Below are 57,537 nucleotides of genomic sequence, written 5' to 3'. Positions count from 1 at the left end.
GGGTCAGCCCGGGCGCGTCGGTCGGCACCACGAACAGCGCCGGCTTGAGCTTCCCGGAGACCGCGTCCTCGGTCCTCGCCACCACCAGCACGTACGACGCCTCGTCGACGCCCGAGATGTAGCACTTGCGGCCGGAGACCAGCCAGTCGTCGCCGTCGCGGCGGGCCACCGTGCCGAGCCGGTGGAAGTTGGAGCCGGCCTCCGGCTCCGTGATCGCGAAGACCACCTTCAGCGAGCCGTCGGCGAAGCCCGGCAGGAAGCGCTTGCGCTGCTCCTCGGTGCCGTGCCGGGCGATCACCGTGGCCGCGATGGCCGGCGAGACCACCAGCAGCAGCAGCGGGCAGCCGGCCGCCGCCAGTTCCTCGCAGACGATGGCCAGCTCGGTGATCCCGCCCCCGCCGCCGCCGTGCTCGGCCGGGATGTTGACCCCGAGGTAGCCCAGCCGGCCGGCCTCGTCCCACAGCTCGGTGGTGTGCTCACCGGATCTCGCCTTGGCGACGAAGTAGTCGTGGCCGTACCGGCGGCCGAGGGCGCGCACGGCGTCGCGGAGCTGGTCCTGCTCGGGGGTGAGGTCGAAGTTCATCGGGGGGCCTCCAGGATCACTCGGGGTTGACCACGGCCAGCACGGCGCCCGTGTCGACCTGCCCGCCGGCCGCGACCGGAAGCTCGGCGACCACGCCGTCGGCCGGGGCGAGCACGGGATGTTCCAGCTTCATCGCTTCCAGGGTCAGCAGCAGGTCGCCGGCGGCCACCCGCTGCCCGACCTCGACGTGCACCCGGGTCACCGCGCCGGGCAGCGGCGCGACCAGCGACCCGGCCGCCAGCTCCGCGGTGGGCTCGGGGAAGCGCGGCAGTTCCGTCAGGCTCGCCGCCCCGTCCGGGCCGTCCACGAAGACGTCCGAGGACACCCGGTGTACGCGGTACGCCCGCCGCACCCCGTCCACGTCGAGCAGCACCCGGTCGGGGTACGCCCCGACGAGGGTCACGGCCGGCGGCGGTGCGTCTGCCGGAGCCGCCTCGTCCGGGCTCGGCCCGGCCGCCGGGGCCGCTGTGTCCGGGCGCGACCCGTCGGCGGGGGCTGCGGAGCCGGCGCCCGGAGAGACCGACCACTCGACGAGGCCGCCCGAGCGGTCCAACCGGTAGCGGACCTCGATCTCGCCGCCCGGCCCGGCGAAGCGGGTGACCTGCGGGAACGCCGGCACGTTGCGCCAGCCCGAGGGGAGCCCGGCGAGCACCGGCGCGTCGGCCCGACGGGCGGCGGCGGTGGCCAGCGCGGCGGCCAGGGCCACCAGGGGGAGCTGATCGTCCGGCAGCAGCGGGGCGAAGACCTCCGGGTGGCGGTCCAGGAAGCCGGTGTCGATCTCCACAGCGCCGAACTCGCGGCTGCGCAGGACGCGGACCAGCAGGTCCCGGTTGGTGGCCACCCCGTGCAGCTCGGTGCGGGCCAGCGCGCCGGCCAGGGCGCGGGCCGCCTCGGTGCGGGTGGGCGCCCAGGCGATCACCTTGGCGAGCATCGAGTCGTAGTGGACGCCCACCACCGAGCCGTCGGCCACGCCGGAGTCGAGTCGCAGGCCCGGCCCGGCCAGCGGCCCGAACTCGGCGGTCACGCCGGGCAGGGCGAACCGGTGCAGGATGCCCGTCGCCGGCCGGTACCCCTGCGCGGGGTCCTCGGCGCAGAGGCGTACCTCGATCGCGTGGCCCTGTGCCGGCGGGGTCGCCGCCACCGGCAGCGCCCCGCCCTCGGCGACGATCAGTTGCAGCCGGACCAGGTCCAGGCCCGTGGTCAGCTCGGTGACCGGGTGCTCGACCTGGAGGCGGGTGTTCATCTCCAGGAAGTAGATCTCCCCGTCGGGCGCGAGCAGGAACTCGACCGTGCCGGCGCCGACGTAGTCGACCGCCCGGCCGGCGGCCACCGCCGCGGCGTGCAGCCGCTCCCGCACCTCGACGGGGAGGACTCCGGGCGCCTCCTCGACGACCTTCTGGTGGCGGCGCTGGATGGAGCAGTCCCGCACGCCGAGGGCGACCACCGTCCCGTGGGTGTCGCCGAAGACCTGCACCTCGACGTGCCGGCCCCGCTCGACGTACCGCTCGACGAAGACCGTGCCGTCGCCGAACGCGCCGGCCGCCTCGCGGCGCGCGGAGGCGACGGCCTCGGTCAGCGCGGCGGCGTCCCGGACGACGCGCATGCCCCGCCCGCCGCCCCCGGCGGACGCCTTCACCAGCACCGGGAAGTCGGTGATCTCGTCGGCGTCGGTCCAGGTGGGCAGCATCGGCACGCCCGCCTCGGCGAGCAGGGCCTTCGCCGCCATCTTGTCGCCCATCGCGGCGATCGCCTTGGCCGGCGGGCCCACCCAGGTCAGTCCGGCGTCGGTCACCGCGGCGGCGAACTCGGCGTTCTCGGCGAGGAAGCCGTAGCCGGGGTGCACGGCGTCCGCGCCGGTCCTGCGGGCCGCGTCGAGGATCAGGTCGATCCGCAGGTACGTCTCGGCGGGCGTGTTCCCGGGCAGGCGTACGGCGTGGTCGGCCTCGGCGACGAACGGCGCGTCGGCGTCGGCGTCGGAGTGCACGGCCACGGTCTCGACGCCCAGCGCCCGGCAGGTGGCGAAGACCCGGCGGGCGATCTCGCCCCGGTTCGCCACGAGCAGTTTCCGGATCACTGGTGCCGCCTCTCGATCGCATTCATCGGGCTCATTGCCGCCTCACATACTGAGCCTGCTCTTCGTTCGCGACTGCGGGACTCCGCTTCGCTGCGTTCCTCGCGCTCACATACTGAGCCTGCTTTTCGTTCGCGACTGCGGGACTCCGCTTCGCTGCGTTCCTCGCGCTCACATACTGAGCCTGCTCTTCGTTCGCGACTGCGGGACTCCGCTTCGCTGCGTTCCTCGCGCTCACATACTGAGCCTGCTTTTCGTTCGCGACTGCGGGACTCCGCTTCGCTGCGTTCCTCGCGCTCACATTCGGAAGACGCCGAAGCCGTCGGCGCCCCTGACCGGTGCGTTGTGGATCGCCGACAGGCAGAGCCCGAGGACGGTACGGGTGTCGCGAGGGTCGATCACCCCGTCGTCGTAGAGCCGTCCGGAGAGGAAGAGCGCGCCGGACTGCGACTCGATCTGCTGCTCGACCATCATCCGCATCGCGGCGTCGGAGTCCTCGTCGTAGTCCCGTCCCCGGGCGGCGGCGGCCTGCCGGGCCACGATGGACAGCACGCCCGCGAGCTGCGCCGGCCCCATCACCGCCGACTTGGCGTTCGGCCAGGTGAACAGGAACCTCGGCTCGTACGCCCGCCCGCACATGCCGTAGTTGCCGGCGCCGTAGGAGGCGCCGAGGTTGACCGTCAGGTGCGGCACGGTCGAGTTCGACACCGCGTTGATCATGAGGGCGCCGTGCTTGATGATGCCGCGCTGCTCGTACTCGGTGCCGACCATGTAGCCGGTGGTGTTCTGGAGGAAGACCAGCGGGGTGTCGGCGGCGTTGGCGAGCTGGATGAACTGGGTCGCCTTCTGCGCCTCCTCGCTGAACAGCACGCCCCGCGCGTTGGCCAGCACCCCGACGGGATAGCCGTGCAGCTCGCCCCAGCCGGTGACCAGGGCGGTGCCGTAGGCCGGCTTGAACTCGTCGAACTCGCTGCCGTCGAGCACCCGGGCCAGCACCTCGCGCGGGTCGAACGGCACCTTCAGGTCGGCGCTGGCGATACCGAGCAGCTCGTCGGGGTCGTACTTCGGCGGGGCCGGGGGCGGGTTGCGCGGCGGCGGGCCCTGCTTGCGCCAGTTCAGCCGCCGTACGCACTGCCGCGCCAGCCGGATGCCGTCGCGCTCGTCGGCGGCGAGGAAGTCCGCGAGCCCGGACGTCGTGGCGTGCATGGCCGCCCCGCCGAGGGACTCGTCGTCGGTGACCTCGCCGGTGGCCATCTTCACCAGCGGCGGCCCGGCCAGGTAGACCTGCGACCGGTCCCGGATCATGATCACCTGGTCGGACATGCCCGGCACGTACGCGCCCCCGGCGGTCGCGTTGCCGAAGACCACGCTGACCGTGGGGATCTTCGCGGCCGAGAGCCGGGTCAGGTCGCGGAACACCCGCCCGCCCGGGATGAAGATCTCCGCCTGGGTGGGCAGGTCCGCGCCGGCCGACTCGACCAGGTTCACCATCGGCAGCCGGTTGGTCAGGGCGATCTCGCCCGCCCGGCGGGTCTTGGCGAGCGACCACGGGTTCACCGCGCCGCCGCGTACCGTCGGGTCGTTCGCGACGACGAGGCACTCGACGCCCTCGACGACGCCGATGCCGGTCACCACGCTGGCACCGACGGGGAAGTCGGTGCCGTACGCCGCCACCGGCGACAGTTCCAGGAACGGGCTGTCCGCATCGAGCAGCAGCTCGATCCGCTCCCGGGGGAGCAGCTTGCCGCGCCGATGGTGGCGGGCCACGTACTTCTCGCCGCCGCCGGCGCGGGCCTGGTCGAGCGCCGTCTCCAGCTCGGCGAGGCGTTCCAGCAGGGCCTCCCGGTTGGCGCGGTGCCCCGGCGAGGACGGGTCGATCGCGCTGCGCAGTGTCGTCACAGGCCCTCCTTCGTTCGTGACTGCGGGGCTCGCAGACCCGGCTCACTCCTCGCACTCACAGGCCCTCCTTCGTTCGTGACTGCGGGGCTCGCAAACCCGGCTCACTCCTCGCACTCACAGGCCCATGCCCTTCGCGATGATCTCGTTCATGATCTCGGTGGTGCCGCCGCCGATGCCGAGGATCCGGGCGTCGCGGTAGTGCCGCTCGACCTCGGCGTCGCGCAGGTAGCCGTAGCCGCCGTGCAGCTGGAGCGCCTGGTCGACCACCTCGGCGCAGGCGGCCACCGCGACGTTCTTGGCCATCGCCACCTCCGTCACCACCGGCTCGCCCGCCGCCACCCGTGTCGCGACCTCGTGCACGTAGGCCCGGGCCGTTTCGGTGCGGGTGTGCATCTCGGCGAGCCGGTGCCGGATCAGCTGCCGGCTCGCCAGTGGACGGCCGAACGTGGAGCGGTCCCGGCACCAGCGCACCGCCAGCTCCACGCAGCGCTGCGCGGTCGCGTACGCCTGGGTGGCCAGCGAGAGCCGTTCCGCGGCGAAGTTCTGCATGATCGCCAGGAAGGCCGTGTCCTCCTCGCCGATCCGGTTCGTCGCCGGCACCCGTACGTCGGCGAACGACAGCTCGGCGGTGTCCGAGCAGTGCCAGCCGAGCTTCTCCAACCGACGCCCGACGGTGAAGCCGGGTGTGTCCCTGTCGATCACCAGCAGGGTCAGGGCGCCGCTGCCCGGCGGCAGGGTGCGCACGGCGGTGGTCACGAAGTCGGCCCGTACGCCGCTGGTGATGTAGGTCTTCGACCCGTTGACCACGTAGTGGTCGCCGTCCCGCTGGGCGTGGGTGCGGATGCTCGCCACGTCGGAGCCGCCGTCGGGCTCGGTGATCGCCAGCGCGCCGATCGTGGTGCCGGCCAGCGTCGGCCGGACGTACCGGTCGATCAGCTCGGCGTCACCGGAGGCGACGATGTGCGGCAGGGCGATGCCGTGGGTGAAGAGCGCGGCGATCAGGCCGGACGAGCCACCGGAGCGGATGATCTCCTCGGTGACGATGATCGAGTCGAGCAGGTTCCCGCCGCTGCCGCCCACGGCCTCCGGGAAGCCGACGCCGAGCAGGCCGAGCTTGGCGGCGGTGGCGTGCAGCTCCCGGGGGATCTCGCCGGCCCGCTCCCAGTCACTCAGGTGCGGCAGCACCTCCCGGGTGACGAAGGCCCGGGCCAGCTCCCGCAGTTGCCGGCGCTCCGGCGTGTCCACGATGGTCACCGGCCCTCCCCGGGCGTCGCGCCGCCGGCCGGGGAACCCGGGCCGGGCGAGAGTTCCGCCGGCAGGTCGACGAGGCGGGAACGGAGCAGCTCGCCGAGCGCCTTGGCCTGCGGATCGAACCGGGTGGAGGCGGCAACCCCCTGCCCGAGCAGGCCCCGCACGACGAAGTTGACCGCCCGCAGGTTCGGCAGCTCGTACCGCTCGACGGTCAGCGGCGCGGTCTCCGGCAGCAGCTCGCGCAGCCGCGCGGTGGTCAGCCAGCCGCGCAGCCACGCCCAGGTCGTGTCGGTGCGGGCCCAGACACCCAGGTTGGCGTCGCCGCCCTTGTCGCCGGAGCGGGCCCCCACCAGCTCGCCGAGCGGCGCGCGCCGCGTGGGCCGGTCGGCCGGCGGTGGGTCCGCCTCCGGCGGGTCGGCGGGCGCCCGCTCGTCCGCCGGGGTGGCGGTGCGGGCCGGTGGCGGGATCGGCACCCGCTCGCCGGAGGGGAGCACCGCGACGTGCGGCACCGCGTCCTGCGGCACGGCGTCGGCGGTGAACACCCCGTAGGGCGTCGCGTCGCCGGGCAGCGTGGTCAGCGTGCAGCCAGGATAGGAGGCCAGGGCCAGCTCCACCGCGGCGGCCGAGAAGGCCCGCCCGGCCCGCGCCTTGTCGCCGTCGCGCAGGTGTACGTGCAGCAGCGCGCTCGCCGCCTCGGTGTCGGCCGCGTCCGCGTGGTCGGTGCGGGCCAGCGTGAACTCCAGCCCCTCCGCGCCGACCGCCGCCTCGACCTGGTTGCGGACCAGGGCCGCCTTCGCCGGGATGTCGAGCCCGCAGAGGACGAAGGTCATCGAGTTGCGGAAGCCGCCGAGGTTGTTGACGCCCACCTTGAGGGTGCCCGGCGGGGGTGTGCCGCGCACGCCGCTCACCCGTACCCGGTCCGGCCCGTCGGCGGCCAGCTCGACCGTGTCCAACCGGGTCACCACGTCCGGTCCGAGGTAGGCCGGGCCGCCGACCTCGTAGAGCAGCTGGGCGGTGACCGTCTCCACGGTGACGGCGCCGCCGGTGCCGGGGTGCTTGGTGACCACGCAGGAGCCGTCGGGGTGCACTTCGGCGACCGGGAAGCCGGGGCGCCGCCCGCCGTCGGGCAGCTCCGTGAAGAAGCTGAAGTTGCCCCCGGTCACCTGTGCCCCGCACTCGAGCAGGTGGCCGGCGACGGTGGCCCCGGCCAGCGCGTCCAGGTCGTCGCGGCCCCAGCCGAAGCGGGCGATCGCCGGCCCGACCACGAGGGACGCGTCGGTCACCCGACCGGTGACCACCACGTCCGCCCCGGCGTCCAGGCAGGCGGCGATGCCGTACGCGCCCAGGTAGGCGTTCGCCGTCAGCGCGTCCGGGCGGGCGAGGGCGTCGCCCTCGACGTGTCCGACCCGGACGGTCAGGCCGAGCCGGTCGGCGAGGGACCCGATGGCGGCGGCCAGGCCGGCCGGGTTCAGCCCGCCGGCGTTGGTCACGATCCGTACGCCCCGGTCCAGCGCGGTGCCGAGGCAGCCCTCGAGTTGGCGCAGGAAGGTCTTCGCGTAGCCGAGGGAGGGGTCGCGCAGCCGGTCCCGGCCGAGGATCAGCATGGTCAGCTCGGCCAGGTAGTCGCCGGTCAGCACGTCCAGTTCGCCGCCGTCGAGCATCTCCCGCCACGCCGTCGACCGGTCGCCGTAGAAGCCGGAGGCGTTGCCCACCCGCAGTACGTCGCTCACGCCGCCACCTCGCCCGCCGCGTCGCTTCCGGTGGCCGTCGGTGGGCGGCCGGGGCCGGGTGGGCCGGCGAAGGCCTGCGCCACGTCCAGCCACGCGTCGGCGACCGGGCCGGTCGCCGCCAGCGCCAGGTCCGCGCGGTGCCTGCGCTGGGTGACGAGCAGGCAGAAGTCGAGGGCCGGGCCGGTGACCCGGTCGGCGGCGTCGGCGGGGCCGTACGTCCAGGCGTCGCCCTGCGGCGCCGTCAGCTCGACGCGCACCGGCGCGGTCGGCACCGGTCGGCCGTGGGCGGCGAAGCTGTGGCCGAGGGTACGGAAGCCGAGGTGCGCGACGTGCCGCAGCCGGGCGGTGCCGGGGCGGGCCGCGTCGAGCGCGTCGGCCACGTCCGTGCCGTGCGCCCAGGTCTCCATGATCCGGGCGGTGGCCATGGAGGCGGCCGACATCCGGGTGCCGAACCAGGGCAGCTTCCCGCCCGCCGGCACGCGGGCCAGCGCGTCGGCGAGCGCCGCCCGGCCGGCGCGCCAGCGGGGGAGCAGTTCGTCCGGTGGGGCGAGGAACTCCTGCGCGCCGGAGTCGACGAGTCGGGAGGGTTCGGGGGCGGCGAGCACGGTGGCGAGGAACGCCTCCGCGTCGGTGGCGGCGAGCAGCGCCACGTGGTCGGTCCAGGCGAGGTGGGCGATCTGGTGCCCGACGCTCCAGCCCGGCGATGGCGTGACGCGCTCCCAGTCGGCCGGTGGCCGGCCGGTCACCAGGCCGTCGAGCTGCGCCGACTCGTCGGCCAGGTCCGCGAGCAGGTCCTTGAGGTCGACCATGGTGCCTCCGTGGGCTGGGCGGGCCGGTCAGGGTGGGCGGTCAGGGGGTGAGCAGGGTGGCGAGCTGGCGCTTCCAGGTGTGCAGCAGGGCGGTGCGGCGGGACGAGTCGTCGTTGAGCAGGTTGGCGACGCCGAGCCCGCGGAGCAGGTCGAGGGTCGCCTGCACCGCCTCGCGTACGCCCGGGCGGCGTTCGTCCACGTCGAGCAGCGCGACGGTGAGCTGGTGCATCTCGCGGCCGACCCGGGCCTCCAGCGGCACCAGGGCCTCACGCAGCTCCCGGTCGGTGCGGGCGGCGACCCAGAGTTCGAGGGCGGCGACGAAGAGCGGGCCGGTGAAGGCCACGCCGAGCAGGTCGATCACCCGGTCGAGCCGCTGCGGGCCGGGCGGCAGCGCCTCGGCCTCGGTGCGCAGCTCCTCAGCCCGCCGCTGCGCGAGATGGGCGACGGCGGCCGTGACCAGCGCGGCCTTGGTGGGGTAGTGGTGCAGTTGGGCGCCGCGCGAGACGCCGGCCCGGGCTGCGACGACGGTGGTGGTGGTGCCGGACCAGCCGTGTTCGACCAGGCACTCGACGGTCGCCTCCAGCAGCCGGGCCCGGGTGGCGCGGCTGCGTTCCTGCTGAGGGACACGGGTCGATGCGGGCACGGGGACAGCCTGCCGCCCTCGAAACAAACAGTCAAGCCTGACTTTTTCCGAGTAGACGAGCCGGTCGGCGTGCTACGCGCTCGCCACCGACGGGTGACTCGCCCCCATGCCCCGCCGGTCTCGGTGCTCGCGAGGCCGCCATCCCCGCCAGCGGACTGAATGCCCTGACCGTCCCTGTGGAACTGATGTCGTAGACGACTCACCCTTGACCGCGCCTCTCGGAGTGACCGCCGACACGCGGGTGCCGGGCGGGCTGATGTCGTAGGCGATTCAGCTCGACAGGGCGGGAGCAGCGTTCTTCCTCCGGTCGCCGTCCGCGCCCCTCGTTCCGCCGCCCTCAGCGGCCGTCGCGCGGGGCGAACACCGCGAGGGCCGTGGCGTCGCTGTGTCGGGAGCGCAGGTACTCGTCCGCCCACCCCGCGGCGTCGGGGAAGCCCGACTCGGCGGCCACCCGGGCGCAGGCGGCGTCCACGTCGAAGGCGGTGCGCCGCAGATGCACCCCGGGCCCGAGCAGCGCCCAGTAGGCGCCGGGACCGCCGTAGGGCATCCCGACGCTGCCCGGGTTGACGATCAGGCGCCGGTCGGCCAGCCGGGTGAACGGCATGTGGGTGTGGCCGCAGACCACCGTCCCCACCTCGGCCGGGACGTCGGCGAGCACCTCCGCCCAGCGTTCCATCCGGGAGTCGACGAGCACGACCTCCTCGTCGTCGCGGGGGGTGGCGTGGCAGAACAGCACCGGACCGAGGCCGTCGACCTCCAGGGTGACCGTCAGCGGCAACGCCGCCAACCGGGCCACCTGGTCGTCGCGGAGCTGCTCCGCCGCCCAGTTGGAGACGTCGAACGGGGAGGGGCGGCCGACCCGCGCCTGCACCAGCTCGCGGTCCGCGTTGCCGCGTACCCAGCAGGCCCGGTCGCCGAGGTCGGCGAGCACGTCCAGCACCTCGACCGGCTGCGGGCCGGCCGCGATGTCGCCGGTGAGCACGATCAGGTCGGCGGCGGCGACGTCCGGCTCGGCCAGCACGGCCTCCAGCGCCGGCAGCGCGCCGTGGATGTCGGAGAGAACGGCGACCCGGTCCAGCATCGCTTCACCGTGCCCGCCGGGCGGGCACGGTGACCAGCGATTCTGCCCCGGGCAGATCCGGGTCGTACGCGTCAGACGCGGGCGCGGCGGGCCAGGCGCTCCGGGTCGAGGATGATGATGCTCTTGCCGTCCAGGCGCAGCCATCCGCGCGAGGCGAAGTCGGCCAGCGCCTTGTTGACGGTCTCCCGGGAGGCGCCGACGAGCTGGGCGATCTCCTCCTGGGTGAGGTCGTGGGTCACCCGCAGCACCCCGCCGTCGCGGGTGCCGAAGCGGCCGGCCATCTGGAGCAGGTTCTTGGCGACGCGGCCGGGCACGTCGGTGAAGATCAGATCGGCCAGGGAGTCGTTCGTGCGCCGGAGCCGGCGGGCGAGCACCCGGAGCAGCTGCTCGGCGATCTCCGGGCGGTTGTTCAGCCACGGGCGCAGGGCCTGCTTGCGCAGCCGTACGAGCCGGGTGTCGGTGACCGCGGTGGCGGTCGCCGTGCGGGGGCCGGGGTCGAAGAGCGACAGCTCACCCACCATGTCCGACGGGCCCATGACCGCGATCAGGTTCTGCCGGCCGTCGGCGGCCCGCCGGCCCACCTTGATCTTGCCGGACAGCAGGATGTAGAGACTGTCGCCGGGCTCACCCTCGTTGAAGACGACCTCGCCCTTGCGGACCTCGAGCGTCTCCATCTCCTTGGCGAGCGCCTCGGCAGCCTCCGGGTCGACGCCCTGGAAGATCCCGCTGCGGGCCAGTACCTCGTCCATCGCGCACCTCCGCCTGCGCGTGCCGTCCGTCGGCCGGGTCCGCCGTCCGCTGATCCCTCGCGCGTCGCCAGTCTAGGCGCACGTGAGCAGCAATCAGAGGTGCACCCCTGGAATCTTGATCGTTGGGCGTAACCTGCCAGCCCTGATCAGGCAGTAGGATCACGCGTCCGCCCGGCCGCCGGCACGGCCCCCGACACCCGGGCCGTAGGGTCACCACGTGCTCAGTGAACCCGTGCTGACCGGCCGCCCGGAGGACGGTCGGGACGTCCCGCTGCTGGTCTGGCGCGCCGACCGACCGCTGCGCGCGGTCAGTTCCGCGCCGCTGGGCGGCGGGATCGGCGTCCGGCACTGGGTCGTGAACGCGACCGTGCCCATGTCGTACGACCGGGACGACCCCGCCGACCACCTGGCCGAACTGGCCGACCGGCTCGGCCTCGACGGGCCCGGGATCGGCCTGCTGACCGGCGTGGACGTCGCCGAGGTGGTCGCCCGGACGGACACCGGCGTGCGGGTCTGGGCGACGGTCGGCCTGGGCACCCCCGTCCGGGCGGCGGAGCCCGCCCCGGCGACGCTCGTCCAGCGGGTCGGCACCGTCAACATCGTGGTGTACGTGCCGGCCCGGCTCGGCGACGCCGCACTGGTCAACGTGGTGGCCACGGCCACGGAGGCCAAGGCGCAGGCGATCGCGGAGCTGGGCGTGCCGGGCACCGGCACCCCGACGGACGCCGTCACCGTGCTCTGCCCGGTCGACGGCCCCGAGTCGGCGTACGGCGGCCCGCGCTCGACCTGGGGCGCCCCGCTGGCCCGGGCCGTGCACGCCGCCGTGACGGCCGGCGGGGCGGGCACCGTGGTCCCGTGGTCGGACCAACCGGTGGGCTGACACTCCGTCCGATCGGCCCTCGTTCCGGCGTTGCACAGCCGATAAGGTCGCGGTCGATGTACGCTGCCGCCTCCTCTCCCCGCCGCCGCGCCGCACTCGCCCTCGGCGCGCTGCTCGCCGTCCTGCTCGCCGCCGGCTGCGGGGGGCCCGGTTCCGGGTCCGACGCGGTCTGGCAGCCCGGCGCGGGTGGCGGCGGCACCGGCGCCCCCGTCCGCTCCGGCAAGCCCACCCCGTCCGCGCAGCCCGCCGAGCAGGCGATCTCGCTCTCGGCGACCGGCGACATCATCATGGGCAACGCGCCCAACCGGCTGCCCCCGGCCGGCGGGAAGGGCTTCTTCGACTCGGTCGAGAAGGCGCTCGCCGCCGACCTGGTGATGGGCAACCTGGAGGAGCCGCTCACCGTCGACACCGGCACCGGCAAGTGCGGGCCCAACTCGACCCGCTGCTTCCAGTTCCGGGCCCCGCCCGAGTACGCCGCACACCTGCGCGACGCGGGCTTCGACCTGCTCAACCAGGCCAACAACCACGGCTACGACTTCGGCCCGAAGGGCTACGAGAACACCCAGAAGGCGCTGGAGAAGTACGACCTCGCGCACACCGGGGCGCCCGACCAGATCACCGTGGTCGACGTCAAGGGGGTCAAGGTCGCCGTCGCCGGCTTCTCGTCGTACGTGTGGTCCAACAGCCTGACCGACATCGCCGCGGCGAAGAAGGTGATCACCAAGGCGGCCGGCATGGCCGACGTGGTCGTCGTGCAGGTGCACATGGGCGGCGAGGGCTCCGAGAAGACGCGGGTCAAGCCGGGCACCGAGATGTTCCTCGGCGAGAACCGGGGCGACCCGGTCAAGTTCTCCAAGGCGATGATCGACGCCGGGGCGGACCTGATCGTGGGGCACGGCCCGCACGTGCTGCGTGGCATGGAGTTCTACAAGGGCCGGCTCATCGCCTACAGCCTGGGCAACTTCGCCGGCGGGGGCAACTCGCTCAGCAACGCGGGCCGGCTCGGCTGGGGCGGGGTGCTCAAGGTGTCGCTGAAGCCGGACGGCAGCTGGGCCGGCGGGTCGTTCGTCTCGACGTACATGAACTCCATCGGCAAGCCGACCATGGACCGCGACGACCGCGGGCTGGGGCTCGTGAAGCAGTTGACCAGGAGCGACTTCCCGGAGACCGGCGCCCGGTTCGACGACTCCGGCGCCATCAGCGCGCCGCAGGGCGGCTGACCGGGACACCGCGGAGCGGCCGACCGGGACGGCACGGCGCGTGGACCCGGCCGGCCGTCTCCCGGGCGACGTAGGCTGGCCGTCGTGACCACGAGTTCCTCCGGCTTCACCGAGACCGACCTCGGGCGCACCCGCCGCGCCCGGCGCATCGGCCGGGCACTGACCGAGACCCACCCCGACGCGCACTGTGAACTGGACCACTCCAATCCGCTGGAGCTGGCCGTCGCGACGATCCTCTCCGCGCAGTGCACGGACAAGAAGGTCAACGAGGTCACCCCGAAGCTCTTCGCCCACTACCCGACCGCCGCCGACTACGCGGGGGCGGACCGGGCGGAGCTGGAGGAGCTGATCCGGCCCACCGGCTTCTACCGCAACAAGACCGACTCGCTGATCAAGCTCGGCCAGGCCCTCGTGGAGCGGTACGACGCCCGGGTCCCCGGCAAGCTCGCCGACCTGGTGACGCTGCCCGGCATCGGCCGCAAGACCGCCAACGTCATCCTCGGCAACGCCTTCGACGTCCCCGGGATCACCGTCGACACCCACTTCCAGCGGCTGGTGCAGCGCTGGCGGCTCACCGCCGAGACCGACCCCGTCAAGATCGAGCACGCCATCGGGGCGCTCTTCCCCCGGCGCGACTGGACCATGCTGTCGCACCGGATCATCTTCCACGGCCGGCGGGTCTGCCACGCCCGCAAGCCCGCCTGCGGTGCTTGCACGCTGGCGAAGCTCTGCCCGTCGTACGGCACCGGCCCGACCGAGCCGGCGGCGGCCGCGAAGCTGCTCAAGGGTCCCCGGGCACGGGACCTGGCGGTGGCGGCCGGGGTCGACCCGGAGCTGGTGCCGGTCCAGGCCGTCGTGGCGGAGGCGCCGTGAGCGCGCGGAGTGCACGGGCGCCGCGGGCCCCGCGACCGACGAACCGCCGGCTCGCCGCACTGCTCGTACCCGTGCTGCTGGCCGTCGCCGGGTGCACCGCCGGCACGCAGGAGAAGGATCCGGGTCCCACCGACCGGCAGAAGGCCGCCGCGAGCCGTCCGTCGCCCTTCCAGGACTGCTCCGCCCTCGGTACGCCGCCCGCGTCCGCCCCGCCGGCGTCGCCGCCCGGGGGCGGGGGACAGGCGCTGCCCGAGCTGTCCCTGAACTGCTTCACCGGCGGCGCCCCGGTCGCCCTGCGCGCCCTGCGCGGCCCGGCCGTGATCAACGTCTGGGCGTCCTGGTGCCCGCCCTGCCGCACCGAGCTGCCCGCCTTCCAGCGGCTCAGCGAGCGGGCCGCCGGCCAGCTCCAGGTGGTCGGGGTCAACAACCAGGACGGCCGGGAGGCGGCCCAGGCCATCGGCGAGGACTTCGGCATCCGCTTCCCGGTGCTGGTCGACCAGGGCGAGAGCCTGAAGCGGGAGCTGAACCGCAAGGCCATCCCCCTGACCGTCCTCGTCGACGCCCACGGCCACGTCCGGCACATCGACTCCAGCGGCGCCCTCGACGACGCCCGGCTGACGGAGCTGGTCCGCCAGCACCTCGGCGTGACGGTGCCGGCGTGAGCCGGCGTCCGCCGGGCTGGTTCGACCCGCTGCTGACCCGGCTCGACAGCGCGCGCAGCGAGGACTTCACCCGGCTGGTCACCCCGGAGAGCGGGGGACGGGAGAGCGCGGTGCTGGTGCTGCTCGGCGAGGAGCCCGGCGCCGGACCGGACGTGCTGATCCTCCAGCGGGCGGCCACCCTGCGCAACCACGCGGGCCAGCCCGCCTTCCCCGGCGGGGCGGCCGACCCGGAGGACGTCGACGTCCGCGCGACCGCGCTGCGCGAGGCGAACGAGGAGGTCGGCCTCGACCCGGCCAGCGTCACCGTCCTGGCCGAGCTGCCGAAGCTCTGGATCCCGGTCAGCGACTTCGTGGTCACCCCCGTGCTCGCCTGGTGGCACGCGCCGCACCCGGTGCACCCCCGGGAGCCGGGCGAGGTGGCGCACGTGGCCCGGCTGCCGGTCGCCGAGCTGGTCGACCCGGCGAACCGGATGCGGGTACGCCACCCGAGCGGCTGGATCGGTCCGGCCTTCTCGGCGCGCGGGATGCTGGTCTGGGGCTTCACCGCCGGGGTGCTGGCCGCCCTGCTCGAGATGGGCGGCTGGGCCCGGCCCTGGCCGCACGACCGGGTCGTGGACCTACCGCCGACCGGTGCCACCCCGGCGCCCTCGGCCGGCACCGACGCGGTCGACGAGACCCCGGTGCGCTGACCGGACGGGGACCTTCCGCAAGCGATGGTCATCTCGCGGGCACGGTGCCCGTACGCTTGACGCGTGTCCGCCGTGGATCTCGTACTGCTGCTGCTCATGCTCGTGTTCGCGATCAGCGGATACCGCCAGGGCTTCGTCATCGGGGTGCTGTCGTTCTCCGGCTTCTTCCTGGGCGCGCTGGTGGGCCTCCAACTGGGGCCGTTGCTGGCCCAGCAGTTCGTCGAGAGCGGCACCCGGGTGCTGATCTCCCTGGTGGCGATCTTCGGGCTGGCGGTGGTCGGCCAGGCGTTCGCCGGTTGGCTCGGTTCCCACCTGCGCAAGACGATCACCAGCGACGTCGGCAAGCGGGTCGACGACGTCGGCGGGGCGTTCGTCTCGATCTTCGCCGTGCTCCTGGTCGCCTGGCTCGTCGCGGTGCCGCTCGGCTCGTCGTCGCTGCCCTGGCTGGCCTCCTCGGTGCGCAACAGCGCGCTGCTCACCGTGGTCGACCGCGTCCTGCCCGACGAGGCGCAGCGGCTCTCCACCGCGTTGCGCGACACCGTGGACACCAACGGCTTCCCCGACGTCTTCGGCGACCTGGCGCCCACCCGGGCCCGGCAGGTGTCGCCGCCCGACCCGGCACTCGCCGGATCCCAGGTGGTCGTCAACAGCCAACGGTCGGTGGTCAAGGTGCTCGGCTCGGCCCCGAGCTGTTCGCGTCGGATCGAGGGCTCCGGCTTCGTCTACGCCGACGACCGGGTGATGACCAACGCCCACGTCGTCGCCGGCACCCGGTCCACCGTCGTCGAGCTGAACGGCGACCGGTACGACAGCAAGGTCGTCGTCTACGACCCGGACCGCGACCTGGCCGTGCTGCACGTGCCCGGGCTGCCCGGCCCGTCGATGCGGTTCGCCGCCGGCAACGCGGGCAGCGGCGCGGACGCGATCGTGCTGGGCTTCCCGCTCGACGGTCCCTACAACGCGCAGTCGGCGCGGATCCGGGACGTCGACCGGATCACCGGGCCGGACATCTACTCCGCCGGCAACGTCACCCGGGAGGTCTACACGATCCGGGCGCTCGTGCAGAGCGGCAACTCCGGCGGCCCACTGGTCTCCTCGAACGGGCTGGTGCTCGGGGTGATCTTCGCTGCGGCGGCCGACGACCCGAACACCGGCTTCGCGGTGACCGCGGCCGAGGCCCGTCCGGTCGCCCTCGCCGGCGCCGAGCGCACCCGCGCCGTCGGCACCGGCGGCTGCACCTGACCGGTCAGTACCGCGTACCCGCCGGCCCGGGCTCCGCGGGCGGCGCCGGCCGGTCGGGCGGGGTGGCCCGCCAGACGGTGAGGGCGGCGGCCGTCGCGGCCACCACGGCCGCGCCGAGCAGCCAGCCGGCCAGCACGTCGCTGGTCCAGTGCACGCCGAGGGCCACCCGGCTGAACCCGGTCACCAGCGCGAGCAGCAGGGCGGCCGTCCACACCAACCAACGCGCGGCAGGCCGGGCGTGCGGGAGGAACACCACCAGCAGCACTCCGGCGGCGAGGGCCGCGTTGAGCGCGTGCCCGGACGGGAAGGCCAGGCCGGGCGCCTCGGCGACCGGGGCGGGCAGGTCCGGCCGGGGCCGACCGACGAGCAGCTTGAGCAGCGGGCCCAGCAGGCCCCCGGCCGCCATGGTGACGGCCACCCAGACCGCCAGCGGCCGGGCCCGCCGGTGCAGCAGCCAGAGCACCAGGACCAGGGCCCCGACGCGCAGCGGCATCGGGGCGAACACGTCGGTCCAGAGGGCCATCGCGTCCACCCACGTCGGGTGGTCGGCGGCGTGGGCGGCCAGCGCGTCGGTGACCGCCGTGTCCAGCCGGCGCAGCGGCGGCCAGTCTCCCAGGACCAGGGCCGCCAGCAGCGTGAACGGCACCGCCACCAGGAACGCGGCGGTCGCCGCGAGGGTCAGCCGCAGGCCCCGGGGGTGCTCCGGGTGCAGCCGGCGGTCGCGCCACGAGGAGCGCGGCGGGGCGGCGAGGGTACGCGGGCCGGACGGGCTCATGACACTCGTCCTACCCGGGACGGGGCCCGCTCAGACCCGTTCCGGCTCAGGGTGACGGTGGCGGGCGACGCCACGTGCCGGTGGCGCGTCGGGGCGAGGCCAGCGGGGTCCACTGACGGAACCGGCGCACCATCAGCGCCGCCCCGGTCAACAGGGCGACGAGGAACGCGGCACCCGTCCACAACTGCTCCGGCGTGGTGTCCTCGTGCCCACCCGCCGGCTGTGCCGCCCACCGGGACTGCTGGCGCGGCACCGTGAAGCCGAGCGGGTCGCCGCCGACCCCCGCGACGTCGGGTCGCGCCGCCCCCGGCGCCGGCCCGAACCCGACCACGCCCGGCGAGGTCTGGTCGTCCAGCGGGTTGTGGCCCACGGGGCTCACCTCGGCGTTCAGCGCGGCGACCGGGTCGACCATGCCGTACCCGAAGCGGTCGTCCCGGCCGGTCGGACCGAGGTCGCGGGCGGTGGTGAGCAGCCGGTTGACCACGTCGCCGGCGGCCATCTGCGGGTAGCGGGCCCGCACCAGCGCGGCGGTGGCGGCGACCAGCGGCGCCGCGAAGCTGGTGCCCTGCACCCGCCAGTAGCCGCCCGGACGGGCCCCGACCAGGCCGGTGGCGGGAGCGGTGAGTACGGTGGCCCGTCCGGTGATCGAGCCGGACCAGAGGTTGTCGCTGTCGCGCTCCGACCCGGCGACCGCGATGACGCCCGGCTCGCGGGCGGGGTACCAGACCTTCGCGTTGGCGGAGTTGCCCAGGTTGCCGGTGCACGCGATGACGACGACGTCCCGGGCGAAGGCGTAGTCGAGCGCCGCCGCCAGGGCGGGGCTGTCGCCGCTGCCGCCGAGGGACAGGTTGATCACGCGAGCGCCGTTGTCGACGGCCCACCGCACGCCCTTGGCGACGATCAGCGCGTCGTCGTAGCGGTTCTCGGCGTCGAGCACGCGCACCGGGAGGATCCGGGCGCCCGGCGCCAGGCCCACGGCCCCTCGCCCGTCGTCGTTGCGGCCGGCGATCAGCCCGGCCACGGTGGTGCCGTGGCCGACCGGATCGGGGTCGCCGGTCGCGCCCCGGGGAGCTACCAGGTCCAGGCCGGGCAGCACCTGGTCGACGAGGTCCGGGTGGGCGGCGTCCACACCCGAGTCGATCACCGCGACGGTGACTCCCGCCCCGGTCGAGCTGCGCCACGCGGTCCTCGCCCGCAGCACGTCGAGCTGCCACTGCTCGTCGCGGACCTGGTCGGGGCGCTTCCTGCCGTCGGGCGCCGCGAGCGCCACCGGGACGACGGCCGCCGGCTGGTGCAGGACCGGCCGGGTGGCGGGCTGTCGGGGCGCGGCACCGGCCGCCGTGACCGGAGCCGCGACCGACACGACGGCGGCCGCCACACCGAGCAACGTGCGTCCGGCGATCCGCCGAGCCGCTGGCGGACAACTGTGCCGCACGGTCGTCACATCCTCAGGCATTGATCGCGACGCAAACATGACGATCGGAGATTACCGGTTCCCCACGACCTTGCGGGGCGTTCCGGGGACACCGGTCACGGCGGCGGCAGATGAGCCAGCTGGACCAGGCGTACGCCCTCGCGCCGGGTCACCAGCCGGCCCCGTCCCGGCGGGAGCGGACCGGGCCGGACCGGGCCCACCAGCGCCCCCTCCTCCGGGCTGCCCGCCATCACCAGCCCCGAGGTGGAGAGCTCACGCAGGCGCTGCACGAGCGGTTCGTACTGGGCCCGTCCGGCACCGCCCGAGCGGCGCACCAGCACCAGGTGCAGCCCGACGTCGCGGGCGTGCGGCAGGTGCTCCTCGAGGGCGCGCAGCGGGTTGGACGGCCCGCTGGCGACCAGGTCGTAGTCGTCGACCAGCACGAACAGCTCCGGCCCGGACCACCACGACCGCTGCCGTAGCTGCGCGGGCGTGACGTCCGGCCCCGGCACCCGCCCCGCCATGTAGCCGGCGGCGGACTCGATCAGGTCGGTGGTGTGCGCCGCGGCGGAGCCGTAGCCGATGAGGTGCGGCGACGACGACTCGGTCATGTCCGCCATGCTGCGGCGGTAGTCGACCAGGATGATGCGGGCCTGCTCGGGGGTGAATCGGGTCATGATCGAGGTGGCCAGCGCGCGCAGGAACGACGACTTGCCGCACTCGGCGTCGCCGAAGACCACGAAGTGCGGCTCGGTGGCGAAGTCCAGCACCACCGGGCGCAGGTCCGCCTCGGCGATCCCCACCGGGATGCGCAGGCCGGTGGTCGCCGTCAGGTCCAGCTCGGCGTACGGGAGCACCGGCGGGAGCAGCCGTACGGGCGGCGCGACCGGGCCGGCCCAGCTTCCGGCGGCCTGCTTGACCAGGTCCGTGGTGTCCCCGCCCGAGGCGTCGAGCTGCGGCAGGGCGGTCAGGAAGTGCAGGCTCTCGGCCGTGACGCCCCGGCCCGGGGTCTTCTCCGGCACGTTCGCCGCCGCCCGGCGGGCCACCAACGAGTCGGCGGGGTCGCCGAGGCGCAGCTCCAGGCGGGAGCCGAAGAGGTCCCGGATCGCCGGCCGGAAGTCCAGCCAGCGCACCGCCGTCGCGACCACGTGCACCCCGTACGACAGCCCGCGGGTGGCCAGGTCGGTGATGAGCGGCTCCAGGTCGTCGTACTCGCCGCGCAGGGTGGCCCAGCCGTCCACCACCAGGAACACGTCGCCGAACGGGTCGGTCCCGGGCTGGCCGGTGTGCGTCAGCGCGGCCCGGCGCTGCCGCCAGGCGGCGACCGACTCGACGCCCAGCTCGGCGAAGCACCGCTCCCGGTCGACCAGCAGGGTCGCGATCTCGCCGACCGTACGCCGCACGGCCGTCGGGTCGGCGCGGCCGGTGACCCCGCCGACGTGCGGCAGGTCGCGCAGCGCGGCCAGCCCGCCGCCGCCGAAGTCGAGGCAGTAGACCTGCACCTCGGTCGGGGTGTGGGTGAGCGCCAGGGCGCAGATCAGCGTGCGCAGCGCCGTCGACTTGCCGCTCTGCGGCCCGCCGACCACCGCGACGTGACCCGCGGCGCCGTCCAGTGCCAGCCAGAGCAGGTCGCGGCGTTGCTCGAAGGGCTTGTCGACCACCGCGACCGGCACCTGGAGCGCGCCGTGCAGCTCCGGGTTGCCGAAGGCGAGGCCGCGCGCCGGGTCGACGGCGACCGGCCCGAGCAGCTCGTCCAGGGCCGGCGCCGGGCCGAGCGGGGGAAGCCACACCTGGTGGGCGGGCGGCCCCTGCCCGGCCAGCCGGTCGACCATCAGTTCCAGCAGGCTCTCCGTGGCGCCCTCGTCGGCGGTGGCGGGCAGGGCGGGCGGCCCGACCGGCTCCGGCTCGGGCACCAGGTGGGTGGAGAAGGCGAGCAGGCGCGGGGCCTGCGCGCCGCCCGCGCCCGGCGCCGCGCCGCGCCGGCGCAGCGCCCCCGAGACGTACGCGGCCTTGAACCGCACCAGCGGTTCGGTGCCGAAGCGCAGGTAGCCGTGGCCGGGGGAGCGGGGCAGCTCGTGCGCGTCCGGCACCCCGAGCACCGTGCGGGACTCCAGCGCCGAGAAGGTCCGCAGCCCGATCCGGTACGACAGGTGGGTGTCCAGGCCGCGCAGGCGGCCCTCCTCCAGCCGCTGCGAGGCCAGCAGCAGGTGCACGCCGAGCGACCGGCCCAGTCGGCCGATCTGCACGAACAGGTCGATGAAGTCGGGCTTGGCCGAGAGCAGCTCGGAGAACTCGTCGCAGATCAGCAGCAGCGACGGCAGCGGGGCGAGCGGGGTGCCGGCGGCGCGGGCCCGTTCGTAGTCGCGCAGGCTGGCGAAGTTGCCGGCCCGGCGCAGCAGCTCCTGGCGGCGGACCAGCTCACCGTTGATGGCGTCGACCATCCGGTCGACCAGCGGCAGCGCGTCGGCCAGGTTGGTGATGACCGCGGCGGTGTGCGGCAGCCGGTCGAAGGAGGCGAAGGTGGCGCCGCCCTTGAAGTCGATCAGTACGAAGTTGAGCTGCTCCGAGCTGTGCGTGGCGGCCAGCCCGAGCACCAGCGTGCGCAGCAGCTCGGACTTGCCGGAGCCGGTCGCCCCGATCAGCAGGCCGTGCGGCCCCATCCCGTCCTGCGCGGACTCCTTCAGGTCCAGCTCGATGGCGCCGCCGTCGGTGCCCACCCCGATCGGCACCCGCAGCCGCTCCCGGGCGGAGCGGGGCGCCCACCCCTGCTCGGCGGTGAAGCTCTCCGGGTCGCCGAGACCGAGCAGCTCGGGCAGGCCCAGCTCGGCGCCGGGCGGGGCGTCCGGGCCGCGTGCCGCGGTGGCCAGCCGCAGCGGGGCCAGCCGCCGGGCGACGGCCTCCGCGTCGACGAGGTCCAGCCGGTCCGCCGTACCCACCTCGGCGTGTCCCTGGGCGGAGTGCGAGTGCAGCCGGCCCCGGCGCAGCTCCAGCAGCAGCGCGAACCGGTCCAGCAGGCGTGGCGGCGGGGTGTCCAGGTCGATGATCGTGACGGCGTCGATGCCGCCGTCGCCGGTGAGGTCGGTGGCCCCGGTGAGGTCGCCCCCGTCGAGCACCACCACCACGTGCGGGCCGTCGGTGGCCGGGCCGGCGGGGCTGAACCGGGACCGGCTGGCCAGCACCTCGTCCAGCAGGCCCTCCAGCTCCGCCCCCGCGCTGGTGACCAGCCGGACCGGGCCGAGCGCGTCGGTGCGGGTGGGGTGGTGGGCGTGCGGCAGCCACTTGACCCACTCCCAGGCGGCCCGCCGCTCCGGCCCGGCGCAGACGGCGACGAGCAGCTCGTCGGGGGCGTGGAAGACGGCGAGCTGGGCGAGCATCGCCCGGGCCAGCGCCTGTGCGGCGGATCCGTCGGCGGCGGGAGCGGCGGTGGCGTCGCGTACGAAGACCCGGGCGAAGCTGCGCAGGGAGAGCGCCACCGGCAGGTCGGGCACCACGGAGTACGCGTCCAGGAACCGACGCAGCGCACCGGCGGTCATGGGTTCCAGCTCCTCCAGCGGCCGGGTGACCGGGGGAACCAGCGGGGTGGCGAGGGTCTGCGGGCCGACGCCGACCCGGACCACCGCGAAGTCCGGGTCGGTGGGGCGGCGTTCCCAGACGCGGTGGCTGTCGACCGTGGACCAGAGCCGGCCGGGATCCGGGTGCCGGTAGTAGAGCCCGGCGCGCTGCTGCCCGGCGGTCTGCCGCACCCGGCGCCGCAGCACCGCGAGGTGCCGCAGGTAGTCCCGGCGGGCGGCCATCATCTCCGACTTCTTCGGGGTGCCGGAGGCGCTGCCCCACGAGGTCACCAGCATGGCCAGCGAGGAGAGCCCGAACATCCCACCGACCACGTAGGAGTAGGCGCCGCCGCCCCGGCCGAACATCATCGCCATCGCCACGGTGCCGCCGAGCATGGGCAGCACCATGAGCAGTTGCTGCCAGCGTCCGCCGGCGACGGCGGGGATCTCCGGCGGCGCGTCCACCGGCAGCTCACCCACCGGAACCTCCGGCGCCGGTCGGCGCGGCGGCCGCTTGATGACGACAGTGGACACTCGACCTCCTGACAGCGCTCGGTAACCCGAGCCTGGCTCATGGTAGGTAAAGTCCTGTCGTCCGCGCAGCCACCGACCCCGCCGAGGATGGAGATCAGTCGATGACGATCGGGCTGGCCCGGGTCACCATCAGCGCCCCCCAGCGGCGGGTGGACGTCGCACTGCCCGAGCAGGTGCCCCTGGCCGAGCTGCTGCCGGAGGTGCTGCGGCACGCCGGTGAGGGGCTCGCCGACGACGGCGAGCGGCACGGCGGCTGGGTGTTGCGGCGCACCGACGGGACGGTGCTGACCACCGCCCAGGCGCTGCTGCCGCAGGGGGTCCGCGACGGCGAGGTGCTGCACCTCGTGCCGGCCCGCGCGCAGTGGCCCGAGCTGGAGTACGACGACGTGGTCGAGGCGATCGCCGACGGCGCCCGGCGGCGCGGCGGCGCGTGGTCGCCCGCCGCCACCCGGACCGCCGCACTGGGTGGGGCCGCCGTGCCGTTGGCCGTCGGGCTGCTCGCCGTGACCGCCGGCGGGCCGGCGCACGAGGCGGCCTGGCCGGCCGCCGCCGTGGTGGCACTCCTGCTCACCCTCGCCGGGGTGGTGGCGTCCCGCGCCCACGGCGACGGGCCGGCCGGCGCGACCCTGGGCGGCTACGCCCTGCCGTACGCGGCGGTGGCGGGCGCCCTCGCGGTCACCTCCGGCGACCCGGTCGGGCCGGTTGCCGGACTGCGCTGGATCGGCGCGCCCGAACTGCTGGCCGGCTCGGTCGCGCTGCTGCTGGTGTCGGTGCTCGGGCTGGTCGGCGTCGCCACCCGGCTGCGGGTCTTCGTGGCGGGGGCCACCGCCGGGTTCGTGGGCGCGCTGGCCGCCCTCGGTGGACTGCTGCTCAGCCCGGCCGGCACGGCGGCGGTCCTGCTCTGCGTGCTGGTCTTCGCCGTGGGGGCGGTGCCGCTGCTGGCCATCCGGCTCGGCAAGGTGCCACTGCCCCCGATCACCGTGCCCGTCGGTGAGCCGGGTGACGCCGACCGGGTCCGTGACCTGCCCGACGCCGACCGGGTCTACGCGGCGGTGGCCCGCACCGAGGAGATGCTCACCGGGATGCTGCTGGGGCACGCCGTGCTGACGGTCGCCGCCGCGGTGGTGCTGGGCCTCTCCGGCGGCACGTCGGGCCGGTTGCTGGTGGCGGTCGTGGCGGCCGTGCTGCTGCTGCGTTCCCGGCTCTTCGTGTCCCTGCGCCACCGGGTGCCACCCGTCGCCGCCGGCCTCGCCGGGTACGCCGTGCTGGGCGCCGTGCTCGTCGAGCGGTCCGGTCCGGCGGTCCGGCTGGCGCTGGTCGTCGGCGGGCTGGCGCTGGCTCTCGTGGCGGTGGCCGCCGGCACCACGTACGCCCGCCGACCGGTCTCCCCGTACGTCGGCCGGATCGCGGACCTGACCGACACCGCGCTGGTGGTGTCGGTGGTGCCCGTCGCCTGCGCGGTGCTCGACCTGTACGAACGGGCCCGGGGGCTGCTCGGCTGAGCGGCCCCCGGGCCCGTCGGTGGTCGGTGCCGGGTCAGTGCGCGGACTCGCCGCGCGCCTCGGCCTCCCGGGCGCGCCGGTACGACGCCACGATCTCCGCCTCGGCCTCGATGCGCCCCACCCACGTGGCGCCCTCGACCGACTTGCCGGGCTCCAGGTCCTTGTAGACCTCGAAGAAGTGCTGGATCTCCAGCCGGTCGAACTCGCCGAGGTGGTGGATGTCGCGCAGGTGCTCCTGGCGCGGGTCCTCGTAGGGCACGCAGAGGACCTTGTCGTCGCCACCCTTCTCGTCCGTCATCCGGAACATGCCGATCGTGCGGCACCGGATCAGGCAGCCCGGGAAGGTGGGCTCGGGGACCAGCACGAGCGCGTCCAGCGGGTCGCCGTCCTCGCCCAGTGTCCCCTCGATGAAGCCGTAGTCGGCCGGGTACTGCGTGGAGGTGAAGAGGGTGCGGTCCAGCCGGATCCGGCCGGTCGCGTGGTCGACCTCGTACTTGTTGCGGTGACCCTTGGGGATCTCAACCGTCACGTCGAAATCCATCTGCACGCTCCCTCGTTTGCCCACGCTGGCCAACGGAAACCAGCGGCACGCCGCTCCACGGATGAATGCCCACCCGCGGGCTCCGGCCGCCGCATAGTGTTCGGACCGAAGTAGTGTCACCCAAGCAGATTTTGGCGGGGCGAGGAGGGGGCCGTGGGGAGGGAAGATTCACACTACCGTCCGGATGCCGATGCTGGACGGGCTACCGGACGATCTGCTTCCGGCGGCGCGACCGGGCGGTTCCCGGTGCCCGACGCCCACCCTTCCCGCCCGGCCGCGTCCCCCGGCTCCGACGACCTGACGTCCGGTCCGTCCCCGGACTACGGCAGCCCGGCCGGCTCCGGCGCCCCGACCGCTCCCGGCGCCCCGACCGCTCCGGCGGGTGGGGACCCCTCGTCAGGCTCGACCGATCTCTGGGCCGCCGCGGCCCGGCCCGCCGGGCCACCGGCTCCGGCCGCGACGGACCCGGCGCCGGCCCCCCGCCGCCGCCGGACCCTGCCCATCGTGCTGGCCGCGGTCCTGGTCCTGGTCCTGGTGCTGGCCGCCGTCGGGATCGCCGTGGTCCGCCCGGGACCGGTGGCGGACTGGCTGGGCGACGAGCCGGCCGGCCGGGGGGTCGCCGCGCCGGCTGCGGAACCGGCGCCCGCGGCGGTGCTGGCCGGCACGGACGCGAACGCGCCGATGCCCACCCCCGAGGGCGTACGCGCCGCGCTCGCCCCGCTCGTGGGCGTGCCCGCCCTCGGCGCCCGGGTGCACGTGTCGGTGGCCGACGTGGCCACGGGCCAGCCGCTCTTCGGTCGGGGCGAGGACGACGGCACGGTGCCCGCCTCGGTCACCAAGCTGGTCACCGGGGTCACGGTGCTCGCCGCGCGCGGTCCGGCCCACCGCATTTCCACCCGGGCGGTGGCCGGCGCGGCCCCGGGGGAGGTGGTGATCGTCGGCGGGGGTGATCCCACGCTGGCGGTCGACAGGAAGGGCTTCTACCCGGGCGCGGCCCGCCTGGACGACCTGGCGGCGCAGGTGCGCGACGCCCTCGGCGGCACGAAACCGACGAAGGTGACGGTCGACTCGTCGCTCTACTCCGGGCCGGTGTTCGAGCCGGGTTGGGACGACGACATCCCCACCGGCGGCTACGGCGGCGCGATCACGGCGCTGATGACCGACGGGGCCCGCAGCGACGTGACCCGCGCGAAGAAGGACGAGGCGGCCGGCAACCACTGGGCCGAGCGGGTATCCCAGCCCGACCTGGCCGCCGGTCGGGCCTTCGCCCGGCTGCTCGGCGTGCCGGCCGGCGCCGTCGCCCGCGGCACCGCTCCCGCGGCCGCCACCGGCGCCGCCACCCCGGGGCCCGGCGCCGAGCTGGGCAGGGTGGAGTCGCTGCCGATGGTCCGGCTGGTCGACATCATGATCAGTGACAGCGACAACATCGTCGCGGAGGCGCTGGCCCGGCAGGTCGCGCTGGCCCGCAACGAGCCCGCCTCGTTCGTCGGCGCCGGCGCGGCGATGGACGCGGTGGCCGGCGAGCTCGGCCTGCCGGCCGACGAGCTGACCCTCGCCGACGGCAGCGGCCTGTCACGCAGCAACCGGATCAGCCCCTCGCTGCTCACCGACCTGATCGCGCTCGCGGGCGACGGCAGCCGCCCCGAGCTGGCCGCGATCTTCGGCGGCCTGCCCGTCGCCGACTGGTCCGGCACCCTCGCCGGCCGGTACGACACGGCGGCGACGAAGGCCGGCGCCGGGGTGGTCCGGGCCAAGACCGGGACCCTGACCGGGGTGCACGCCATCGCCGGCGTGGTCAGCACCGCCGACGGGCGGCTGCTCACCTTCGCGGTGCTCACCGACGCGGTACCCCCCGACGGGCTGACGGCGGCCCGGGGCGCACTGGACCGGATCGGCGCAGCCCTGGCCGGCTGCGGCTGCCGCTGACCGGCGTCGACCCCGGACGCGGGCGTCGTCGACCGTGCCGACGGCCGGATGGATGCCGGGACGCACGCGCGACGGCGTCGGGCCGGACCGACGTCAGGCGTGCCACCGGCGTCGATCGCCAGCGCGAGCCCGGGCCGGGGTGTCGCGGCGCGGGTACGGTGGGGTGCATGGCGCAGTTCGTGGACTGGGATCTGGCCGCCGCGACCGCGGGGGCACTGGGCAAGTCGGGCCCCCGGGTGTCGTACGCGGAGGCCACCGACGTGGTCGGTGACCTGCGGCGGTTGACCGACGAGGCGGCGCGGCACGTCGCGGACTACACGGGGCTCCGCTCGCAGGTGTCCCACCCGCCGGTGCGGGTGGTGGACCGGCGGGACTGGGCGGCGACCAACATCGCCGGGCTGCGCGAGGTGATCACCCCGCTGGTCGGCCGGCTCGCGAAGGACAAGCAGCCGGGTGCGCTGACCGAGGCGATCGGCTCCCGGGTCACCGGCGTGCAGGCCGGCACGGTGCTGGCCTATCTCTCCGGCCGCGTCCTCGGCCAGTACGAGGTCTTCTCCGCCGACCCGGGGCAGCTGCTGCTGGTCGCGCCGAACATCGTCGAGGTGGAGCGCAAGCTCGGCGCCGACCCGCGTGACTTCCGGCTCTGGGTCTGCCTGCACGAGGTGACCCACCGCACCCAGTTCACGGCCGTGCCGTGGATGCGGGCGTACTTCCTCAGCGAGGTGCAGGCGTTCGTGGACGCGTCGTCCAGCGGCGGCGAGCACCTGCTGGAGCGGCTGCGCCGGGGCGTGGCCACGCTCTCCGACGCGGTGAAGGACCCGGAGAGCCGCACCAGCATGCTGGACATCGTCCAGACCCCGGCCCAGCGGGCCGTGCTGGACCGGCTCACCGCGCTGATGACCCTGCTCGAGGGGCACGCCGAGTTCGTGATGGACGGCGTCGGCCCGCAGGTGGTCCCGAGTGTCGAGCGGATCCGGGCGGCGTTCAACCGGCGCCGGGAGGCCGGCAACCCGCTGGAGAAGGCCATCCGCCGGCTGCTCGGCATCGAGGTCAAGATGCGCCAGTACGCCGAGGGCCGCAAGTTCGTGCACGGCGTCGTGGACCGGGTCGGCATGGAGGGCTTCAACAAGATCTTCGGCTCGCCGCTCACCCTGCCCCGGCTGGACGAGCTCGGTGACCCGGACGCCTGGGTGGCGCGGGTGCACGGGCCGGTCGGCCCTGCCCCGACCGTCGGCTGACCGGACGCCGGTGGCCGCGCTCGCCCCACCGGTGGCCGCGATCCGCGTCGCGGTCCGTCGCGCGCTGGCCGACGTGCCGCCGGCGGGCCCGGTGCTGGTGGCCTGCTCGGGCGGCGCGGACTCGCTCGCGCTGGCCGCTGCCACCGCGTTCGTGGCGCCCCGGATGGGCCGCACCGCGGGCCTGGTGACGGTCGACCACGACCTCCAGGAGGGCTCGGCGCAGCGGGCCGCTGCCGTGGTGGCGTGGGCCCGCGAGGTCGGCCTGGCGCCGGTCGAGTCGGTGCGGGTCGAGGTGGCCGGCCGGCCGGGGGGACCCGAGGCGGCCGCCCGCGAGGCCCGCTACCGGGCGCTCGCCGAGGTGGCCGGCCGGCTCGGGGCGGCGGCACTGCTCACCGGGCACACCCGCGACGACCAGGCGGAGACGGTGCTGCTCGCGCTGGCCCGGGGCGCCGGCCCGCGCGGCCTGGCCGGGATGCCCGCCCGACGCGACCTCGACGGGGTGCCGCTGCTGCGCCCGCTGCTGGAGGTGGGCCGGGAGCAGACCCGCACGGCGTGTGCGGTGCTCGGGCTGCACCCGTGGGAGGACCCGCACAACGCCGACCCGTCGTACGCCCGGGCCCGGGTCCGGGCCGACCTGCTGCCCGCCCTCGTCCGCGCGCTCGGGCCGGGAGTGCTGGACAACCTGGCGCGGACGGCCCGGCTCGTGGCGGCGGACAACGCCGTCCTCGACGAGCTGGCCGGCGCGGCGCTGGTCGACGTCCGACACCCCGACGGCGGGCTCGCGGTGCGGGCGCTGGCCGAACTTCGCCCCGCGATACGCGGCCGGGTGCTGCACGCCTGGGCCCGGGAGCTGGGGGCCCCGCCCGCCGCCCTGTCGCACCGGCACGTGACCGCACTGGAGGCGCTGGTCACCGCCTGGCGGGGGCAGGGCCCGGCGCACCTGCCGGGCGGGCTGCGGGTGCTGCGCCGCGACGGCCGGCTCGCCGCCATCGGCCCCCGCTGACCGGCTCGTCTGAAGCCGCGAAGCCCGAGGGCCCTCGGAGTCGCGGAGCCGCGAAGCCCCCGGCTCGGAGCCGCGGAGCCCGAAGCCGCGGGCCCCGGAGCCGTGGCCCGTGGCGCGGCCCCGGAGTCCGGTCTGTGGCGCCGGCCGTTGGCGGGGTCCGTGGCCCGGGGTCCGGTTCCGGGGGCGCGGGATCCGCCGGGAGGCGGTAGACATTGCGCATGGCGTACCCCCGACAGCCGCTCTTCGCGCCGCACGGCGCGGTGGCGACGAGCCAGCCGCTCGCCGCGGCCGCAGGCCTGGCCGTGCTGCGACGCGGCGGCAACGCCGTCGACGCGGCCCTGGCCACCGCGATCACCCTGACCGTGGTGCAGCCACCGTCCAACGACATCGGCGGCGACCTGTTCGCGATCGTCTGGGACGGCGAGCGGCTGCACGGGCTCAACGCCTCCGGCCGGTCCCCGGCCGCCCTGACCCGCGAGCTGGTGCTCGCGGCGACCGGAGGGCGCGGCGCGTCCGCCGTCGACGCGCTGGGCGGCGCACAGCGCTCGGGGGCGGCGATGCCCGCCCGGGGCTGGCTGCCGGTGACCGTGCCCGGCGCGCCGGCCGGCTGGCGTGACCTGCACGACCGGTTCGGCTCGCTGCCCTTCGCCGAGCTCTTCGCCGACGCGATCGGCTACGCCGAGCACGGCCATCCGGTCTCCCCCGGCGTGGCGGGGATCTGGTCCCGCGCCCTCGCCGCGCCCGGTCCGACCGGCGCGGAGTTCGCCGAGTTCGACCGGCTGTTCGCGCCCGGCGGGCGGGCCCCGAGGCCCGGGGAGCGGTGGCGCAACCCGGACGCCGCGCGGACCCTGCGGCTGATCGCCGACACCGGGGCGGAGGACTTCTACCGGGGCGGGATCGCCGAGGCGCTGGCCACGCACGCCGCCCGCACCGGAGGGCTGCTCACCGGCGACGACCTGGCCCGACACGCCTCGACCTGGGTGACCCCCGTGTCCGTGCGCTACCGGGGGCACGAGGTCTGGGAGCTGCCGCCCAACGGGCAGGGCCTGGCGGCGTTGCTGGCGCTGCACATCCTCGACGGGGTCGACCTCGCCGGGCTGCCCCTCGCCGAGCGTCTGCACCGGCAGATCGAGGCGACGAAGCTCGGCTTCGCCGACGCGCACGCCCACGTGGCCGACCCGGAGCGGGTGCCGGTGCCGACGCAGGCGCTGCTGTCGCCGGCGTACGCGGCGGCCCGTCGCGCGCTGATCACCGAGCGGGCCGGTGAGCCGACCGCCGGCGATCCGCAGCGTGGCGGCACGGTCTATCTCTGCACCGCCGACGCCGGCGGCATGATGGTCAGCCTGATCCAGTCGACCTACCTGGCCTTCGGCTCGCGGGTGGTGCTGCCCGGGCACGGCTTCGCCCTGCAGAACCGGGGGCTCGGGTTCCGCCTCGACCCCGCCCACCCCAACGTGGTGGGGCCCGGCAAACGGCCCTACCACACGATCATCCCCGGCTTCCTCACCCGCGACGGGCGGCCCGTGGGCCCGTTCGGCGTGATGGGCGGGCACATGCAGCCGCAGGGGCACGTGCAGCTCGTCTCGGCGACCGTCGACGGCGGGCTCGACCCGCAGGCGGCGCTGGACGCGCCACGCTGGTACTGGCACGCGGGCCGGTCGGTGCTGGTCGAGCCGGAGCTGGTCGCCACCGCCGAGGGGCGTGCCGCGCTCGCCGACCTGCGGGCCCGGGGCCACGAGGTCGCCGTGGCGGAGGAGCCGGGGGTCTTCGGGCACGGGCAGGCGATCTGGCGACTGCCGGACGGCGGCTACGTCGTCGGCTCGGAACCCCGGGTGGGCGGTGGCATGCTCGGCTGGTGACCCCGCCGTCGGCCCGGAGGGCTCAGGCCCCCGCCCGGCCGCGGAAGGTGGCCCGGTAGGAGTGCGGGGTGGAGCCGACCCGACGGGCGAAGTGGTGCCGCAGCGCCGCCGAGTCGCCGAAGCCGGCCCGGTCGGCGACGGCCTCGACGCTGAGCCCGGTCTCCTCCAGCAGCCGGCGGGCCAGCAACACCCGCTGGTTGGTCAGCCAGTCGTGCGGGGTGGTGCCGGTCTCGGCGCGGAACCGCCGGGCGAACGTGCGCGGGGACATCTCCGCCCGGGCGGCCAACTCGTCGACGGTGACGGGGCGGTCCAGGTGCCCCATCAGCCACTCCAGCACCGGCTCCAGGGTCGGCGCGTCGGGGGTCCTGGGGATGGGCGCCTCGACGTACTGCGCCTGCCCGCCGTCGCGGTGCGGGGGGACCACCATCCGGCGGGCCAGCCGGGTGGCGGTCGCCGAGCCGTGCTCCTGGCGGATCAGGTGCAGGCAGGCGTCGATGCCGGCGGCGGTGCCGGCGCTGGTGAGCAGCCGGTCGTCCTGGACGTAGAGCGAGTTGCACCGGACCCGGGCGGTCGGGTGGCGGCGTTGCAGCTCATCGACGTAGCGCCAGTGGGTGGTGCACTCCCGGCCGTCGAGCAGGCCCGCCTCGCCCAGCACGAACGCGCCGGAGCAGACGCTGAACACGTACGCGCCCCGGTCGGCGGCCCGACGTAGCGCGGCGAGCACGGTGGCCGGCACGACAGTGCCGTGCCGGTGGGCCGGTACGGCGACCAGGTCGGCCTCCGCGACGGGGTCGAGGTCGGTGTGCGGGACCAGGTGGAAGCCCGACGAGGTGCGGACCGGTGCCCCGTCGGGGCTGCACACGCGGAAGCGGTAGCCGGGGAAGCCGTCGGCGGTGCGGTCGGTCCCGAACACCTCGGCGAGGACCCCGAGCTCGAACGTGGCGACCTGGTCCAGCACCAGCACGGCGACCGACCTCAGCATGTGACGAGGGTAACGGCAGGAGTGGCAGGAAATCGAGGAGGCATGGCATCTCTGCCACTGTCCGGGCGGTGGGGCCGGGCGGAGACTGGTTCCAGTCCGGTGCGCACCGGCGGCGAAAACAACAGCAACCGTGTGAAAGCGAGCGCCGCCATGGAGATCCTGCTCTTCCTGTTCTTCCTCGTCATCCTCGCGCTGGCCTCGGTCGCCGGCCTCACCGCCGACAGCCGGGACTCGGCCGACTGGAAGCCGTCCGACGACGGCCGCCGCTGGCGGTCGCGGGCCTGCTGAGGTGGTTCACGGCCTTCGCGACTTCGTCCGCATCGGGGCCGCGCCCGAAAGGGGCGGCCCCGCCGACGGACGCCGACGGGCGTACGGCAGGCTAGGAGCCATGGCTGACGGCTCCTGGTACGACGCCGACATCGACCACGTGATCATTTCCGAGGCGCAGATCCGCGAGAAGACCGCGGAACTCGCCAAGCAGGTCTCGGCGGACTATGCCGACGTCGATGACGCGCTCCTGTTGGTCTGCGTCCTCAAGGGCGCGGTGATGTTCATGGCCGACTTCGCTCGGGCGCTGGGGCGCAGCGGGCCGCCGGCCGAGCTGGACTTCATGGCCATCTCCTCCTACGGCCAGGGCACCACCTCCTCAGGCGTGGTCCGCATCCTCAAGGACCTGGACCGCGACATCGCCGGCCGGCACGTGGTCGTGGTCGAGGACATCGTCGACTCCGGCCTGACCCTGTCCTGGCTGCTGCGTTACCTGGAGTCCCGCTCGGCCGCGAGCGTCGAGGTGGTCGCGCTGTTCCGCAAGCCCGACGCCGTCAAGGTGCCGGTGCCGGTGAAGTACGTCGGCTTCGACATCCCGACCGAGTTCGTCGTCGGCTACGGCCTCGACTTCGGCGAGCGCTACCGCGAGCTGCCCTACGTCGGCGTGCTCAAGCCCGAGGTGTACGCGCGATCCTGAGCCCTCCCGCGGCGGCCCGTCGCATCGGCGCCGATCGAGCGGACGTTCAGCGGGCTCTCAGCGAATCGGACTACGGTGGAGGCCGGTGGCGTGGAGGCATCCTCCATGCCCGCCCCTCGAACCGCGTGACCGGGCGGACGGGAGGACGGGCGCGGAGCTCCCGTCACGCCGGCTGGACCCGGTTCGCCCTACGCGTAATTGTTGGGCTCGCAGGCCCGCTTGGCGCACGAAAGATGATCCGATCGTGCGCGTTCGCGGGGCTCGCAAGCTCGCTCGGTGCGCGCACAACTGTTCCCTTTGTGCGCGACTGCGGGGCTCGCAAGCTCACTCCTCGCGTGCACGGTGTACCGTCGAATGACCGCGGCGCGGCAGTTTCGCGCCTCGGGGTCGAGTCGGCCAGCACGGCGGCTCCGGCCGCCGCCGCAGGCGGCGACACCATCAGACGGTCAGGACGTCGATCAGGAGGATGCGGGCGCCTCGGCGCTCGACAACAGCATGGAACGTACGCGTTTCTTCCGCCGACCGGTGGTCTGGATCATCCTGGTCATCCTCGGCGCCGTTGTGCTCAGTCAACTGTTCACCGCTGGTCCCAGCTACCACCGGGTGGACACTTCCATTGCGCTCGACCAGCTCAACAAGGGCGGCATCGACAAGGTCGTCTTCCAGGACAAGGAGCAGACGCTCCGGCTCGACCTGAAGGACAAGACCAAGTTCGGTGACACCGACACCGACCGGATCGAGGCGCAGTTCCCCTACGAGGTCGGCGACGAGGTCTGGAACGAGGTCCTCGAGGCCAAGGCGAACAACCGGGTCACCGGTCCGGCCAACGTCGAGGTGTCGTCCGACAGCATCTGGGTGAGCCTGCTGGTCAACCTGCTCCCGATCGCCCTGCTGGTGCTCCTGCTGCTCTTCTTCATGTCGCAGATGCAGGGCGGCGGCTCCCGGGTGCTCAACTTCGGCAAGTCCAAGGCGAAGATGATCACCAAGGACACGCCGAAGACCACGTTCGCGGACGTGGCCGGCGCCGAGGAGGCCGTCGAGGAGCTGCACGAGATCAAGGACTTCCTGCAGAACCCGGCGAAGTACCAGGCCCTGGGCGCCAAGATCCCGAAGGGCGTCCTGCTCTTCGGTCCGCCCGGCACGGGTAAGACGCTGCTGGCCCGCGCCGTCGCCGGCGAGGCCGGGGTGCCGTTCTACTCGATCTCCGGTTCGGACTTCGTCGAGATGTTCGTCGGCGTCGGCGCCAGCCGGGTCCGCGACCTCTTCGAGCAGGCCAAGGCGAACGCCCCGGCCATCGTCTTCGTCGACGAGATCGACGCCGTCGGCCGCCACCGCGGCGCCGGCATGGGCGGCGGCCACGACGAGCGCGAGCAGACCCTCAACCAGCTGCTCGTCGAGATGGACGGCTTCGACACCAAGGGCGGGGTCATCCTGATCGCCGCCACCAACCGGCCGGACATCCTCGACCCGGCGCTGCTGCGCCCGGGCCGCTTCGACCGGCAGATCCCGGTGGACGCCCCCGACATGGAGGGCCGCAAGGCGATCCTGCGGGTGCACGCCAAGGGCAAGCCGTTCACGCCCGACGTCGACCTCGACGCCGTGGCCCGGCGCACCCCAGGCTTCAGCGGTGCCGACCTGGCCAACGTGATCAACGAGTCCGCGCTGCTCACCGCCCGCAAGGACCAGCGGGCGATCAGCAACGACTCCCTGGAGGAGTCGATCGACCGGGTGATCGCCGGTCCGCAGCGCCGCACGCGGGTGATGAGCGACCAGGAGAAGAAGATCACCGCGTACCACGAGGGTGGGCACGCGCTGGTCGCCTGGGCGCTGCCGCACGCCGCGCCGGTGCACAAGGTGACGATCCTGTCCCGCGGCCGGTCGCTGGGCCACACCCTGGTCCTGCCCACCGAGGACAAGTACACCCAGACCCGCGCCGAGATGGTCGACACCCTGGCGTACGCGCTGGGTGGCCGGGCCGCCGAGGAACTGGTCTTCCACGAGCCGACCACCGGCGCCGGCAACGACATCGAGAAGGCCACCCAGCTGGCCCGAGCCATGATCACGCAGTACGGCATGAGCTCCAAGCTCGGCGCGATCAAGTACGGCACCAGCGGCGACGAGCCGTTCCTCGGCCGCAACATGGGCCACGAGCGGGACTACTCCGACGTCGTCGCCGCCGAGATCGACGGCGAGATGCGGGCGCTCATCGAGCTGGCCCACGACGAGGCCTGGGAGATCCTGGTGGAATACCGGGACGTCCTGGACAACATCGTGCTGGAGTTGATGGAGAAGGAGACCCTCTCCACCGCCGACATGGCCCGGATCTGCGCCCGGGTGGCCAAGCGACCGCCGATGGCTCCGTACAACGGCTTCGGCAAGCGTCAGCCCTCGACCGAGCCGCCGGTGCTCACGCCGGCGGAGAAGGACGCGCTGAAGGTGCAGGCCCAGGCCGACGGCGCCCAGGCGACGGTGGGCGGCGGCAGCTCGAACATCTCCAACAACTCGGACGGTTCGCACTGAGCACCGACCCGACGGCCAGTTCCCGGGAGCACCGGGGACTGGCCGTCTCCGCGACCGAGCCGGACGGCGACGACACCCTCGACTACGTCGCCGCGCGCCTGATCAGTGGCAAGCTCACCGGTCGGCCCGTCGAGGAGTCCATGGACCTCGGGCGGATCGAGAAGGCCGTCCGCGAGATCCTGATCGCCGTCGGGGAGGATCCGGACCGCGACGGGCTCCAGCAGACCCCGGCCCGGGTGGCCCGCGCGTACGCCGAACTCTTCGCCGGCCTCCGGGTCGACCCGGCCCAGGTGCTCAGCACCACCTTCGAGGCCAACCACGAGGAGCTGGTGCTCGTCCGGGACATCGACGTGATGAGCCTCTGCGAGCACCACCTGCTGCCGTTCCGGGGCAGCGCCCACATCGGCTACATCCCGGGGCCGGACGGCCGGATCACCGGCCTGTCCAAGCTGGCCCGGCTGGTCGAGGTCTTCGCCCGCCGACCGCAGGTGCAGGAGCGGCTCACCTCCCAGATCGCCGACCTGCTGATGGAGCGGCTCGCGCCGCGCGGCGTGGTGGTGGTGCTCGAATGCGAGCACATGTGCATGGCGATGCGCGGCATCCAGAAGTCGGGCGCCAAGACCATCACGTCCGCCGTGCGGGGCACCCTCCAGCGCGACGCCAAGTCCCGCGCCGAGGCGATGGCGCTGATCATCCACCGCTGACACCGCGACAGACCGGCCGGCCGCCCCGCGCAACCCGGGGTCGGCCGGCCGTCGCGCGTCAGCCCCGCCGACGCGGGCCCGCCGGGCAGTCCCGACGCCGCGCGGCCGTGAGGCGGTGCGAGCCGGGGAGGCGGCAGGGCCGTGAGGGCGCTGCGGGACCGTGAGGGCGCTGCGGGACCGTGAGGGCGCTGCGGGGCCGCTAGGGCGCTGCGGGGCCGCGAGGGACGAGGCGCTGCGGAGCGAGGTGGGGCGCGGTTCAGCCGGCCAGCATCGCGAGCAGCAGGCCCGCGCTGACCAGCACCGCCGGGACCAGGCACACCAGGGCGCCGAGCCGGGCCGTGCGCTCCACCCGGCCGCCCTCCGGCGGCGGGAAGAGCCGCCCGACACCGATCCAGCCCGCCGCGAACGCCACCGCCGGCATCGGCAGCCCGCAGACCAGCGCGACCACGCTGGCCGCCCCGGTGCCGGTCGCCACGAACAGCAACACCTGGACCGCCGGCACCAGCAGCGCCAGCGGCCCGTACACCAGCAGGTTCCGCAGGCGCGGCGGCCAGGCGGCCATCCGAGGCAGCCCGCGCGCGCGGAGCGTCGCGTCCGCGGCGTCCGCCCGGCCCCGCGCGGCGCGCAGGGCGGCCAGCACCGCCGCCGGCCCACCTGCCATCGACCGGACCGCCTCGGTCACCTCCGGCGGCGTCGGGACCAGCGAGATCGGCGGTACGCCCCGCTCGCGCAGCCGGGCCTCCTGCGCGGCCAGCCGGGTGCGTACGGCCGTCAACTCCTCGCGGGCGGCCTGCACCGACCGGGCCTGCTCACCGGCGGCGGTGGCCGCGTCGCGGCGCACCCCGTCGAGCTGGCGGGCGGCGGCCAGGTACTCGATCCACGCGGCGGACACCGCGTCGGCGCCCTCGACGGTTCCGGCCTGCCCGGCCGTGCCGGTGTGCTCCGGTGCGGGGGCGGCGCCGGAACGCTGCCGCCCCGGCGCGGCGTGCCCCGCCGCCGTCCCTGCCCCGCCCCGGGTCATACCGGCTCCCCCTCCTCGGCGAACGGAACCAGCACGGTGCCCTGCTCGCCGGGGCCGTCCCAGAGCACCGCACGGCCGGGTCGGGGCCGCCACTGCACCTGCCGACCGAAGACCGACGCGAGTTGCGCGCCCGGCAGGTCGACCACTGCCACAGCGGCGAGCTTGTCCACCTCGCCCTCCGGATCGAGCAGCGCCGCGAACGACGGCACCGTCCGCCAGCGGCCCAGCAGGTGCCGGCCGGTGGGCGGCCCCTCCCGCAGCAGCGCCCGCAGCCGCTGCGGGGGAAGTTGCTCCGGCGTCGGCACGTCCAGTCCGAACACCACCAGGTAGGCCGGCGCGGCGTCGTCCACGGCGTCGAGCAGCCCGGCGAGGTCCACCCACTCCACCGGGTGCCGCCCGGACAGCTCGGCCGCCAACGCCTCGGCCACCGGCCGACAGTCCTCGTCCGGCGCGGCGAGCACGAAACGGGCGCTCCCGGGGGCGTGGTGCGCCGCCGCGCTGCGTGCCGCGGTGGCCAGCAGCCGGATCGCCTCCGGCCCCGGGCCCAGCACGGCGAGGTTCCGCCCGGGGGCCGGCCCGAGCGACACCGCGACGGTGGTGCGGGGCACGTCCACCGCCCGGCCCAGCAGGGCCGCGGGACCGGTCGCTCGGCCCGCCAGCGCGGCCCGGTGCCGGGGGTCGTTGCGCAGCAGCGGACGGGCGTAACCGGCGAAGACCACCGGCGGGGTGGCCCCCTCCGGGCGGGCCGACCAGAGCCGGTGCCGCAGCTCCTCGACGGTGTCGGGATGGTCCTGCGGGTCCGGGAACCGCACCATCCGCTCGTGGCCCCGGATCGCGCCCCGGGGCCCGCCGAGCCCGCCCGCGGTGTTCACCACCGCGCTGCCCACCGGCAGCCCCGCGGCCGAGTCGTTCGTCGGCTCCAGCACGGCGCCCCCGCCGGGCAGCGCCACCCGCACCGGGAACTGCCCCAGCACCGAGTCCCGGTCCGTACGCGAACCCAACCCCAGGTCGCCCTCGCCGGCCAGCACCAGGTGCACCCCGTACGCGCGCCCGGTGCGGGCCAGCGCGTCCAGGCGGGCGGCGGCGTCCGCAGCCAGCCGGTCCCGCTCGGCGAAGAGCAGCGGAAGGTTGTCGAGCACGCACACGACCCGGGGCATCATCCGGTGCTGGCGCAGCTCGGCGAAGCGCTGGCCGCCGGCCCGGGCGCCCGCCTCCTCACGCCGGCGCACCTCCGTCACCAGCTCGTCGAGCAGACTCAGCACGTACTCCCGGTCGGCGGCCATTGCGGCGGCGCGCACCTGCGGGATCCACGACCGGTCCCGTTCGGTCTGCAGGAACTCCACGAAGGACTCGGCGTCGGCGAGATCCGCAAGGTAGAGGACCAGCTCGTCAGGACCGTAGCGGGCGGTCAGGCCGAGCAGCGCGGTGGTGAGGAAGGTCGACCGACCCGCGCCCGAACGACCGCTGACCAGCCAGTGCGGCGTCAGATCCGTGAAGCCGAGCGACACCGGACGGCCACCGGCGTCCCCGACGGTCGTGGTCAGCCCGCCCGCGCCGCTCGCCGTCCACAGCTCCTCGTCGGCCGCCGGCAGCAGATCGGTCAGCGCCAGCCGGGAGCCCGCCTCGACCTGTGCGGCCAACCGACGGCAGACCGCGTCGACGAGTTCGGCCGGCGGCTCCGCCTCGACGAAGACCGGCGAGTTGAGTCCCCCCGGAGGATCGGCGCCCGGACCGGCGAACGACCCGCCCGGCGGGTCACCCAGCAGCGCGTACGCGGTGCGGACGGCCAGCGTCGTCGCCCGCGGCAGGGGCTCCCGGGCGTCCGCCGGGGGCCAGCCCGCCACGACGAGGTGCAGGCCGGCGGACCGGCCGGCCTCGGCCAGGGCCTCGATCCGGGCCAGGTCGGTGGACCCGGTCGACTCGGGCAGTGCGGCGATCACCAGCAACAGCGTCCGGTCGTGCCGGCGACGCCCGCTCGTGCCCGGGGCCACCCACTGCTCGGCCTCGGTGAGCACGGCCCGCAGACCCGCCACGTCCACCGCCGGGGGCGGCAGCAGGCCCGCGTCCGCGAGCGGCGCGAACGGCGCGAGGGCCGTGCCGGTCGCGTCCACCGCGCGGACCAGCAGCGCCCCGGCCGGGGTCGCCGCCAACAACCGCAGCAGTACGCTCCGTAGCAGCCCCGCCACCCGGGGGTCCCGGGCGTTGACGTCCGCCGAAAGGTGACCCGCGCCGAGCAGCGGCACCAGCGCGGGGAACCGGGCGTCGTCCAGCGGCGCCGCCGTCCCGACCCGGACGAAGGGAGGTGGTCCCTCACCGGCCGGTGTGGTCGGTGTCATCGTCTCCAGCGGAGCGCCCGCCCAACCGGGGGCCAGCACCGCCGCCGCGGACCGGAGGCGGTCGGCCAGTTCGTACTGGCGGCGCTGGTCGGCGGGGGCCGGCCGGGTGTCGTCGAGGACGCTCGCGGCGGCGGTCGCGGTGGCGGTGGCCCGCCTGTGCAGTGCGGCGGCGCGGTTGGTGCGAGCCTTCGGACCGGCCACCGCGTCCACCCCCTCTGCCCGAGGTTGGCAACCTCCCCGCGCAGAGACCGTAACCCAGGCGGGCCGACTCGTCAGGGATGCGCGGCGACACTGCGCCGGGGATGTCGTGGATCTCACCGATGGGCAGCAGTCCGTCACGATCCGCTGGATCTGGGGCATTGGGTCTACCGCGCCCAGCCGCTAGCCTCAGGGGGTGGAATCAGTGCAGCCCCCCGCCGGTTCCCAGGTCTCCCGCGTACCGGCGCAACGGCCCCCCTCCGACCACCTGGCGCCGCCCTCGCCGGCGCCGGCGCCGGAGCGGCCCCGGCGGCGGCTGCGTACCGTCCTCACCGTCGTCACGAGCATCGTCGTGGCGCTCTGCCTCGGCGGGGTGGCCGCCGGATACGTGCTCTACAACCGGGCGGCGGCACCGGACCGTGGATCGCCGGACGTCGCGATCGTGAACTATCTACAGTCTGCGCTTGTTTCACGCGACCAGAACCGGGCGCTGCTCTTCACCTGCGAAGGCCCACTTCATTCCATTGATGAACTTCGCTCACAGATCGAACGACGCGAGAAGGAACTGGGCACCAGTTTCTCGATCAACATCGAGAACATTGTGGTGTCCATGAACAGTTCATCGGCGGCTACGGTCACGGCGGATATCAGGCGGAGTGCTTCCGTCGATGGTGCCCACCAGAGCCTCACCGACCCGTGGCGTTTCGAAGTGCAGGACAGGGATGGTTGGCGCGTCTGCAGTGGAGCGCTAGCCAGGTGAACCGCTATTCGATCCAGAGCAGATGCACCGGAACCTCCAGTGTGGTGGGCGCCTGGCCCCGCCAGGCCCAGCGGTACCACTCCACCTCCGGCGTGACCCGAACGCAGATGTCGCCTTCCGCTCCGGAGTAGGTCTCGGTGACCGCCCGCAGGTTCCGGTGTTCGACGGCGTCCACGACGTGCACCACGCGGCGTCCCGTGACGGCATCCGACTCGAAGACCGGGGTCGGCATACGGTGCGCAGGGGCGTCCAAGGAGACCAGGCGGACGTTCGTGTCGCGGTTGATTGACGTGTCCCGCCGGGCCCCCACCGTCTCCACCCAGACCCTCTCGGCCGGAACCAGCGGCGCGAAGACCTCCACCTGGTCGGACTCCGCCCGATACCACTCGTGCTCGGGGATGACCGGCACGTAGGTCCGGCTATTCTGCACCACCCGGTCGTCGGCGCGGAGATCACCGCGCCAACCGAGTCCGGGCAGGCCGACCAGCACGCGCTGTCCGCGGAGTTCGACGCGGCTGGTGGCGGGCACGATCTCGATCGGTCGGGGTGACCTGGGCGTCCAGTCCGGATGGTCGGCGAACGGGTCGGGAAACGGCTCGTTCATGACGGCGAGCGTCTCATCCCGCGCCCTTGAGCGGCGCGCCGCGTGACCGCATGAACGGCACCGGATCGATGGCGCCCCGGCTGCTCCGATCCTCGTCCTTATGCACCTCGAAGTGCAGGTGCGGACCGGAGGAGTTGCCGCTGCTGCCCACTTCCCCGATGACCGCTCCGGCCTCGACGAGCTGACCGACCTTTACCCGTGGCTTGCTCACCATGTGGCAGTAGCGGGTGATGAAGCCGCCAGCGTGCAGAACGTCGACGAACCAGCCGCAGCCGCCCTTGTTCGGCCAGCCGTCGACGTTGCACGTGAGCCGGTTCCGATTGTCCGGATCGCAGCGGGACACCAGGACGCGTCCGGTGGCAGCGACCCGGATGTCGGCCCCCTTCGGGGCAGCGATGTCGACCCCGTTGTGCCCGGGCCGCCTCGCGGTGCGGAAGCCTGAGCCTACGCCGCCCGGGATAGGAGCGGTCCAGCCCGAGGCGGCGATCTGCCCGGCGGCGGCGCGATCACACGCCTTCTTACCGTCAATCAGCGCGATCCGGGCGGCTCCGCCGGCCAGCGCGTTGACGATTTGGGCGGCGACGCCCTCGTGCTTGGCGTACGCGTCCGGGAAGGCGCTGATCTGCACGGCCTGCGCCGCCCGGGTCAGCGACATCGTCTCCCAGCCGGGTACCTTGACCAGCTTCTCGTAGAACTTCCGGGCGGCGTATTCGGGCGTCATCCGCTGCGCCACAGTGCCCCAGCCCGCCCTCTGCTGGAACAGCCCGACGGAGTCGTGGTCGGCGCCGACGCCCTCGTTGGGCAGGCCCTCAGATTCGCCGACGGTCCGGTTCGCCAGGTTGAGAAGTCGGGACTCCTGCATGGCAGTTGCCACAGCGATGACCCATCCGCGTGGCGGCACCTTCATCTCCTGCCCCGCCTTGATGATCCTTGCTGCATTGCGGAGCTGACGTTCGCCGTAGTGAGATATCCGAGGCATGTTGCCCACTACGGTGACCTGGGCATCCTCCTTGCAATCCTGGCTGGCTAACGTCATGCCGGCATCAGAGTCGCCGCCCAGTTCGGTGAGCAAGAAGGCACCCGCACCGCCGGTGCAGCAGAGCAGGGCGAGCGCCGCTGTCAACGCGGCGGCCAGTGCGCCGAGCCGGAGTTGCCGACTGCGGGACTGTGTCTCGTCGCTCATGCTTGCTCCCAGTCCACGGCGTCCACCAGCCACCGCCCGTCGGGCGCCACCAGTTCGAGGCGGAGCCGTCCCGTGTCCAGCGGAACCAGCACCTCGACAAAGTTCTCGGTTCTGGGCTGGAGCGTGACGTCGCCGTCGACCTGACCGGCCGGTACCCCGGAGGGGTCGACGCCGGCCAGCTTGTCGGTCAGCGCCGGGGTCGACAGGGGACGTAGTCCTTCCTGCCACCGCTGCGCCGTGATGCCCGGCTTCCCGAGCCAGGCGGCAACAAAGCGCTCGGCGGTCTGCTCGGGCGTGAGTTCGTTGGGGCGAGTCACCGGGGAGGGGGGAGCGCCAGTGGAGAATGCCCCGTCGTCGCCGGCGGTCGGGTCGACCGTGGTGATCGGTCGGTTGGGACGGTTGCTGAGCCCGGAGGTGGGATCGCCGGGCCCGGACACCAGCCGCGCCGCTCCGATGACCCCGAACACGAGGACGGCGATGCCGATCGCGATGCCGAACCGGGACCGGAGTACCCGGGTGACGAGGAATTCGACCGCCCGTCGCACCGCACTCACCGCGCCTCGGACCGGATTCGCGGAGTGGACCGGTCAGGCGCGCGTTCCGGGGAGCCGGGGCGATAGATGGCGAACGATGGGCTCTCGTCCGGCACGTCCGGTTCCGTCCAGGTGGCCGGCTGCCGCCGCCGGGGCCGGGGCGCGACCGGGCGTGAGGCGCCTCGGTCCTCGGTCGGCGCCGCCTTCTCGGCCGCCGGCTCGCGGCCGTCGGGCCGCTGCCGCTCCCTCCCGCCGACGGTGTGGGCCTGCCGCTCCTGCTGACCCGAACGCGCGTGCGCCGGGTCCTCCCGCCTGGCCTCGGGCCGCAAGGTGGACCGCTCTGCCACGACGCCACGACGCCGGCCCATCGCCGGCTCGGCCGTGCCGCCGGGTTCAGCGACGTCGAGCCTGGCGGCGGTGCGCATGTCACGGAAGAAGCGCCGGTGCCACGAACCGGCCGAGCTGACTGCCTCGCTGTTGTCCTTGCCCCCGAGCTGGGTGATCCGCCGGTAGGGGCGTAGCAGCAGCCAGCCGACCACGCCGCAGAGCCAGACCAGCACCACCTGGAGCCATCCGGGCAGGGTAGGAGTGCTCATGATGAGGTCGACCGCGAAGAGATAGATGGCGGCACCGGTGCCGAAGATGGCGATGTTGAAGACTGCGGCGACCACCGCGTTCGCCAACCGCCGCAACCCGGCACTCGCCGGGCGCATCAACCCCACCGTGCCGAGGATCGGCGCGGCGATCACCGCCCAGCGGAAGATCAGGAAGCCCAGAAGTACCAGCAACGAGGCGGTCAGGTCGAACATGGCGAACAGCACGGCGGCCAACACCGCGATGAACCCGGCACCGACCCGGTCCATGTCCCGGACACCCTGGAGATACTCGTACGCCTCGGGGTCCTCTTCCTTGATTTGTTCGGCCACCTTCATCCACTGCTGCTGCTTGGCCTCGATGGTGGCTTGACGTGTCGCGGGGTTTGCGCGCATGGATTGCGCCTCGCCCCAGGTCAGGGATCGGGCGTCGTAGAGGGCCGGCCCGTATTTCTTAGCGGTTTCGCTGTCCGCCGACCCCAGGACGCCCCGTAGCCAGTTCCGGTACAGCATGGATTCCGTAGCCGTATCGCTGGCTCGGACGGCGGGCGGACGGTTGTCCTTACAGCGTTCCGGATTGGGGTCGATGCATCGGCCAGGCGCAGGTTCCTTTACCTGCGGGCCGACCGCGTCGTGCACCACGCCTAGGGTGGTGACGAGGGTGCCGTCGGCGATGTTGGCCGACTTGACCGGCCAGGCGGCTAGGGCGGTCACCGCCACCATCACCAGTAGCGCCCAACCCGCCGTGGTCATCGCATTGCTCATGTCGGACTGGCGGGACCGCCATAGCAAGTACAGGCCGACCACGCAGAGGGTGACGATGCCGAAGACGCTGAACACCTTCTGGTAGACGGCCTTGGTCGCCTGGTCCACCAAGGGGTCGGCCCAGCCCCACATCGAGCGCGGATCCCAGGCACGTTCCCGCAGTGCGTTGGAGGCGCCGATCACCGCAGTGGCAATCATGAACTCGCCATTGGCAACAGTGGTGGTGAACTTGTAGTCCGGGTGGAGAACAGTCGAGGCACAGCCGATGTCGTACGTCGTGTAGCTGTACCCGGCGTATCCGTAGAGGCTGTATCTGCCAGTGATGCCAGCAGAGGATTCGGGTGGGGAACTGGCGAACCAGCCGGCCAGACCCGCATCGGGAGCTCCAGGCGTTGGCGGCTCAAGGCACTCCGCCCGGGCTGCCGACACCTCCTTCAGTTTGGCGACGCAGGCGCGGAAGTCGGCTTGCCACTCGGGGGTGGTACAGAGGTCGGCCTTCGCCTGGGCCGTCAGTGGTGCGGGGGCGGCCGCCATGGCCCCGACGGCCGGCCAGCCGATGGTCGCCCCGGCGAGTACGCCGAGCGCGAGCAGGAACGCCGCCAACCGTGCCCTGGCCCGCGCCATGTCACGCCTCCATGTTCGGCAGGATGGCCGGCAGCACACCGGCCGCCGCGGCGATGGCGGCGGGGGTGGTGTCGAGGTGGTCCAGCAGCCCCTCGACGTACGAGACGTCGACCCGGACCTTCTGCACCCTGCCGTCGACGTCGCGCATGACGAACTCGCGGAAGCCGAGCCGGGTCGCGCTGGTGGCGTCGGCGGCGGAGAGGGAGGCCAGGGTCGCCTCGTAGCCGTCGTTGACCGGCACCCGCAGCAGCCTGAGTGCTTCGGAGGCGATCTCCGCGTCCTCGGCGATCCGGCCCACGAATACGGTCGAGACCAGGTTCTGCACGTCGAGGCCGAGGATGTCCTTCGGGTTCTGGGAGGCCACCAGCGCGGCGAGGTTCCACTTGCGGGAGTCGCGCGCGAGCCGGACCAGGAACGACCGCCCGGAGCGCCAGCCCTCCATGAAGTGCGCCTCGTCCAGGCCGACCAGCTTGCGCGACGACATCGAGCCGCCGTAGCAGCGGCGTACGGCGAGCCGGTGCGCGGTGTGCAGCATCGGCAGGGCCAGCGCCTCCTCGGCGGACCAGTATTCCCGCTCGATCTTCAGGTCGGGCAGTCGCAGCCCGGCCATGGTGATCACGGTGAGCGCGGCGTCGGCGCCCAGCAGTCCCTCCGGTGGCCGGCCGAAGAAGAGCATGGCCAGCGGCATCTCGGCGGTGTCCAGCAGCAGGTTGGCCAGTTCCTTGCCGGCGTCGTCGTCGAGCCGGCTGAGGCAGGCGACCACGTCGTCCAGGGTGGAGGTCTCCTCCGCCGGCACCTGGCGTACGGCGTGCCGGAAGAGGGTGGCGGTGGACGCCTCCCGGGCCACCTGCGGGGGCACCAGCATCATGCAGATGTCCTGCACCAGCATCCGCCGCTCGGCCCGGGCGTTGGAGACCGCGATCTCGAACTCGCGGTCGCCCGAGGCCCCGGTGCCGAACTCGCTGCGCAGCGGCGTCGGGATGAGCGAGTACGGGGCCAGGGTGCCGTGCTCGGAGCCGGTCAGGTTCAGCACCCGCGCGTACGGGCGCAGCTCCGGCATGGCGCAGAGCCGGGCGAGCGGGCCGGACGGGTCGAGCAGCGTCACCTGCACCCCGCGACGGGCCGCGAGGTAGCCGAGCGCGCCGAGCAGGGTCGACTTGCCGCCGCCCGGTTCGGCGACGAAGACGGCGAGCCCGGAGCGTTCGCGTACTTCCATGGGGAAGTGCAGGTCGAGGAAGACCGGCCGGCGGCAGGTGCCGGCGGTGCGCCCGATGAGGTCGCCGCGCCGGTCGCCGACGGTGGAGGCGGCCTGGGGGAGCGCGGCGGCGAGCAGGTTGACCGGCATCCGCCGGACGTAGCCGGTGTTGGCGATCGGCTCGCCCGGGATGAACTCGCGGGCCAGCCAGTCCTGGTTCTTCGGGTGTTGCAGCGAGATCCGCAGCTCGCGGGCGTAGAGCTGGATCAGCCGGCGGGCCCGCTCCAGGCACTCCTCGCGGTTGCGGCCGCCGACGGCGATCCGGTGCCAGCCGTGCGCGCGGGCGGAGTCGACCGGCAGCCCGGTCGTCATCTCGTCGCCGATCACCAGGGCGCGCTTGGCCAGCCGCTCCAGCTCGGGCGGGGCGTCGATGCCGTGTTCGGCGTAGTCGAGCTGCTGGGAGCGGATCATCCGCAGCCGGTGTTCGAGGTTGCGGAAGGAGTCACCCGAACCGAGGATGTCGACGCGGGTGGAGAGCTCCATCGGCCACGGCAGCCGCTCGTGGAAGTGCAGCCAGGGCTCGTGCCGCTCGGGGATCTCCAGCGGCTCCATCCGGCCGACCGCCAGCACCGCGACGTGCCGTTCCTCGCCGGTCATCCGGTTGACCAGCTTGACGGTGGAGCCGTAGGGGGTGCGGTAGCGCTCGACCTGCTCGGTGAGGGCGAGCAGGTCGCCGCGTTCCCACTGCCCGTCGGTGAGCGGGGACAGCTCCCCGGGCGGCGCCATGCACAGCGCCACCGAGCGGTAGAGCAGCCACTCCAGTTCCTGGGCGGTGACCCGCCGGCCGCGCATGCCGAACGCGCCGAGCACCTCGTCGAACTGCTCGACGGTGCGGCCGAGCTTGCGGCGCTCGCCGTCGGCCACGCCGCGGCCGAAGGTGCGCAGCAGCCGCTCGGTGAGCGAGTCGCCGAGGGAGCGACGGGCGAAGGTGACGCCGAGATAGGTCTGCCCCTCGGCGTGGTTGACCGAGAGCAGGTGCCGCTGCGCGGCCACCAGGTGGTCGCCCCAACCGGCGGTGCCGGGGACGTCGGGCAGCGGCGCGGCGGTGTGCGCGTCGATGGTGCGGGCCCACTCGTCGGCCGGGAACGGCCGGGTGGTGCGCCGCAGGTGCAGCCGGAAGCCCGCCAGGCCGGCGTACTGCTCGGAGATCGCCGAGAGCAGGGCCTCCCGTTCCGCGTCGGGCCGGAAGGCCCAGCGCACCTCGGGCAGCCAGTACCAGGCGGTGACGGTGTTGGGGGTGAAGGTCAGGTGGCCGGCGATCTCGGTGATGGCGAGCTCGACCGCCGGGTCACGGTCACCGAACTTCATCTTCGGCGGCTTGACCCGGACGGGCTTGGTGGCCTGGTTGCGCCGACCGGCGGAGCGCTGCCGCGGCGGCGCCACCTCCCGGCCGGACCGCTCCGTCGGGCGTTCCCCGCCGCGGCGGGACGTCGGCTCGGGCGCCGGGGCCGGCGCGGGCGGTTCGAGCGGTGCCGCCTGCAGAGGCACCGGATGGGCGGGCGGGGGCGCCGCGGCGGCCGGCGCGTCCTGCGCCGGGACGCGGAGCGTGGGGAGCCGGTCCCCGGGCTGGTGCGGCACCCGGGACCTGGCCGGTCGGGCCGGCGGCTCGTAGGGGGTGGCCGGGAGCCGGTCGACGGTCGGTGCGGACCCGACGGGCGCCCGCTCGGCGGCTTCGCCGGACAAGGCCGCGTCCGTGGGGTGGGCCGCGTCGCCCGGGTGGCCCGCCTGCAGGGGCGGCGGCGGGGGAGTGGGCGCCGCCGGGAGCGCCGCCGGGGCGGCCGGTTGCGGCGGGGCGGCGGGGTGCTGACGCCCGCTGGCCCGCTGCGGGGGTGCCGTCGGCCGGGGCGCGCCGGGACGCGTACCGCCGAACAGGTCGAGGAAGGGCGAGTCGATGTCGGCGCTGTCGCCGGTGCCGGGCTGTGGCTCGGCCGGCGGCGTCCGACGTGGCGCCGGACGGGGGGCCTGGAAGACACCCACGCCACCGTGCCCGGGTGTCGTCACCAGGGCCGGGTCCAGGGCGGCAGCCTCATCCGCCTCGGGATCGTGAACGTAGTCGAACGACCGCGCACGGTTACCATGCGGGACGGCCGGGCGCCCTGCCGGGGAACCCGGCGTGGAACTGCGATTCATGCGACCGCCTCATCCGCGTCGTTCGACTGCCTGGTCGGGGTGCGACCGGTCATGCCAGTTCCTCCCGGATCCTGATCCGACTGCCGACCAGGCGGGGATCCCGCTGCTCCGCGGCCGGCTCCCGGGTCCGCCGCCAGTCGGTCAGCGCGGTGCGGATCACCATGCGCGCGGGCCGGTCCGGGTCGACGTACCGGAAGATGAACGAGGTGCTCACGATGGCGAGCGCGATCTCCCAGGCGGGGAAGAGTTCGACCTGCAGCGTGAACAGCCAGTGGATGAACATGTAGAGGGGAACAAGCAGCATGAACAACCCGTACTGGGCGTACGGCAGGTGGACGGGAAGGGTGTAGCCGGGCGGCCCGAGGTAGACCAGGCGAGCCCGGTAGATGTCGTCGTCGGTGCGCAGCCGCATCTCGTGCCCGCGCCTATTCGAAGATCAGGTCGATCAGGTAGTCGCCGATGAAGAAGAGTGTGGCGGCCCCGGCGATGAAGGCGAGCCCGACGATCGCGATCGCCGAGCTGGTGAGGACCTTCGAGATCTCACCCCGGCTGGCCCGTCCGATGAAGATGACGCCCAGCACGGCCAGCAGGATCGGCGCGATCTTGCTGGCGAAGAACGTGACGACACCCTCGGTGTCGATGCCCTTGGGCGCAGGCTCGGCGAGTGGAGTCGACGCCAGGGTGGAGAGCGTGTGGGCGGCGGCGGACGTCGCCGTCTCCATCAGCTCGATGGCGATCACTGGAACCTCCCCAAGTCGCGGCCCGCGGCGCCGCGGTGGTGCAGTAGGCATGCCTGGCGGGAACGGTGCTCCCGGTGCGCAGCGTCGGCGACCCTGCGTTCGTCACCCACCACGGAGGGTGGTGAGCTTTGGGCGGATTTTCCCGCTTCGGCCCTCCCTCCGGGCTTCGCCATCTCGATGCCGGGCAGTTCCAAAGCGTACGGGCACCCACTGTTTGCGACAAGCCGCGAAGAGTCTGCCCGATCCGACCCGGACGACCGATCGTACACCTGTTCGAATTGCCATGTCACCACCCTCGACCCGGCCCTGCCCGGGGCGCCGCGGCCGACCGGTACCGTCTAGCCGTGACCGATCTGGTACGGGCCGCGGCCCCGGTGGTGATGGGCGTCCTCAACGTCACGCCCGACTCCTTCTCCGACGGCGGACGGTACGCCGACCTCGACGCCGCCGTCGGACACGGCGTGCGCCTGCGGACCGACGGCGCCCACCTGGTGGACGTCGGGGGCGAGTCCACCCGGCCCGGCTCCGACCGCGTCGACGCGGCGACGGAGACGGCACGGGTGATCCCCGTGATCCGGGAACTGACCGCCGCCGGAGTGCCGGTCAGCATCGACACCACCCGGGCGCGGGTGGCCGAGGCGGCCCTCGCCGCCGGGGCGACCGTGGTCAACGACGTCTCCGGCGGTCTCGCCGACCCCGACATGGCCCGGGTGGTCCGTGACGCCGGCTGCCCCTGGGTGCTCATGCACTGGCGGGGCCACTCCCGCCAGATGGGGGAGCTGGCCCGCTACGCCGACGTGGTCGCCGACGTACGCGCCGAACTGGGCCGCCGCGTCGACGAGGCGCTGCGCGCCGGGGTCGGCGCCGACCGCATCGTCGTCGACCCGGGCCTCGGCTTCGCCAAGACGGCCGCGCACAACTGGGAGTTGAGCAGGCGCCTGCCCGAACTGCTGGACCTCGGCTTCCCGCTGCTCTTCGCGTCCAGTCGCAAGTCCTACCTGGGGCGGCTGCTGGCCCGCCAGGACGGCACCCCCCGTCCCACGGACGACCGCGACGTGGCCACCGTCGCCACCAGCCTGCTCGCGGTGGCGGCCGGCGCCTGGGGCGTACGCGTGCACGACGTCCGGGCCACCGTGGACGCCCTCGCCGTCTGGCAGGCCACCGGCGCGCCCCGCCTGGCACCCGCGTCCACCGGTGCGGCCCACGCGAGCCCCGGGGGCGCCGGACGGCCGGACCGTGGCGCCGAGTACGGAGGAGACCGATGACCGACCGGATCCAGCTGACCGGCCTGCGGGCGCACGGCCGGCACGGGGTGTACGACTTCGAGCGCGAGCAGGGGCAGGACTTCGTCGTCGACGCCGTCCTGGAGATGGACCTCGCCCCGGCGGCCCGCTCCGACGAGGTGCGCGACACCGTCCACTACGGCGAACTCGCCGAGCGGCTGGTCGCGGTGGTGACCGGCGAGCCGGTCAATTTGATCGAGACGCTCGCCGACCGGCTGCTGACCGTCTGCCTGGCCGATCCGCGGGTCGAGGCCGCCACGATCACCGTGCACAAGCCGGAGGCGCCCGTCCCGCACGCCTTCACCGACGTGGCCGTCACCATGACGCGGCGGCGCGACCGGTGAGCCGCGCCGTGCTGTCCCTGGGCAGCAACCTCGGCGACCGGCTGACCTACCTGCGCTGCGCCGTCGCGGCGTTCGGCGACAGCGTGCTGCTGGTCTCCGGTGTCTACGAGACTCCACCGTGGGGGGACGCCGACCAGCCCGCGTACCTCAACGCCGTGCTGCTCGCCGAGGACCCGGCCGCCGGCCCGTACGACTGGCTGGAGCGGGCCCGGGCGGCGGAGCGCGCCGCCGGACGGACCCGCGACCCGCAGCGGCGTTTCGGGCCGCGCACCCTGGACGTGGACGTCATCGCCGTGTGGACCGACGGCGACGAGCCGGTGCTCAGCGACGACCCCGAGCTGACCCTGCCGCACCCCCGGGCCCACCTGCGGGCCTTCGTGCTGCGGCCGTGGATCGACCTGCAGCCGTACGGGCGGCTGCCCGGACACGGCTGGCTGACCGACCTGCTCAACACCGGTCCCGCGGCGGGGGACGCGCTGGATCTGCGTCCCCGGCCGGATCTGGCGATAGAGTCGACGGCATGACCCAGTGGAGCCGGCCGGCATGACGCAGGCGCAGTCCCCAGGACCGGGCGGTGCGGGCCCCGGGCGCTCCCGGATGGGCCCCACCCGGATCTCCACCCTCGTGGTGGCCGCCCTCGGCGCCGCCGCGGTGGCCTGGTTGCTGATCAGCACCCTCTACTACGACTACCTGCCCGACCTGCCCTGGCTGCCGGTGGTCACGCTCGCCGCGCTGGCCGTGCTGGAGGCGTACGCCGCTGTCAACACCCGCAGCCGCATCGAGCGCAGGCCGGGGCACGAGCCGGTCAACCCGCTGCTGGTGGCCCGGTTCGTGGTGCTGGCGAAGGCTTCCGCGCTGGCCGGCGCGATCTTCACCGGGTTCTACGCCGGGCTGACCGGTTGGCTCTTCGTGGAGCGCACCGACGCCGCGATGGACGACCGGCCGATCGCCGGTGCCGGCCTGCTCGCGGGGCTGGCGCTGGTGGGTGCGGCGCTCTGGCTGGAGCGCTCCTGCCGGGTTCCGGAGCAGGAGGACGACGAGGACCGCGAGCCCGGCGGCCGGGAGGGCCGCCCCGGCCGACGCTGATCCCGGGGGGTTACGCCCGGCCCCCGGCGCGGGTACGGTGCCTGCGACCGAGAGCAACGCCGCCCCGGTCCGCCCGCGCGTCGGACCCCGTGCACGGGCGGCCACGTGGAGGGCGGCGTCATGCGGTACGACGAACCGGGGCGTGAGCCGTCCCCCGAGCCCTCGTCCGGCATCCCCGCCTCGGTCCTCGAGAACGTCTTCGACGACCCCGCGCACGGCGAGCCCGGCCGCGACCGGTTCGGCGTCCACGTCGCCTGGGAGTTGCTGCTCCTGCTCGGCCTGGGTGCCCTCACGTACCTGCTCTGGGCGGAGGACCCGGGCGCGCTGCGCGGCGACGGGCTGCGCTCCCTGCTGCTCGACGCCGTCGTGCTCGGGCTGCTGGCGCTGGCGGCCGGGCTGACCCTGCGTACCGCCGCGGTGAACCTGGCCGTCGGCCCCGTCGCGGTCGCCGCGGCGCTGCACGTGGCCGAGCAGGGCGACCGGGGCGTCAGCGCCGCCGCCGGCCCGGCCCTGCTGGTCGCCGCGCTGGGCGGGCTCGCCCTGGCGCTGGTCGTGGTGGTGCTGCACGTTCCCGGCTGGGCCGCGTCCCTAGCCGGCGCGGCCGGGGTGATCGTGTACGTCCAGCAGCGCTCCGCGCCGGTCCTGCCGCAGGGCGACTACGACCCGGAGCGCGGTGCCCTGCACCTCTTCGTCGGGTTCGCGGCCGTCGCGGTCCTCGGCGGCCTGTTCGGTTCCGTGCGGGCCGTCCGCCGGATGGTCGGCCGGTTCCGCCCGGTCGTGGACCCGGCCCGTCGCCGGGGCGTGGTGGCGGCGGTGGTCACCTCGGGCGCGCTCGTCGGCTCCACGGTGCTGGCCGCGCTGGCCGGCATGCTCGTCGCCAGCCGGGACATCGCCCCGGTGGCACCGGATCCCGGCCTGGATTGGACGGTGCTCGCGGTCGGCCTGGCGCTGCTCGCCGGCACCAGCGCCTTCGGCCGGCGCGGCGGCGTCTTCGGCACGCTGCTGGCGGTCTGCCTGGTGACGGTCCTCCTCGCGTACGCCCGGACCCGGGGCTGGACGGTGAGCCGGTGGGCGGTCGGCGCGGCGGCGCTCGGCGTCGGGCTGCTGGTCACCCGGCTCGTCGAGGCGTACGGGCGGCCGGCGACCGGGGCGGCGACGGAACCGGTACCCACCGGGGACGGCCGGATCGGCGCGGGCTGGACGGCGCCCCCGCCGGACCCGGTCGGCGACTGGCCGCCCGCCGTGCCCAGACGGTCCTCCGAGAGCCCGGTGGACCCGTGGAGCGATCCCGGCTGGGAGAGCGGTCCGCGCCGGTGGGACGCCGGCGAGCGGTGAGCCGGTGCCGCGTCCACCGGGCCGGTGGTGATCTCGCCGGTTAGGCTCGGCGGCATGACCGACACACCTTCGACCTCCGCCGGCCCGTCCTTCGAGCAACTCGACGCGCTGTCCACCGAGGAGCTGCGGGAGCAGGCGTTCGCGGTCGCGCGGGAGCGCCGCGACGTGCGCTTCTTCTGGTCGGTGCTGCGGCACCTGCCGAACGCCGACGAGGCCGCCGCCCTCGACGGCGCGCCCAACTCCGTCGGGCCGACGATCGACGAGGCAGCGGCCCTGTGGCGGGAGCTGACCGGGCACGGCTACGAGGAAACGGCTCCGCTGCTGCGGGCCGCGTTCATCGACTACCTGATGAAGCACCCGCGACGGTGACGTCGACCGACGGTCACGGGCAGGTTTGCCCACCGCGGTCCGCCGGGAACTGAGCCGATCATGGCGCTCACCAACCCGTCACGGACCGGCGGTCGCTACGGGACGGCGGCGGGCACGGGCGCGCTCGCGGCGCTCCTCCTGGTCGCGGTCTGCGGCAGCCCGGCGTACGTCGGCTGGGCCGCCGGCACCGACCCGAACTCCGCCGGCGGCTGGTACCTGCAACTGCTCTCCTGGCCGTCGTGGCAGTTCAACGGGGACGGGGCGAGCGGCGGCCTGCTCGTGGCGAACCTGCGGGCCGTCCTGCTGGTCGTCCTCGCGGCGCTATTCCTCTACCTGTTGCCCACCTCGCAGGTGGCCCGCGTGCAGGGGTCGGGTACGCAGTTCTTCTCCGGGTGGGCCGCGTACGTCCTGGCCGGTGGCTTCGCCTCGCTGCTCGCCGCCTTCCTCGGCCCGGAGCCGTCGCTGCTCACGGCGATCCAGGCGGGCGGCGCGGGCGCGACCTACGGCTTCCTCTCCGGTTGGATCATCGGCGCCGCCAGCCTCGGCGGCCGCGCCTGACCCGGCGGTCCCTCAACGCCCGGGTCCGCCCAGTTCGAGCAGCCGCGCCCGGCTGAGCACGCCGACGGGCCGCCCGCCGTCGGTCACCACGACCCGGTCGGCGGCCGTGGTCAGCAGCACCCCCAGGGCGTCGTACGCCGAGCCGCCGAGCGGCATCGTCGGCAGGTCGGCCACCCCGGTCTCCGGCAGCGGTTCGACGGCCTCGCCGGTGACCGGGGTGACCGCCAGCCGGCGGATGCCCCGGTCGGCGCCCACGAACTCCCGGACGAAGGGCGTGGCGGGCGCACCGAGCACGGCGGTCGGAGTGTCGTACTGCTCCAGCCGCCCACCCTCGGAGAGCACCGCGATCCGGTCGCCGAGCCGGACCGCCTCGTCCAGGTCGTGGGTGACCAGCACGATGGTCTTGCGCACCTCGGCCTGCAACCGGAGGAACTCCTCCTGCAACCGGGTCCGCACGATCGGGTCGACGGCCGAGAACGGCTCGTCCATCAGCAACACCACCGGGTCGGCGGCCAGCGCCCGGGCCACCCCGACCCGCTGCCGCTGCCCGCCGGAGAGCTCGTGCGGGTATCGGCGGCCGAACGTGGCCGGGTCGAGGCCGACCAGCTCCAGCAGCTCGTCGACCCGGCGGCGGCTGCGCTGACGCGGCCAGCCGAGCAGCCGGGGCACGGTGGCGACGTTGGCGCTCACCGTCTGGTGCGGAAAGAGCCCGACGTTCTGGATGACGTAGCCGATCCGGCGGCGCAGCCGGACCGGGTCGACCCGGGTGACGTCCTCGCCGCCGAGCAGGATCCGGCCGGCGGTCGGCTCGATCAGGCGGTTCACCATCCTGAGCACGGTGGACTTGCCGCAGCCCGACGGCCCGATCAGCACCACCAGTTCGCCGGCGGCGATGTCCAGGCTCAACTCGCGTACGGCCTCGGTGCCGTCCGGATACCGCTTGCGGATGCCCTCGAGCGTGATCGACGCCGCGCGCGGTTCGGCGGGGGCGGTGCCCTCCGGGGTAACGTCCACACATGTCCTTCCGCCTGAGCTACCGGGCCGACCCGGGTAACCCCTGGTTCTCCTGGCAGTACGTGCGGGACAACTCTGACACGATCCTCGCCGCCGTGCGGGAGCACGCCTCGCTGACCGCTCGCGCGGTGCTGATCGCCGCGCTGATCGCGCTGCCGCTGGCGGTGGCCGCGTACTGGTACCGCTCGCTCTCCGGGCCGGTCCTGGCCCTCACCGGCGTGCTCTACACGGTGCCGTCGCTGGCGCTCTTCGCGTTCGTCGCGCCCTACCTGGGCATCGGCACGCTCACCGCGCTCAGCGTGGTCGTCCTCTACGCGCTGCTGGTGATCGTCCGCAACGCCGTCGCCGGGCTCAACCAGGTGCCCCCCGAGGTCCGCGAGGCGGCGGAGGGGATGGGCTACGGCCGCTGGGGCCGGCTGTTCCGCGTCGAGCTGCCGCTGGCCCTGCCGGGCATCCTCACCGGGCTGCGGCTGGCCACCGTCTCCACCGTGGCCCTGGTGACCGTGGGCGTGGTGATCGGGCGCGGCGGCCTGGGGCAGCTCATCTTCGCCGGCTTCCAGAACAACTTCTACAAGGCGCAGATCATGACGGGGACGCTGCTCTGCGTCCTGCTCGCCCTTGTGCTCGACCTGGCCCTGGCCGGGGCGGGCCGGCTGCTGACCCCCTGGCTGAAGCGGTCCCGGTGAGCGCGAGGAACGCAGCGCAGCGGAGTCCCGCAGTCGTGAACGAAAGGTGGCTCCGGTGAGCGCGAGGAACGCAGCGCAGCGGAGTCCCGCAGTCGTGAACGGAAGGTGGCTCCGGTGAGCGCGAGGAACGCGGCGCAGCGGAGTCCCGCGGTCGTGAACGAAAGGTGGCTGCGGTGAACCCGGTCGAGGCGGCGATCGTCTGGCTCAACGACCCGTTGAACTGGACGAACCCGGGCGGCATCCTGGACCGGCTCGGCGAGCACCTGTCGATGTCGGCGGCGGCGGTGGCGCTCGGCTGCCTGGTCGCCTGGCCTGTCGGGCTCTGGCTCGGGCACACCGGCCGGGGCGGCGGGCTGGTGCTGCTGGTGTCCAACGTGTCGCTGGCCGTTCCCACGCTCGCCCTGCTCACCATCCTGCCGCTGACCTTCCTCGGCTTCGGCAGGCCGTCGGTGGTGGTCGCGCTGGCGGTCTTCGCGGTGCCGCCGCTGCTGGCCAACGCGTACACGGGGGTGCGGCAGGCCGATCCGGAGGCCCGCGACGCGGCGCGCGGGATGGGCTTCTCCGGCTGGCAACTGCTGCGTCGCGTCGAGCTGCCGCTGGCGGTGCCCTACCTGGCGGCCGGCTTCCGCACGGCGTCGGTGCAGGTGGTGGCGACCGCTGCGCTGGCGTCCTTCGTCAACGGCGGTGGCCTGGGCCAGATCATCCGGGCGGGCTTCGGGCTGGACATCGCCGCCGGCGGCGGGCAGATCATCGCCGGTGGTCTGCTGGTGGCCGGGCTCGCCATGCTGCTGGAACTGGTGCTGGCCCTGGTCGAGCGGCTGGTCACGCCGCGCCCGCTACGGGCGTACGGGCGTCGGGCGGGCCGCCGGGCGGCGCAGGCGGTGGCCGGCGGCTGAGCGCCGCCCACCCACCCGGAGCCGCGCCCGGGCGGTACGCGACGGCGAATCCGGCTCACCTCCGGTGACGATCCGGTGACGAACTTCCCCTCGGGTTGTCGGTGCCGCGTGCAAGATGTTGGGGTGGGAGACCCGGGCACCGCACTGCGAGCCGCCCGTGGGACACAGCGGGCGGCGGACCAGATCGCCCGTCGGACACGCGGCCGGCCCGGCAGGGTCGCGCCGGGACACGGAAGGCGGGCACTGAATGCGCGCACGTACACGCCTGGCCGTCGGCGCGGTGGGAGCCCTCGCCGCGGCGGGGATGCTGACCGGCTGCGGCGACGCCGGCTCCTCCGGCACGGACGCCCCCGAGCAGGCGGCCTCCGGGGCCGGCTGCGCGCCGGTCGCCGGTGACCGGCTCGTCGTGCTCGACGACGACAAGAAGCTCCAGAACACCGACAACGTGCTCCCGGCGGTCAACGCCGACGCGGCCGACCCGCAGCTCATCGCCGCGCTGGACAAGGTCTCGGCCGCGCTCGACACCCCGAAGCTGATCCAGCTCAACAAGGCCGTCGACGTGGACCGTAAGACGGCGCAGAAGGCGGCCGAGGAGTTCGCGGCGGCCAACGGCGTCACGGCGGGCATCACCAAGGGGCCCGGCGGGCGGATCGTGATCGGCGCGGCCAACTTCACGGAGAGCCAGATCCTGGCCGAGCTCTACAAGATCGCGCTGACCGCCGCCGGCTACGACGCCAAGGTGCAGCAGATCGGCAACCGCGAGCTCTACGAGCCGGCCCTGGAGAAGGGCGAGATCCAGGTGATCCCGGAGTACGCGGCGACCATGGCCGAGTTCCTCAACACCAAGGCCAACGGCAAGGACGCCCCGCCGGTGTCCTCGCCGGAGCTGGACAAGACCGTCGCGGCGCTCAAGGCGGCCGGCGACAAGGTGGGCCTCGTCTTCGGCACGCCGGCGGCGGCGCAGGACCAGAACGCGTTCGCCGTGACCAAGGCGTTCGCCGACAAGTACGGCGTCGGCACGCTCTCCGAGCTGGCCGCCAAGTGCTCGGGCCAGGCCACGGTGCTGGCCGGGCCGCCGGAGTGCCCGCAGCGGCCGAAGTGCCAGGCGGGGCTGGTGCAGGTCTACGACTTCAAGGCCGGCTCGTTCAGCTCGCTGGACCAGGGTGGCCCGCAGACCAAGAACGCGCTGAAGACCGGAGCCGCGAGCGTGGGCCTGGTGTTCTCCTCGGACGGCGCACTGGCCGTCGGCTGATCCCGGCCGCCCGGCGGCGGCGCCCGGGCCCCGGCGGGCCGCCCCCCCCCCCCCGCCCCTTTCCCCGCCGGGGGACG

At 74.3% G+C, this 57,537-nt stretch carries 50 protein-coding genes (1 of these 50 only partly in view); 26 read left to right on the top strand and 24 right to left on the bottom strand.

The window, feature by feature from the left end:
* From V6U77_RS01635 to V6U77_RS01595, 9 genes are all read right to left on the bottom strand, one after another.
* Positions 1-583 carry the 5' portion of an acyl-CoA dehydrogenase family protein gene (locus tag V6U77_RS01635; protein ID WP_334604285.1) on the bottom strand. 581 nt of this gene lie to the left of the window's left edge, so only the first 583 of its 1,164 coding nucleotides appear in the window; its start codon is at positions 581-583; its stop codon lies off the left edge, out of view.
* Positions 584-599: 16 nt separating this feature from the next.
* Positions 600-2,657: an acetyl/propionyl/methylcrotonyl-CoA carboxylase subunit alpha gene (locus V6U77_RS01630; protein ID WP_334604284.1), complete on the bottom strand. Its 2,058-nt coding sequence runs from the start codon at positions 2,655-2,657 to the stop codon at positions 600-602.
* 294 nt (positions 2,658-2,951) lie between these two features.
* Positions 2,952-4,553: an acyl-CoA carboxylase subunit beta gene (locus V6U77_RS01625; protein WP_334604283.1), complete on the bottom strand. Its 1,602-nt coding sequence runs from the start codon at positions 4,551-4,553 to the stop codon at positions 2,952-2,954.
* Between the two features lie 114 nt (positions 4,554-4,667).
* On the bottom strand, positions 4,668-5,807 hold the full coding sequence (locus V6U77_RS01620; RefSeq protein WP_334604282.1) for an acyl-CoA dehydrogenase family protein: 1,140 nt from the start codon (positions 5,805-5,807) through the stop codon (positions 4,668-4,670).
* Entirely contained in the window at positions 5,804-7,534 is a 1,731-nt protein-coding gene (locus tag V6U77_RS01615; RefSeq protein WP_334604281.1) for an acyclic terpene utilization AtuA family protein, read from the bottom strand. Before V6U77_RS01615 ends, V6U77_RS01620 begins: the two co-directional genes overlap by 4 nt.
* Entirely contained in the window at positions 7,531-8,343 is an 813-nt protein-coding gene (locus V6U77_RS01610; protein ID WP_334604280.1) for a TIGR03084 family metal-binding protein, read from the bottom strand. Before V6U77_RS01610 ends, V6U77_RS01615 begins: the two co-directional genes overlap by 4 nt.
* A 40-nt stretch (positions 8,344-8,383) precedes the next feature.
* The gene (locus V6U77_RS01605; protein ID WP_334604279.1) at positions 8,384-8,986 is read right to left on the bottom strand and encodes a TetR/AcrR family transcriptional regulator; all 603 of its coding nucleotides are present in this window, start codon (positions 8,984-8,986) and stop codon (positions 8,384-8,386) included.
* A 337-nt stretch (positions 8,987-9,323) separates the two neighbouring features.
* A complete protein-coding gene (locus tag V6U77_RS01600; RefSeq protein ID WP_334604278.1) occupies positions 9,324-10,067 on the bottom strand; it encodes a metallophosphoesterase family protein in 744 nt (247 codons plus the stop codon).
* A 71-nt stretch (positions 10,068-10,138) separates the two neighbouring features.
* A complete protein-coding gene (locus V6U77_RS01595) occupies positions 10,139-10,816 on the bottom strand; it encodes a Crp/Fnr family transcriptional regulator (RefSeq protein ID WP_088981720.1) in 678 nt (225 codons plus the stop codon).
* 217 nt (positions 10,817-11,033) lie between these two features.
* On the opposite strand from V6U77_RS01595, the gene V6U77_RS01590 reads away from it, so the two are divergent.
* The 6 genes from V6U77_RS01590 (at position 11,034) to V6U77_RS01565 (ending at position 16,382) form a co-directional block, all read left to right on the top strand.
* Positions 11,034-11,696 carry an adenosylcobinamide amidohydrolase gene (locus V6U77_RS01590; protein WP_334604275.1) on the top strand — a complete coding sequence of 221 codons (663 nt, stop codon included), beginning with the start codon at positions 11,034-11,036 and terminating at the stop codon, positions 11,694-11,696.
* Between the two features lie 56 nt (positions 11,697-11,752).
* Entirely contained in the window at positions 11,753-12,916 is a 1,164-nt protein-coding gene (locus V6U77_RS01585; protein WP_334604274.1) for a CapA family protein, read from the top strand.
* An 84-nt stretch (positions 12,917-13,000) separates the two neighbouring features.
* Positions 13,001-13,789: an endonuclease III gene (gene nth / locus V6U77_RS01580; RefSeq protein WP_334604273.1), complete on the top strand. Its 789-nt coding sequence runs from the start codon at positions 13,001-13,003 to the stop codon at positions 13,787-13,789.
* Positions 13,786-14,451, top strand: a complete 666-nt coding sequence (locus tag V6U77_RS01575) for a TlpA family protein disulfide reductase (protein WP_334604272.1) — start codon at positions 13,786-13,788, stop codon at positions 14,449-14,451. The genes nth and V6U77_RS01575 overlap by 4 nt, the downstream gene beginning before the upstream one ends.
* Positions 14,448-15,140, top strand: coding sequence for an NUDIX hydrolase (locus tag V6U77_RS01570; RefSeq protein ID WP_334604271.1), 693 nt, complete (start codon positions 14,448-14,450; stop codon positions 15,138-15,140). The genes V6U77_RS01575 and V6U77_RS01570 overlap by 4 nt, the downstream gene beginning before the upstream one ends.
* 63 nt (positions 15,141-15,203) lie before the next feature.
* Positions 15,204-16,382, top strand: coding sequence for a MarP family serine protease (locus V6U77_RS01565; protein ID WP_334604270.1), 1,179 nt, complete (start codon positions 15,204-15,206; stop codon positions 16,380-16,382).
* Between the two features lie 4 nt (positions 16,383-16,386).
* Here the strand turns inward: V6U77_RS01565 and V6U77_RS01560 are convergent, their stop codons facing one another.
* The 3 genes from V6U77_RS01560 to eccCa form a co-directional block, all read right to left on the bottom strand.
* Positions 16,387-17,157, bottom strand: a complete 771-nt coding sequence (locus V6U77_RS01560) for a phosphatase PAP2 family protein (RefSeq protein WP_334604269.1) — start codon at positions 17,155-17,157, stop codon at positions 16,387-16,389.
* A 46-nt stretch (positions 17,158-17,203) separates the two neighbouring features.
* A complete protein-coding gene (gene mycP, locus V6U77_RS01555) occupies positions 17,204-18,613 on the bottom strand; it encodes a type VII secretion-associated serine protease mycosin (RefSeq protein ID WP_334604268.1) in 1,410 nt (469 codons plus the stop codon).
* Between the two features lie 74 nt (positions 18,614-18,687).
* Positions 18,688-22,656, bottom strand: a complete 3,969-nt coding sequence (gene eccCa / locus V6U77_RS01550; RefSeq protein WP_334604267.1) for a type VII secretion protein EccCa — start codon at positions 22,654-22,656, stop codon at positions 18,688-18,690.
* Between the two features lie 101 nt (positions 22,657-22,757).
* Between eccCa and eccD the strand changes: the two genes are divergently transcribed.
* Complete coding sequence (eccD, locus tag V6U77_RS01545) at positions 22,758-24,158, top strand: type VII secretion integral membrane protein EccD (RefSeq protein ID WP_334604266.1); 1,401 nt, start codon at positions 22,758-22,760, stop codon at positions 24,156-24,158.
* Between the two features lie 34 nt (positions 24,159-24,192).
* On the opposite strand, the gene V6U77_RS01540 is transcribed toward eccD, so the two are convergent.
* Entirely contained in the window at positions 24,193-24,699 is a 507-nt protein-coding gene (locus V6U77_RS01540; RefSeq protein ID WP_121401614.1) for an inorganic diphosphatase, read from the bottom strand.
* A 495-nt stretch (positions 24,700-25,194) separates the two neighbouring features.
* On the opposite strand from V6U77_RS01540, the gene dacB reads away from it, so the two are divergent.
* The 4 genes from dacB (at position 25,195) to V6U77_RS01520 (ending at position 30,725) form a co-directional block, all read left to right on the top strand.
* A complete protein-coding gene (dacB, locus tag V6U77_RS01535) occupies positions 25,195-26,625 on the top strand; it encodes a D-alanyl-D-alanine carboxypeptidase/D-alanyl-D-alanine endopeptidase (protein WP_334604357.1) in 1,431 nt (476 codons plus the stop codon).
* A 167-nt stretch (positions 26,626-26,792) separates the two neighbouring features.
* Entirely contained in the window at positions 26,793-27,863 is a 1,071-nt protein-coding gene (locus tag V6U77_RS01530) for a zinc-dependent metalloprotease (RefSeq protein WP_334604265.1), read from the top strand.
* A gap of 10 nt (positions 27,864-27,873) precedes the next feature.
* Positions 27,874-28,866 carry a tRNA lysidine(34) synthetase TilS gene (tilS, locus tag V6U77_RS01525; protein WP_334604264.1) on the top strand — a complete coding sequence of 331 codons (993 nt, stop codon included), beginning with the start codon at positions 27,874-27,876 and terminating at the stop codon, positions 28,864-28,866.
* 218 nt (positions 28,867-29,084) lie between these two features.
* Positions 29,085-30,725, top strand: a complete 1,641-nt coding sequence (locus V6U77_RS01520) for a gamma-glutamyltransferase family protein (protein WP_334604263.1) — start codon at positions 29,085-29,087, stop codon at positions 30,723-30,725.
* 22 nt (positions 30,726-30,747) lie between these two features.
* Here the strand turns inward: V6U77_RS01520 and V6U77_RS01515 are convergent, their stop codons facing one another.
* Positions 30,748-31,707 (bottom strand): GlxA family transcriptional regulator, encoded by a 960-nt coding sequence (locus tag V6U77_RS01515; RefSeq protein ID WP_334604262.1) that lies wholly within the window; start codon positions 31,705-31,707, stop codon positions 30,748-30,750.
* A gap of 150 nt (positions 31,708-31,857) precedes the next feature.
* Between V6U77_RS01515 and V6U77_RS01510 the strand changes: the two genes are divergently transcribed.
* The 4 genes from V6U77_RS01510 (at position 31,858) to folE (ending at position 35,895) form a co-directional block, all read left to right on the top strand.
* Entirely contained in the window at positions 31,858-31,995 is a 138-nt protein-coding gene (locus V6U77_RS01510; protein ID WP_334604261.1) for a hypothetical protein, read from the top strand.
* A 100-nt stretch (positions 31,996-32,095) separates the two neighbouring features.
* The gene (gene hpt, locus V6U77_RS01505; protein ID WP_334604260.1) at positions 32,096-32,671 is read left to right on the top strand and encodes a hypoxanthine phosphoribosyltransferase; all 576 of its coding nucleotides are present in this window, start codon (positions 32,096-32,098) and stop codon (positions 32,669-32,671) included.
* A gap of 495 nt (positions 32,672-33,166) precedes the next feature.
* Positions 33,167-35,191 (top strand): ATP-dependent zinc metalloprotease FtsH, encoded by a 2,025-nt coding sequence (gene ftsH / locus V6U77_RS01500; protein ID WP_334604259.1) that lies wholly within the window; start codon positions 33,167-33,169, stop codon positions 35,189-35,191.
* Positions 35,192-35,229: 38 nt separating this feature from the next.
* Positions 35,230-35,895, top strand: a complete 666-nt coding sequence (gene folE / locus V6U77_RS01495) for a GTP cyclohydrolase I FolE (protein ID WP_334604356.1) — start codon at positions 35,230-35,232, stop codon at positions 35,893-35,895.
* A gap of 256 nt (positions 35,896-36,151) precedes the next feature.
* On the opposite strand, the gene V6U77_RS01490 is transcribed toward folE, so the two are convergent.
* Both V6U77_RS01490 and V6U77_RS01485 read right to left on the bottom strand, forming a co-directional pair.
* Entirely contained in the window at positions 36,152-36,916 is a 765-nt protein-coding gene (locus tag V6U77_RS01490; protein ID WP_334604258.1) for a hypothetical protein, read from the bottom strand.
* A complete protein-coding gene (locus tag V6U77_RS01485) occupies positions 36,913-39,462 on the bottom strand; it encodes an FtsK/SpoIIIE domain-containing protein (protein WP_334604257.1) in 2,550 nt (849 codons plus the stop codon). Before V6U77_RS01485 ends, V6U77_RS01490 begins: the two co-directional genes overlap by 4 nt.
* Positions 39,463-39,655: 193 nt before the next feature.
* On the opposite strand from V6U77_RS01485, the gene V6U77_RS01480 reads away from it, so the two are divergent.
* The gene (locus V6U77_RS01480; RefSeq protein ID WP_442934352.1) at positions 39,656-40,210 is read left to right on the top strand and encodes a hypothetical protein; all 555 of its coding nucleotides are present in this window, start codon (positions 39,656-39,658) and stop codon (positions 40,208-40,210) included.
* Positions 40,211-40,214: 4 nt separating this feature from the next.
* Here the strand turns inward: V6U77_RS01480 and V6U77_RS01475 are convergent, their stop codons facing one another.
* Genes V6U77_RS01475 through V6U77_RS01445 form a run of 7 tightly spaced genes read right to left on the bottom strand, consistent with a single transcriptional unit; the run spans position 40,215 to position 48,637 of the window.
* Positions 40,215-40,814 (bottom strand): hypothetical protein, encoded by a 600-nt coding sequence (locus V6U77_RS01475; RefSeq protein WP_334604255.1) that lies wholly within the window; start codon positions 40,812-40,814, stop codon positions 40,215-40,217.
* A gap of 13 nt (positions 40,815-40,827) precedes the next feature.
* On the bottom strand, positions 40,828-41,997 hold the full coding sequence (locus tag V6U77_RS01470) for a M23 family metallopeptidase (protein WP_334604254.1): 1,170 nt from the start codon (positions 41,995-41,997) through the stop codon (positions 40,828-40,830).
* Positions 41,994-42,551, bottom strand: coding sequence for a hypothetical protein (locus tag V6U77_RS01465; RefSeq protein ID WP_334604253.1), 558 nt, complete (start codon positions 42,549-42,551; stop codon positions 41,994-41,996). Before V6U77_RS01465 ends, V6U77_RS01470 begins: the two co-directional genes overlap by 4 nt.
* Positions 42,548-44,512, bottom strand: a complete 1,965-nt coding sequence (locus V6U77_RS01460) for an MFS transporter (RefSeq protein ID WP_334604252.1) — start codon at positions 44,510-44,512, stop codon at positions 42,548-42,550. Before V6U77_RS01460 ends, V6U77_RS01465 begins: the two co-directional genes overlap by 4 nt.
* A gap of 1 nt (position 44,513) precedes the next feature.
* Positions 44,514-47,897: an ATP-binding protein gene (locus V6U77_RS01455; protein WP_334604251.1), complete on the bottom strand. Its 3,384-nt coding sequence runs from the start codon at positions 47,895-47,897 to the stop codon at positions 44,514-44,516.
* A 49-nt stretch (positions 47,898-47,946) separates the two neighbouring features.
* Positions 47,947-48,309 (bottom strand): hypothetical protein, encoded by a 363-nt coding sequence (locus tag V6U77_RS01450; protein ID WP_089003089.1) that lies wholly within the window; start codon positions 48,307-48,309, stop codon positions 47,947-47,949.
* Positions 48,310-48,322: 13 nt separating this feature from the next.
* A complete protein-coding gene (locus V6U77_RS01445) occupies positions 48,323-48,637 on the bottom strand; it encodes a hypothetical protein (RefSeq protein WP_089003090.1) in 315 nt (104 codons plus the stop codon).
* Positions 48,638-48,981: 344 nt separating this feature from the next.
* Here V6U77_RS01445 and folP point away from each other — a divergent pair, with 344 nt between their 5' ends.
* The 7 genes from folP (at position 48,982) to V6U77_RS01410 (ending at position 53,612) form a co-directional block, all read left to right on the top strand.
* A complete protein-coding gene (gene folP, locus V6U77_RS01440) occupies positions 48,982-49,902 on the top strand; it encodes a dihydropteroate synthase (RefSeq protein WP_334604249.1) in 921 nt (306 codons plus the stop codon).
* On the top strand, positions 49,899-50,264 hold the full coding sequence (gene folB, locus V6U77_RS01435; RefSeq protein ID WP_334604248.1) for a dihydroneopterin aldolase: 366 nt from the start codon (positions 49,899-49,901) through the stop codon (positions 50,262-50,264). The genes folP and folB overlap by 4 nt, the downstream gene beginning before the upstream one ends.
* Entirely contained in the window at positions 50,261-50,788 is a 528-nt protein-coding gene (gene folK, locus V6U77_RS01430) for a 2-amino-4-hydroxy-6-hydroxymethyldihydropteridine diphosphokinase (protein WP_334604247.1), read from the top strand. The genes folB and folK overlap by 4 nt, the downstream gene beginning before the upstream one ends.
* Before the next feature lie 19 nt (positions 50,789-50,807).
* Complete coding sequence (locus V6U77_RS01425; RefSeq protein WP_334604246.1) at positions 50,808-51,350, top strand: DUF3180 domain-containing protein; 543 nt, start codon at positions 50,808-50,810, stop codon at positions 51,348-51,350.
* Between the two features lie 120 nt (positions 51,351-51,470).
* Positions 51,471-52,685 (top strand): ABC transporter permease, encoded by a 1,215-nt coding sequence (locus tag V6U77_RS01420; protein ID WP_442934351.1) that lies wholly within the window; start codon positions 51,471-51,473, stop codon positions 52,683-52,685.
* A 54-nt stretch (positions 52,686-52,739) separates the two neighbouring features.
* Entirely contained in the window at positions 52,740-53,054 is a 315-nt protein-coding gene (locus tag V6U77_RS01415) for a hypothetical protein (RefSeq protein WP_334604243.1), read from the top strand.
* A 60-nt stretch (positions 53,055-53,114) separates the two neighbouring features.
* Positions 53,115-53,612: a hypothetical protein gene (locus tag V6U77_RS01410; protein ID WP_334604242.1), complete on the top strand. Its 498-nt coding sequence runs from the start codon at positions 53,115-53,117 to the stop codon at positions 53,610-53,612.
* Positions 53,613-53,624: 12 nt separating this feature from the next.
* Here the strand turns inward: V6U77_RS01410 and V6U77_RS01405 are convergent, their stop codons facing one another.
* The gene (locus V6U77_RS01405; RefSeq protein WP_334604241.1) at positions 53,625-54,626 is read right to left on the bottom strand and encodes an ABC transporter ATP-binding protein; all 1,002 of its coding nucleotides are present in this window, start codon (positions 54,624-54,626) and stop codon (positions 53,625-53,627) included.
* A 2-nt stretch (positions 54,627-54,628) separates the two neighbouring features.
* On the opposite strand from V6U77_RS01405, the gene V6U77_RS01400 reads away from it, so the two are divergent.
* The 3 genes from V6U77_RS01400 (at position 54,629) to V6U77_RS01390 (ending at position 57,460) form a co-directional block, all read left to right on the top strand.
* Complete coding sequence (locus V6U77_RS01400) at positions 54,629-55,312, top strand: ABC transporter permease (RefSeq protein ID WP_334604240.1); 684 nt, start codon at positions 54,629-54,631, stop codon at positions 55,310-55,312.
* Between the two features lie 164 nt (positions 55,313-55,476).
* Positions 55,477-56,208: an ABC transporter permease gene (locus tag V6U77_RS01395; protein ID WP_442934350.1), complete on the top strand. Its 732-nt coding sequence runs from the start codon at positions 55,477-55,479 to the stop codon at positions 56,206-56,208.
* Between the two features lie 247 nt (positions 56,209-56,455).
* Positions 56,456-57,460 carry a glycine betaine ABC transporter substrate-binding protein gene (locus V6U77_RS01390; protein WP_334604238.1) on the top strand — a complete coding sequence of 335 codons (1,005 nt, stop codon included), beginning with the start codon at positions 56,456-56,458 and terminating at the stop codon, positions 57,458-57,460.
* Positions 57,461-57,537 lie beyond the last annotated feature (77 nt).

Source organism: Micromonospora sp. CPCC 205546 (assembly GCF_036902715.1).
In the GTDB taxonomy this organism is placed as follows: Bacteria; Actinomycetota; Actinomycetes; order Mycobacteriales; family Micromonosporaceae; genus Micromonospora.
This window is presented reverse-complemented; position numbering and strand designations above follow the sequence as displayed.

Excerpts from the sequence above, each read along its gene's own strand:
- V6U77_RS01610 (WP_334604280.1), bottom strand. The coding sequence starts at position 8,343 with ATGGTCGACCTCAAGGACCTGCTCGCGGACCTGGCCGACGAGTCGGCG.
- V6U77_RS01600 (WP_334604278.1), bottom strand. The coding sequence starts at position 10,067 with ATGCTGGACCGGGTCGCCGTTCTCTCCGACATCCACGGCGCGCTGCCG.
- V6U77_RS01595 (WP_088981720.1), bottom strand. The coding sequence starts at position 10,816 with ATGGACGAGGTACTGGCCCGCAGCGGGATCTTCCAGGGCGTCGACCCG.
- V6U77_RS01585 (WP_334604274.1), top strand. The coding sequence starts at position 11,753 with ATGTACGCTGCCGCCTCCTCTCCCCGCCGCCGCGCCGCACTCGCCCTC.
- V6U77_RS01560 (WP_334604269.1), bottom strand. The coding sequence starts at position 17,157 with ATGAGCCCGTCCGGCCCGCGTACCCTCGCCGCCCCGCCGCGCTCCTCG.
- mycP (WP_334604268.1), bottom strand. The coding sequence starts at position 18,613 with ATGCCTGAGGATGTGACGACCGTGCGGCACAGTTGTCCGCCAGCGGCT.
- eccD (WP_334604266.1), top strand. The coding sequence starts at position 22,758 with ATGACGATCGGGCTGGCCCGGGTCACCATCAGCGCCCCCCAGCGGCGG.
- V6U77_RS01540 (WP_121401614.1), bottom strand. The coding sequence starts at position 24,699 with ATGGATTTCGACGTGACGGTTGAGATCCCCAAGGGTCACCGCAACAAG.
- V6U77_RS01530 (WP_334604265.1), top strand. The coding sequence starts at position 26,793 with ATGGCGCAGTTCGTGGACTGGGATCTGGCCGCCGCGACCGCGGGGGCA.
- V6U77_RS01520 (WP_334604263.1), top strand. The coding sequence starts at position 29,085 with ATGGCGTACCCCCGACAGCCGCTCTTCGCGCCGCACGGCGCGGTGGCG.
- V6U77_RS01515 (WP_334604262.1), bottom strand. The coding sequence starts at position 31,707 with ATGCTGAGGTCGGTCGCCGTGCTGGTGCTGGACCAGGTCGCCACGTTC.
- V6U77_RS01510 (WP_334604261.1), top strand. The coding sequence starts at position 31,858 with ATGGAGATCCTGCTCTTCCTGTTCTTCCTCGTCATCCTCGCGCTGGCC.
- hpt (WP_334604260.1), top strand. The coding sequence starts at position 32,096 with ATGGCTGACGGCTCCTGGTACGACGCCGACATCGACCACGTGATCATT.
- ftsH (WP_334604259.1), top strand. The coding sequence starts at position 33,167 with ATGGAACGTACGCGTTTCTTCCGCCGACCGGTGGTCTGGATCATCCTG.
- V6U77_RS01490 (WP_334604258.1), bottom strand. The coding sequence starts at position 36,916 with ATGACCCGGGGCGGGGCAGGGACGGCGGCGGGGCACGCCGCGCCGGGG.
- V6U77_RS01475 (WP_334604255.1), bottom strand. The coding sequence starts at position 40,814 with ATGAACGAGCCGTTTCCCGACCCGTTCGCCGACCATCCGGACTGGACG.
- V6U77_RS01470 (WP_334604254.1), bottom strand. The coding sequence starts at position 41,997 with ATGAGCGACGAGACACAGTCCCGCAGTCGGCAACTCCGGCTCGGCGCA.
- V6U77_RS01460 (WP_334604252.1), bottom strand. The coding sequence starts at position 44,512 with ATGGCGCGGGCCAGGGCACGGTTGGCGGCGTTCCTGCTCGCGCTCGGC.
- V6U77_RS01455 (WP_334604251.1), bottom strand. The coding sequence starts at position 47,897 with ATGAATCGCAGTTCCACGCCGGGTTCCCCGGCAGGGCGCCCGGCCGTC.
- V6U77_RS01450 (WP_089003089.1), bottom strand. The coding sequence starts at position 48,309 with ATGCGGCTGCGCACCGACGACGACATCTACCGGGCTCGCCTGGTCTAC.
- folB (WP_334604248.1), top strand. The coding sequence starts at position 49,899 with ATGACCGACCGGATCCAGCTGACCGGCCTGCGGGCGCACGGCCGGCAC.
- V6U77_RS01425 (WP_334604246.1), top strand. The coding sequence starts at position 50,808 with ATGACGCAGGCGCAGTCCCCAGGACCGGGCGGTGCGGGCCCCGGGCGC.
- V6U77_RS01420 (WP_442934351.1), top strand. The coding sequence starts at position 51,471 with ATGCGGTACGACGAACCGGGGCGTGAGCCGTCCCCCGAGCCCTCGTCC.
- V6U77_RS01415 (WP_334604243.1), top strand. The coding sequence starts at position 52,740 with ATGACCGACACACCTTCGACCTCCGCCGGCCCGTCCTTCGAGCAACTC.
- V6U77_RS01410 (WP_334604242.1), top strand. The coding sequence starts at position 53,115 with ATGGCGCTCACCAACCCGTCACGGACCGGCGGTCGCTACGGGACGGCG.
- V6U77_RS01400 (WP_334604240.1), top strand. The coding sequence starts at position 54,629 with ATGTCCTTCCGCCTGAGCTACCGGGCCGACCCGGGTAACCCCTGGTTC.
- V6U77_RS01390 (WP_334604238.1), top strand. The coding sequence starts at position 56,456 with ATGCGCGCACGTACACGCCTGGCCGTCGGCGCGGTGGGAGCCCTCGCC.